The 56940-nt window shown below is 62.8% G+C and carries 49 protein-coding genes (2 of these 49 only partly in view); 22 read left to right on the forward strand and 27 right to left on the reverse strand.

Going from position 1 to position 56940, the window contains the following annotated elements:
• From ftsW to lpxC, 8 genes are all read left to right on the forward strand, one after another.
• A protein-coding gene (ftsW, locus tag AC5WNI_RS03705; RefSeq protein WP_175088319.1) for a putative lipid II flippase FtsW crosses the window boundary here: on the forward strand, nucleotides 1-811 show its 3' portion. Its footprint begins 419 nt before the window's first position; the window shows 811 of its 1230 coding nt (coding positions 420-1230); the start codon falls outside the window, past its left edge; its stop codon occupies nucleotides 809-811.
• 77 nt (nucleotides 812-888) lie between these two features.
• Nucleotides 889-1950, forward strand: coding sequence for an undecaprenyldiphospho-muramoylpentapeptide beta-N-acetylglucosaminyltransferase (murG, locus tag AC5WNI_RS03710; protein WP_175088393.1), 1062 nt, complete (start codon nucleotides 889-891; stop codon nucleotides 1948-1950).
• 22 nt (nucleotides 1951-1972) lie between these two features.
• Complete coding sequence (murC, locus tag AC5WNI_RS03715) at nucleotides 1973-3385, forward strand: UDP-N-acetylmuramate--L-alanine ligase (protein WP_495929161.1); 1413 nt, start codon at nucleotides 1973-1975, stop codon at nucleotides 3383-3385.
• Nucleotides 3382-4383, forward strand: a complete 1002-nt coding sequence (locus AC5WNI_RS03720; RefSeq protein ID WP_439329794.1) for a D-alanine--D-alanine ligase — start codon at nucleotides 3382-3384, stop codon at nucleotides 4381-4383. The genes murC and AC5WNI_RS03720 overlap by 4 nt, the downstream gene beginning before the upstream one ends.
• A 3-nt stretch (nucleotides 4384-4386) precedes the next feature.
• On the forward strand, nucleotides 4387-5115 hold the full coding sequence (locus AC5WNI_RS03725; protein WP_495928712.1) for a cell division protein FtsQ/DivIB: 729 nt from the start codon (nucleotides 4387-4389) through the stop codon (nucleotides 5113-5115).
• Between the two features lie 289 nt (nucleotides 5116-5404).
• Nucleotides 5405-6685: a cell division protein FtsA gene (ftsA, locus tag AC5WNI_RS03730; protein ID WP_077371694.1), complete on the forward strand. Its 1281-nt coding sequence runs from the start codon at nucleotides 5405-5407 to the stop codon at nucleotides 6683-6685.
• Between the two features lie 40 nt (nucleotides 6686-6725).
• Nucleotides 6726-7892: a cell division protein FtsZ gene (gene ftsZ / locus AC5WNI_RS03735; protein ID WP_175088316.1), complete on the forward strand. Its 1167-nt coding sequence runs from the start codon at nucleotides 6726-6728 to the stop codon at nucleotides 7890-7892.
• Between the two features lie 454 nt (nucleotides 7893-8346).
• Nucleotides 8347-9258, forward strand: coding sequence for a UDP-3-O-acyl-N-acetylglucosamine deacetylase (lpxC, locus tag AC5WNI_RS03740; RefSeq protein WP_054555085.1), 912 nt, complete (start codon nucleotides 8347-8349; stop codon nucleotides 9256-9258).
• A gap of 216 nt (nucleotides 9259-9474) precedes the next feature.
• Here the strand turns inward: lpxC and AC5WNI_RS03745 are convergent, their stop codons facing one another.
• On the reverse strand, nucleotides 9475-9954 hold the full coding sequence (locus AC5WNI_RS03745; RefSeq protein ID WP_368448353.1) for a DUF721 domain-containing protein: 480 nt from the start codon (nucleotides 9952-9954) through the stop codon (nucleotides 9475-9477).
• A 62-nt stretch (nucleotides 9955-10016) separates the two neighbouring features.
• On the opposite strand from AC5WNI_RS03745, the gene AC5WNI_RS03750 reads away from it, so the two are divergent.
• From AC5WNI_RS03750 to AC5WNI_RS03765, 4 genes are all read left to right on the forward strand, one after another.
• Nucleotides 10017-10397, forward strand: a complete 381-nt coding sequence (locus tag AC5WNI_RS03750) for a hypothetical protein (protein ID WP_043332488.1) — start codon at nucleotides 10017-10019, stop codon at nucleotides 10395-10397.
• Between the two features lie 174 nt (nucleotides 10398-10571).
• Entirely contained in the window at nucleotides 10572-13334 is a 2763-nt protein-coding gene (gene secA / locus AC5WNI_RS03755; RefSeq protein WP_368448355.1) for a preprotein translocase subunit SecA, read from the forward strand.
• Nucleotides 13335-13423: 89 nt separating this feature from the next.
• On the forward strand, nucleotides 13424-14647 hold the full coding sequence (gene argJ / locus AC5WNI_RS03760) for a bifunctional glutamate N-acetyltransferase/amino-acid acetyltransferase ArgJ (protein WP_495928716.1): 1224 nt from the start codon (nucleotides 13424-13426) through the stop codon (nucleotides 14645-14647).
• Nucleotides 14648-14754: 107 nt separating this feature from the next.
• Entirely contained in the window at nucleotides 14755-15708 is a 954-nt protein-coding gene (locus AC5WNI_RS03765; protein ID WP_285460110.1) for a Nudix family hydrolase, read from the forward strand.
• Between the two features lie 147 nt (nucleotides 15709-15855).
• Here AC5WNI_RS03765 and yacG read toward each other — a convergent pair whose 3' ends face one another.
• The 5 genes from yacG to pilB all read right to left on the reverse strand — a co-directional run bounded on the left by yacG (nucleotide 15856) and on the right by pilB (nucleotide 20843).
• On the reverse strand, nucleotides 15856-16101 hold the full coding sequence (gene yacG, locus AC5WNI_RS03770; protein WP_285460111.1) for a DNA gyrase inhibitor YacG: 246 nt from the start codon (nucleotides 16099-16101) through the stop codon (nucleotides 15856-15858).
• Complete coding sequence (gene coaE, locus AC5WNI_RS03775; protein ID WP_495928717.1) at nucleotides 16094-16744, reverse strand: dephospho-CoA kinase; 651 nt, start codon at nucleotides 16742-16744, stop codon at nucleotides 16094-16096. The genes yacG and coaE overlap by 8 nt, the downstream gene beginning before the upstream one ends.
• A complete protein-coding gene (locus AC5WNI_RS03780) occupies nucleotides 16741-17601 on the reverse strand; it encodes a prepilin peptidase (protein ID WP_175088310.1) in 861 nt (286 codons plus the stop codon). The genes coaE and AC5WNI_RS03780 overlap by 4 nt, the downstream gene beginning before the upstream one ends.
• Before the next feature lie 90 nt (nucleotides 17602-17691).
• Nucleotides 17692-18930 (reverse strand): type II secretion system F family protein, encoded by a 1239-nt coding sequence (locus AC5WNI_RS03785; RefSeq protein WP_368448364.1) that lies wholly within the window; start codon nucleotides 18928-18930, stop codon nucleotides 17692-17694.
• 176 nt (nucleotides 18931-19106) lie between these two features.
• On the reverse strand, nucleotides 19107-20843 hold the full coding sequence (pilB, locus tag AC5WNI_RS03790) for a type IV-A pilus assembly ATPase PilB (protein ID WP_495928719.1): 1737 nt from the start codon (nucleotides 20841-20843) through the stop codon (nucleotides 19107-19109).
• Nucleotides 20844-21402: 559 nt separating this feature from the next.
• Between pilB and AC5WNI_RS03795 the strand changes: the two genes are divergently transcribed.
• On the forward strand, nucleotides 21403-21882 hold the full coding sequence (locus AC5WNI_RS03795; RefSeq protein WP_495928720.1) for a pilin: 480 nt from the start codon (nucleotides 21403-21405) through the stop codon (nucleotides 21880-21882).
• Nucleotides 21883-21927: 45 nt separating this feature from the next.
• Here the strand turns inward: AC5WNI_RS03795 and AC5WNI_RS03800 are convergent, their stop codons facing one another.
• The 6 genes from AC5WNI_RS03800 to AC5WNI_RS03825 form a co-directional block, all read right to left on the reverse strand.
• Nucleotides 21928-22230: a hypothetical protein gene (locus AC5WNI_RS03800; protein WP_043332474.1), complete on the reverse strand. Its 303-nt coding sequence runs from the start codon at nucleotides 22228-22230 to the stop codon at nucleotides 21928-21930.
• Nucleotides 22231-22401: 171 nt separating this feature from the next.
• A complete protein-coding gene (locus AC5WNI_RS03805) occupies nucleotides 22402-23688 on the reverse strand; it encodes a cation diffusion facilitator family transporter (RefSeq protein ID WP_495928722.1) in 1287 nt (428 codons plus the stop codon).
• Between the two features lie 69 nt (nucleotides 23689-23757).
• Nucleotides 23758-25317, reverse strand: a complete 1560-nt coding sequence (locus AC5WNI_RS03810; RefSeq protein WP_495928723.1) for a PhnE/PtxC family ABC transporter permease — start codon at nucleotides 25315-25317, stop codon at nucleotides 23758-23760.
• Complete coding sequence (locus AC5WNI_RS03815) at nucleotides 25307-26047, reverse strand: ATP-binding cassette domain-containing protein (protein ID WP_495928725.1); 741 nt, start codon at nucleotides 26045-26047, stop codon at nucleotides 25307-25309. Before AC5WNI_RS03815 ends, AC5WNI_RS03810 begins: the two co-directional genes overlap by 11 nt.
• A 4-nt stretch (nucleotides 26048-26051) precedes the next feature.
• Entirely contained in the window at nucleotides 26052-26933 is an 882-nt protein-coding gene (locus AC5WNI_RS03820; RefSeq protein ID WP_495928726.1) for a putative selenate ABC transporter substrate-binding protein, read from the reverse strand.
• A 261-nt stretch (nucleotides 26934-27194) separates the two neighbouring features.
• Nucleotides 27195-28052 (reverse strand): MurR/RpiR family transcriptional regulator, encoded by an 858-nt coding sequence (locus AC5WNI_RS03825; protein WP_175088303.1) that lies wholly within the window; start codon nucleotides 28050-28052, stop codon nucleotides 27195-27197.
• Nucleotides 28053-28441: 389 nt separating this feature from the next.
• Between AC5WNI_RS03825 and zwf the strand changes: the two genes are divergently transcribed.
• The 3 genes from zwf to AC5WNI_RS03840 are packed head-to-tail and all read left to right on the forward strand — an operon-like array spanning nucleotide 28442 to nucleotide 31345.
• Entirely contained in the window at nucleotides 28442-29932 is a 1491-nt protein-coding gene (zwf, locus tag AC5WNI_RS03830) for a glucose-6-phosphate dehydrogenase (RefSeq protein WP_175088302.1), read from the forward strand.
• Between the two features lies 1 nt (nucleotide 29933).
• Entirely contained in the window at nucleotides 29934-30626 is a 693-nt protein-coding gene (gene pgl, locus AC5WNI_RS03835) for a 6-phosphogluconolactonase (RefSeq protein ID WP_368448375.1), read from the forward strand.
• 56 nt (nucleotides 30627-30682) lie between these two features.
• On the forward strand, nucleotides 30683-31345 hold the full coding sequence (locus AC5WNI_RS03840) for a bifunctional 4-hydroxy-2-oxoglutarate aldolase/2-dehydro-3-deoxy-phosphogluconate aldolase (protein WP_175088300.1): 663 nt from the start codon (nucleotides 30683-30685) through the stop codon (nucleotides 31343-31345).
• 265 nt (nucleotides 31346-31610) lie between these two features.
• On the opposite strand, the gene AC5WNI_RS03845 is transcribed toward AC5WNI_RS03840, so the two are convergent.
• The 3 genes from AC5WNI_RS03845 to AC5WNI_RS03855 form a co-directional block, all read right to left on the reverse strand.
• Complete coding sequence (locus AC5WNI_RS03845; protein ID WP_495928729.1) at nucleotides 31611-32663, reverse strand: ketopantoate reductase family protein; 1053 nt, start codon at nucleotides 32661-32663, stop codon at nucleotides 31611-31613.
• Between the two features lie 113 nt (nucleotides 32664-32776).
• Nucleotides 32777-34894, reverse strand: coding sequence for a DNA topoisomerase III (locus AC5WNI_RS03850; protein ID WP_285460123.1), 2118 nt, complete (start codon nucleotides 34892-34894; stop codon nucleotides 32777-32779).
• 69 nt (nucleotides 34895-34963) lie between these two features.
• Nucleotides 34964-36871, reverse strand: coding sequence for a coiled-coil domain-containing protein (locus AC5WNI_RS03855; RefSeq protein WP_175088298.1), 1908 nt, complete (start codon nucleotides 36869-36871; stop codon nucleotides 34964-34966).
• Nucleotides 36872-37138: 267 nt separating this feature from the next.
• Between AC5WNI_RS03855 and AC5WNI_RS03860 the strand changes: the two genes are divergently transcribed.
• The gene (locus AC5WNI_RS03860) at nucleotides 37139-38077 is read left to right on the forward strand and encodes a homocysteine S-methyltransferase family protein (RefSeq protein ID WP_495928731.1); all 939 of its coding nucleotides are present in this window, start codon (nucleotides 37139-37141) and stop codon (nucleotides 38075-38077) included.
• A gap of 143 nt (nucleotides 38078-38220) precedes the next feature.
• Entirely contained in the window at nucleotides 38221-40047 is a 1827-nt protein-coding gene (locus AC5WNI_RS03865) for an SEC-C domain-containing protein (RefSeq protein ID WP_175088297.1), read from the forward strand.
• A gap of 159 nt (nucleotides 40048-40206) precedes the next feature.
• Here AC5WNI_RS03865 and AC5WNI_RS03870 read toward each other — a convergent pair whose 3' ends face one another.
• The 9 genes from AC5WNI_RS03870 to AC5WNI_RS03910 form a co-directional block, all read right to left on the reverse strand.
• Entirely contained in the window at nucleotides 40207-41451 is a 1245-nt protein-coding gene (locus AC5WNI_RS03870) for a glycosyltransferase family protein (RefSeq protein ID WP_495928733.1), read from the reverse strand.
• A 67-nt stretch (nucleotides 41452-41518) separates the two neighbouring features.
• Nucleotides 41519-42973, reverse strand: a complete 1455-nt coding sequence (locus AC5WNI_RS03875; protein ID WP_285460126.1) for a WecB/TagA/CpsF family glycosyltransferase — start codon at nucleotides 42971-42973, stop codon at nucleotides 41519-41521.
• Nucleotides 42973-44055 carry a glycosyltransferase family 2 protein gene (locus AC5WNI_RS03880; RefSeq protein ID WP_495928734.1) on the reverse strand — a complete coding sequence of 361 codons (1083 nt, stop codon included), beginning with the start codon at nucleotides 44053-44055 and terminating at the stop codon, nucleotides 42973-42975. The genes AC5WNI_RS03875 and AC5WNI_RS03880 overlap by 1 nt, the downstream gene beginning before the upstream one ends.
• Nucleotides 44052-45428, reverse strand: a complete 1377-nt coding sequence (locus tag AC5WNI_RS03885) for an oligosaccharide flippase family protein (protein ID WP_495928736.1) — start codon at nucleotides 45426-45428, stop codon at nucleotides 44052-44054. The genes AC5WNI_RS03880 and AC5WNI_RS03885 overlap by 4 nt, the downstream gene beginning before the upstream one ends.
• 146 nt (nucleotides 45429-45574) lie before the next feature.
• A complete protein-coding gene (locus AC5WNI_RS03890) occupies nucleotides 45575-46948 on the reverse strand; it encodes an O-antigen ligase family protein (protein WP_368448384.1) in 1374 nt (457 codons plus the stop codon).
• 7 nt (nucleotides 46949-46955) lie between these two features.
• Nucleotides 46956-48410, reverse strand: coding sequence for a GumC domain-containing protein (locus tag AC5WNI_RS03895; RefSeq protein ID WP_285460130.1), 1455 nt, complete (start codon nucleotides 48408-48410; stop codon nucleotides 46956-46958).
• Nucleotides 48411-48468: 58 nt separating this feature from the next.
• A complete protein-coding gene (locus AC5WNI_RS03900) occupies nucleotides 48469-49641 on the reverse strand; it encodes a polysaccharide biosynthesis/export family protein (protein ID WP_175088291.1) in 1173 nt (390 codons plus the stop codon).
• On the reverse strand, nucleotides 49641-50000 hold the full coding sequence (locus AC5WNI_RS03905) for an STAS domain-containing protein (protein WP_175088290.1): 360 nt from the start codon (nucleotides 49998-50000) through the stop codon (nucleotides 49641-49643). The genes AC5WNI_RS03900 and AC5WNI_RS03905 overlap by 1 nt, the downstream gene beginning before the upstream one ends.
• A 225-nt stretch (nucleotides 50001-50225) precedes the next feature.
• Complete coding sequence (locus tag AC5WNI_RS03910; protein ID WP_285460131.1) at nucleotides 50226-51431, reverse strand: AmpG family muropeptide MFS transporter; 1206 nt, start codon at nucleotides 51429-51431, stop codon at nucleotides 50226-50228.
• Nucleotides 51432-51684: 253 nt separating this feature from the next.
• Here AC5WNI_RS03910 and rfaH point away from each other — a divergent pair, with 253 nt between their 5' ends.
• The gene (gene rfaH, locus AC5WNI_RS03915; protein ID WP_175088288.1) at nucleotides 51685-52212 is read left to right on the forward strand and encodes a transcription/translation regulatory transformer protein RfaH; all 528 of its coding nucleotides are present in this window, start codon (nucleotides 51685-51687) and stop codon (nucleotides 52210-52212) included.
• A gap of 68 nt (nucleotides 52213-52280) precedes the next feature.
• Nucleotides 52281-52787: an FKBP-type peptidyl-prolyl cis-trans isomerase gene (locus tag AC5WNI_RS03920; RefSeq protein ID WP_175088287.1), complete on the forward strand. Its 507-nt coding sequence runs from the start codon at nucleotides 52281-52283 to the stop codon at nucleotides 52785-52787.
• A 637-nt stretch (nucleotides 52788-53424) separates the two neighbouring features.
• Here AC5WNI_RS03920 and AC5WNI_RS03925 read toward each other — a convergent pair.
• Nucleotides 53425-53835 (reverse strand): ComEA family DNA-binding protein, encoded by a 411-nt coding sequence (locus AC5WNI_RS03925; RefSeq protein ID WP_175088286.1) that lies wholly within the window; start codon nucleotides 53833-53835, stop codon nucleotides 53425-53427.
• Nucleotides 53836-54130: 295 nt separating this feature from the next.
• Between AC5WNI_RS03925 and pyrF the strand changes: the two genes are divergently transcribed.
• Nucleotides 54131-54832 carry an orotidine-5'-phosphate decarboxylase gene (pyrF, locus tag AC5WNI_RS03930; protein ID WP_175088285.1) on the forward strand — a complete coding sequence of 234 codons (702 nt, stop codon included), beginning with the start codon at nucleotides 54131-54133 and terminating at the stop codon, nucleotides 54830-54832.
• Nucleotides 54833-54954: 122 nt separating this feature from the next.
• Here pyrF and AC5WNI_RS03935 read toward each other — a convergent pair whose 3' ends face one another.
• Nucleotides 54955-55779, reverse strand: coding sequence for an SIMPL domain-containing protein (locus AC5WNI_RS03935; RefSeq protein ID WP_175088284.1), 825 nt, complete (start codon nucleotides 55777-55779; stop codon nucleotides 54955-54957).
• A gap of 178 nt (nucleotides 55780-55957) precedes the next feature.
• Between AC5WNI_RS03935 and AC5WNI_RS03940 the strand changes: the two genes are divergently transcribed.
• The gene (locus tag AC5WNI_RS03940) at nucleotides 55958-56794 is read left to right on the forward strand and encodes a helical backbone metal receptor (protein WP_175088283.1); all 837 of its coding nucleotides are present in this window, start codon (nucleotides 55958-55960) and stop codon (nucleotides 56792-56794) included.
• A gap of 50 nt (nucleotides 56795-56844) precedes the next feature.
• Here AC5WNI_RS03940 and cobO read toward each other — a convergent pair whose 3' ends face one another.
• Nucleotides 56845-56940, reverse strand: the 3' end of a protein-coding gene (gene cobO / locus AC5WNI_RS03945) for a cob(I)yrinic acid a,c-diamide adenosyltransferase (RefSeq protein ID WP_175088282.1). The gene runs 504 nt beyond the window's last position; the window shows 96 of its 600 coding nt (coding positions 505-600); its start codon lies beyond the right edge, outside the window — the gene reads right to left on this strand; its stop codon occupies nucleotides 56845-56847.

Here is a 56940-nt window from a genome sequence, read left to right on the forward strand (position 1 = left end):
TCTGGACCGCCGCCTCGACAAGGTGCGCGCCAGCGTCGTCAATGGCCTCATTCTGCCCTGTGTTCCCTTGTTGCTGATGATCGTGCTGTTGGCACTGGAGCCTGACTTTGGCTCCATCGTGGTCATGGGCGGTGCCGTGATGGGCATGCTGTTGATGGCGGGCGTCGCCTGGTGGGGGTTCATCGTCTTGCTGGGTCTGGCGGGCGGTGGTGGTTGGCTCTTGGCGATCGCCGAGCCCTATCGCTGGGAGCGTCTGACCACCTATACCGACCCGTGGGCCAACATGTATGACAGTGGCTACCAGCTGACCCAGGCGTTGATCGCCTTCGGTCGTGGCCACCTGAGCGGCATGGGGCTGGGCAACAGCGTGCAGAAGCTGTTCTATCTGCCGGAAGCGCATACCGATTTCGTATTTGCCGTGCTGGCCGAGGAGCTGGGCTTGATCGGGGCGACGGCCGTGGTGGCGCTGTTCGGACTGCTGATCTACCGCGCCTTCAAGATCGGTCGCCGCGCTGAACTCGCCGGCTTGCCGTTCAGCGCCTACCTCGGCTACGGTATCGCCCTCGTGCTGGGGGCGCAGGCCTTCATCAACATCGGTGTGGCCAGCGGACTGCTGCCCACCAAGGGGCTGACCTTGCCCCTGATGAGTTATGGCGGCTCCAGCCTGATCGTCAGTTGCGTGCAGATCGCGATACTGCTGCGTATCGATGCCGAGACCCGCAAGCTGACCCGCACATCGACAGGAAATGCCGCCGCGCCCCGCCGCAAGACCAGGAAGCCGACCGAGACACCGCAAGGAGCACAGGCATGACGTCATCTTCTTCTACCATCGCTCCCGAGGGGGCGGTTGACTCGGTAGACGCTGTCTCCAAGGGCGTCGTGCTGATGATGGCCGGCGGGACGGGAGGGCATGTGATTCCGGCGCTGTCGCTGGCGCGTGCCCTTGCGGCGGCCGGTCACGAGATCCATTGGCTGGGCAGCCCGCGCGGCATCGAGAACCGTCTGGTGCCCGACGCCGGCTACCCGCTGCATCGGGTCGAGGTCGCGGGCCTGCGCGGCAAGGGGCTGGCGGGCTATGCGGCGATCCCGTTTCGTCTCGCGCGCGCCGTCCTGCAGGCAAGGCGCGTGATTCGTGAGCTCAAGCCGGTGCTGGTGGTGGGCCTCGGTGGCTTCGCCAGTGGTCCGGGCGGGCTCGCGGCGCGTCTTGAAGGCATTCCGCTGATCATTCATGAGCAGAATGCCATCGCGGGCCTGACCAACAAGGTGCTGGCGCGGATGGCGACGCGTGTCTATGCCGCCTTCCCGGGCGCCTTCCCGCCGGCTCTCGGGGCTCAGGTGGTGGGCAATCCGGTACGTGATGAGATCGCCGACGTCGGCGCCGCCGGGCATACGACCGAGGCGGCAGGCGAGCGTGGGTTGCATCTGCTGGTGATGGGGGGCTCGCTGGGGGCTCAGGCGCTTAACGAGACGCTCGCGCCGGCGCTGGCCCTGCTGCCGGAAGCCTCGCGTCCCGTGGTGCGCCATCAGGCCGGACGTGACAAGCAGGAGGCGACCCTCGCCGCCTATCAGGCAGCCAGTGTCACGGCTGAGGTCAGCGAGTTCATCGGTGATATGGCCGAGGCCTATGCCTGGGCAGACCTCGTGGTCTGTCGCGCCGGCGCCCTGACCGTGGCCGAGCTGGCCGCGGCAGGTCGCCCTGCGGTGCTGGTGCCGTTCCCCCACGCCGTGGATGACCACCAGACCGTCAATGCCGCGGTATTGGTCAAGGCGGATGCCGCGCGCCTGATTCCCCAGAATACGTTGACTGCCGAGCGCCTCGCCGAGACGCTGGCAGAATTGCTCGACCCCAAGATACTCACTGGCATGGCCGCTCGCGCCCGCAATAGTGCGGAACTCGATGCGGTAGCGACCATGCTGGCAGGCTGCATGGAGACTCGCCTTGAACGCTAGCAATTCTGATCGCGGTGCAGGTATGCGCCGCATCCGTCGTATCCATTTCGTCGGCATCGGCGGTGTGGGCATGTGTGGTATCGCCGAAGTACTGGGCAACATGGGCTATGAGGTCAGCGGTAGCGATCTCAAGGAGTCCGCCGTCACGGTTCATCTGCGTGAGTGCGGCGTGCGTGTCGCCATCGGTCATGCGGCCATCAATGCCGAAGGCTCGGATGTGGTCGTGGTCTCGACCGCGGTGGACACCACCAACCCGGAAGTCGCCTGGGCGCGGGAGCATCGCATTCCCGTCGTGCGTCGTGCGGAGATGCTCGCCGAGCTGATGCGTTTCCGCCAGGGCATCGCGATTGCCGGTACCCACGGCAAGACCACTACCACCAGCCTGACCGCGACTCTGCTCGCGGAAGGCGGCATGGACCCGACCTTCGTCATCGGCGGCAAGCTGACCAGCGCGGGCACCAATGCCCGTCTGGGCGAGGGTGAGTATCTGGTCGCCGAGGCGGATGAGTCCGACGCCTCCTTCCTGCATCTGCAGCCGTTGATCTCGGTAGTGACCAATGTCGATGCCGATCATATGGCCACCTACGAGGGCGACTTCAATCGCCTCAAGGACACCTTCATCGAATTCCTGCACAACCTGCCGTTCTACGGTCTGGCGGTGCTGTGTATCGATGATGCCAACGTGCGTGAGCTGCTGCCGCGTGTTCAGCGTCAGTTCGTGACCTACGGCTTCAGCGACGATGCCGATTACCGCATCAGCGATTTCCGCCAGGGAGGCGGTCAGCTCAGTTTTACGGCGCTGCGTCCGGAAGGCCATGCACCGCTCGAGATCACCTTGGCGATGCCGGGTGAGCACAATGCGCTCAACGCCCTGGCGGCGATCGCCATCGCCACCGATGTCGGTGTCAGCGATGAAGCCATCGCTCGCGCGCTGGCAAGCTTTGCCGGTGTCGGTCGTCGCTTCCAGGTGCACGGAGAATTCGCGGCACCCAATGGCGAGCAGAGCGTGATGCTGGTGGACGATTATGGCCACCATCCGCGCGAAGTGGAGATGGTGATTCGCGCCGTGCGCGCCGGCTGGCCGCAGCGCCGTCTGGTGATGGCCTACCAGCCGCACCGTTATTCGCGCACCCATGATCTCTATGAAGATTTCGTGCGTGTGCTGTCCGAAGTCGACACCCTGTTGCTGCTGGATATCTACAGTGCCGGGGAAGCGATGATTCCGGGCGCCGATGGCCGCTCGCTGGCGGGCTCGATCCGTCAGCGCGGCCAGGTGGACCCGCTGTTCGTCGAACACAAGCGTGCCTTGCCGGACCTGCTCAAGAACGTGCTGCGTCCGGGCGATATCCTGATTACCCAGGGGGCGGGTGATGTCGGTGGCATTGCGCTGGCACTGGCGGGGGCCGACCTCAAGCTTGACGAGGTGACGCTATGACCGTCTCTTCCTCCCCGTCTGGAGCGACAGGCGTGAATCCTGAGCTGGCCACGCGCTATGGACGTGTCGTGGTGCTGTTCGGTGGCCTGAGCGCCGAGCGCGAGGTGTCACTCAAGAGCGGTGCGGCGGTACTGGAGGCCCTGCAGGGCGCGGGCGTCGATGTGCAGGGCTATGACATGGCACATGGGTTGGCCGGTCTCGAGGCTTTGCGCCCCGACCGTGTCTTCATCGCCATGCATGGTCGCGGCGGCGAAGATGGCACCTTGCAGGGAGCGCTGGAATTGCTGGGCATTCCCTATACCGGAAGCGGCGTGCTGGCCTCGGCGCTTGGCATGGATAAGCTGCGCACCAAGAAGCTCTGGGATATCGAGGGCTTGCCGACGCCACGCTCCTGTCGCCTGGCGGCGGATACGGACTGGCAGTCGGTGCTCGAGACGCTCGGTACCCCGGTAGTGGTCAAGCCGGTGCATGAGGGGTCGACTCTCGGTATCCATATTGTCGAGGACGCTCAGGCGCTACAGGACGCCTGGACGGATGCCAGCCGCTTCGATGCGGTGGTGATGGCCGAGCGTTTCATCAAGGGGCCGGAATATACGGTCTCGGTGCTGGACGGCGAGGTATTGCCAGCCATTCGCATCGAAGCGGATAGCGGTTTCTACGATTACGATGCCAAGTATCTCACCGATACCACTCGCTACCTGCTGCCCTGTGGTCTGAGCGCTGCGCGCGAGGCCGAACTGGCGACTCTCTCGCTCAAGGCATTCAACGTGCTGGGTTGCGAGGGCTGGGGCCGTGTCGATGTGATGGAAGATGCGGACGGCGCCTTCTGGCTGCTGGAAGTCAACACTTCGCCGGGCATGACCGATCACAGCCTGGTGCCGCAGTCCGCGGCACATGTCGGGCTCGATTTCGCCACTCTGGTGCTGCGTATTCTCGACACGACTCTTGCCGAGCAGGACGCAGACGATGCGTCAGTCGCTCAGCAGAGTGGTCATTGATCGATGGCGGGGCGTAGCACTACCGGTGCAATCTTCGGCCTCGTTCTCGGCCTTGCGCTGCTGGTCGCGGGCGGACAGGCATTGTGGACCTGGCTTGATCGTCCCATTGAGCGAGTCACCATCAAGGGTGACTTCGATCATGTCAGTGCTGCCTACCTTCAGCGTCATATTGCGCCGTTGATTCGTGGCCAGAGCTGGCTCTCCGTCCCATTGGGCGAGGTTCGGCGTCGCGCCTTGGCGATCGATTGGCTGAGTGAGGTCAGCATCTCGCGTCGCTGGCCGGATACACTCGAATTCGAGCTGTTTGAACAGCAGCCGGTCGCCTACTGGAATGATGGCGAATTGCTCAATGTACGCGGCGATGCCTTCCAGGCGGGCCCGGTGACGCAGCTGGGCAACCTGCCCAATCTGGCGGGGCCCAAGGGCAGTGGATCCGAAGTGCTGGCCGAGCTTGACGCGCTGCAGAGCCAGTTGGGCGGGCTGGGGCTCAATGTCTCCCAGTTGCGATTGGAGCCACGTGGCGCCTGGCGCTTTCAGGTCAATGATTCGGTGTGGGTAATGCTGGGTCGCAATGATCGAGAGGCGCGTCTGGCGCGTTTCATGGCGGCCTGGCAACGGCGTCTGGGTGATGAGGCGTCGCAGATCCGCTACATTGATCTGCGCTACCCCAACGGAGTGGCAGTGGCGTGGCATGGGGAGACGACGGCACTCGAAGAAGGCAAGGACAGTTGAGGCAAATGGCGACACTCACTACATGCTTCATTTGCGTGTGAGTATTAGCAAAATGGCGATATCGCCAGTTTCATTTGTCGTCAATCCCGCCTATTCTAGCGGGGATTTGCGCCCCTCGGTATTTTAGGCTGGTATGCCCCAAGTGGCTGCTCCTATACTGGGAAGTCAAATCCCTCTGTACGGGTTAAACGGAACGTAAACCCGTTCTGGGTGGTGCGGCAGACATGGTGTCTGTCAAAGCGCGCAATTATTTTCATGATGAACCAGAATCAAGGAGCTGGCCCGACCTATGGCAGGACATTCCAAATCACAGGATATGGTGGTCGGGCTGGACATCGGAACCTCCAAGGTAGTCGCGATCGTGGGTCAGCCGACCGATGATGGCGGTATCGAAATCGCGGGAATTGGTTCCCACCCTTCACGTGGCATGAAGAAGGGCGTGGTGATCAACATCGAATCGACCGTACAGTCGATTCAGCGCGCAGTGGAGGAGGCTGAATTGATGGCCGGCTGCGATATCCACTCGGTATATGTGGGCATCGCCGGCAGTCATATCAGTTCGATGAATTCCGATGGTGTCGTGGCAATCAAGGATCGCGAAGTGACGCCGTCTGATATCGAACGCGTGATCGACTCGGCGCGCGCTCGAGCGATTTCTGAAGGTCAGCGCATTCTTCACGTGCTGCCGCAGGAATATGCCATTGATCGGCAGGAAGGTATTCGCGAGCCGTTGGGCATGTCCGGGGTGCGTCTTGAGGCGCGCGTTCACCTGGTCACTGCCGCACTGAATGCCGTGCAGAATATCGAGAAGTGCGTGCGTCGCTGCGGGCTCGAAGTCGACGACATCATTCTCGAGCAGCTCGCCTCGAGTCATGCGGTTCTGACCGAGGATGAGCGTGAATTGGGTGTGTGCATGGTGGATATCGGCGGTGGTACCACGGATATCGCCGTCTTCACCGAAGGTGCCATTCGTCATACGGCTGTGATCCCCATCGCGGGTGATCAGGTCACGAATGACATCGCCATGGCGCTGCGCACACCGACGCAATATGCAGAGGAAATCAAGGTCAAGTATGCCTGTGCTCTGACCCAGCTGGCCTCCAGCGACGAGACGATCAAGGTGCCGAGTGTCGGTGACCGACCGGCACGTGACCTGTCCCGTCAAGCGTTGGCAGAAGTGGTCGAGCCCAGGTATGAGGAACTGTTCACCCTGGTCCGCGATGAATTGCGTCGCAGTGGCTATGAAGATCTCGTGGCTGCGGGCGTGGTCCTGACGGGTGGAACGTCACGCATGGAAGGTGTCGTTGAGCTGGCGGAGGAGATCTTCCATATGCCGGTTCGCATCGCTTGCCCGCAAAATGTGCGTGGACTGGCGGATGTGGTCCGCAATCCGATTTATTCCACGGGTGTGGGTTTGCTACATTATGGGATGAAACAGGAGCGGCATACGCCATCCTCGACTGCGGTCGCGGTGCGCAGGGAGGAATCTGCCGCACGACGCGTTCACGGCCATGAGCACGACACCTCCACGCTGGAGCGGATCAAGGGCTGGTTCAAGGGAAATTTCTGACAGGGATTACAGAAAGACTGTGATCCAGGAGACAGGGCATATGTTCGAACTGGTAGATAACGCACCCTCCAGCAGCGCGGTCATCAAGGTGATCGGTGTTGGCGGCGGCGGTGGTAACGCCGTCAATCACATGGTCGAGAGCAACATTGAAGGCGTCGAGTTCATCTGCGCCAACACCGATGCTCAGGCGCTCAAGCGCGTGGCCGCCAAGACTGTCCTTCAGCTGGGCAGTGAAATCACCAAGGGGCTTGGCGCTGGCGCCAACCCGGAAGTGGGCCGCCAGGCGGCGATGGAAGATCGTGAGCGTATCGTCGAGCTGCTGCAAGGCGCCGACATGGTCTTCATCACCGCTGGTATGGGGGGAGGTACCGGTACCGGCGGTGCTCCGGTCGTGGCGCAGGTCGCCAAGGAACTGGGCATCCTGACCGTGGCTGTCGTCACGCGTCCGTTCCCGTTCGAAGGGCCGCGTCGTCAGAAGGCGGCGGAGCAGGGCATGAAGGAGCTCTCCGAGCACGTCGACTCCCTGATCACCATCCCCAACGAGAAGCTGCTGTCAGTGCTGGGCAAGAGCGCCAGCCTGCTGAGCGCCTTCAGCGCCGCCAACGACGTGTTGCTGGGGGCCGTACAGGGGATCGCAGAGCTAATCACCAGCCCGGGCATCATCAACGTCGATTTCGCCGACGTGCGTACTGTCATGTCCGAGATGGGCATGGCGATGATGGGGACCGGTGATGCCATCGGCGAGAACCGTGCTCGTGAAGCCGCCGAGAAGGCCATTCGCAGCCCGCTGCTCGAAGACATCGATCTGCACGGAGCGCGCGGTATCCTGGTCAACATCACGGCAGGCCCGGACCTCTCCATCGGTGAATTCAACGATGTGGGTGCCACCGTGCAGGAGTTCGCTTCTCCGGACGCCACCATCGTGGTCGGGACGTCCATCGACATGGACATGACCGACGAGCTGCGTGTCACTGTCGTGGCGGCCGGGCTTGACGGTCGCGTCGAGAAGCCGGCGGCGCGTGAAGCGGCACCGGCCAAGCGTACCGTCGAGAAGCCGGCGGACTACCGCAGTCTGCAGACGCCGACGGTCACCCGTCAGGCCAAGGAAGAGCAGGAAGCGGCAGCCAAGAAGTCGGAACCGCGCAAGTCGCGTGATATGGATGACTATCTCGATATCCCGGCCTTCCTGCGTCGCCAGGCTGACTGATGCGCACTGACTGACACGTCATTGACGCTCATGTGCCAGTCGGCACGAGGCTGAGATGACACGGCTCATCGTGAGTCTGACTTCACCCATCCGGGGCTCCCCGGGTGGGTGAAGTCGTTTCCGGGGTAGAGACAAAAGGGGCTTTCGCCGCCGGCGGAGGGGCGCTGCCTATGCGTCGCGGGTGCATCCGCCGGTGCCGTGGGCGCGTAAGGAAGGGAGGTCTTCAAGCTGTCTTGCACATTGATTATCGTTTTACGGCAGTACGAGTGAGAACTGTTTGGTGATTGCGTGTTCATACTCAGCACGAGGCCAGCAGGCGCGCGGGCAAGCCTCAATGGTGCTCGAAAGGCAATGTTGAATTTCCCTAGCAGCGGCAGGTGACAATTTGTTGAATTCCTGCATTGCTGTTATCATGAACACTGTTTCCAAATTCAGGCTGACTGGCTATCTCCCTATGATTCGACAAAAAACACTCCAGAATACGATCCGCGCCACAGGCGTTGGTCTGCACTCAGGTGACAAGGTTTACCTGACGCTGCGTCCCGCTCCGGTCAACACCGGCATCGTCTTCATCCGTACCGATCTCGAGCCGCAGGCTCATATCCGTGCCGATGCGATGAGCGTCCGTGACACCACCATGTGCACCGCCGTCTCCAACGGTGAAGCCAAGGTGACGACCGTCGAGCACCTGATGTCCGCCTTCGCAGGCCTGGGCATCGACAACTGCTTCGTCGAGCTGTCTGCGCCGGAAGTGCCGATCATGGACGGCAGCGCCGGCCCGTTCGTCTTCCTGATCCAGTCCGCTGGTATCCAGGAGCAGTCGTCACTCAAGAAGTTCATCCGCATCAAGCGCGAGATCGAAGTGCGTGATGGTGACAAGGTCGCGACCTTCCTGCCGCACAACGGCTTCAAGGTGTCCTTCGCCATCGACTTCGATCACCCGGTGTTCGAGCAGCAGAAGCAGACCACCACGGTCGACTTCTCCACCACCTCCTTCGTCAAGGAAGTGTCTCGCGCGCGTACCTTCGGCTTCATGCGTGATCTCGAATTCCTGCGCTCCCAGAATCTCGCGCTGGGCGGAAGCCTCGACAATGCCATCGTCGTCGATGACTACCGCATCCTCAACGATGAAGGCCTGCGTTACGACGATGAGTTCGTCAAGCACAAGGTATTGGACGCCATCGGTGACCTCTATCAGCTGGGCCACAGCATCATCGGTGAGTTCCGTGGCTACAAGTCCGGCCATGGTCTCAACAACATGCTGTGCCGCGCACTGCTGGAAAATGCCGACAGCTACGAGATCGTCACCTTCGAGAACTCCGATGCGATGCCGATTTCCTATGCCTCTCCGGCGCTTGCCGTCTGAGTCGAGGCCAATGACCTCTGCGAAAGCTGCAAGACGAGGTACTTCAGAAGAAAAGCATTCAGAGAGACAGTACGAGCAGAACACTGTGACCTAGCCCGTCCAGCCTGACAGCACTGCTCCGGCCTTAGCCAGCCGGAGATGGAAACGACAACAGCCGCGCCGCCCATAAGGGCGGCGCGGCTGTTTGCATGCAGGACAAGAAATGCTTGAGTTGGCTCAGGGCGTCTCGGCGTCGTCGCTCGAATCCGATGCGTGGGCCGCCAGTCGCTCCAGGGCGAGACGTAGACGCTTGTCCCGGGTATGGGAAGCGCAATCCAGCAGATGTTCCGCAGCGGCCTCTGGCAGGTGGCGTGGCTGGCGTGCGGGCACGAAGGCCGGACGAATCGGGCGGACCTTGAAGGCCAGGCGGGCGAGGGTGGCGAGTTCTGGCAGCTCGCGCAGCACACTGATCAGGCGACGTTGCTCATAGCGCAGCCAGGTCAGCCAGGAGGCGCGGCTGGTGATCAACGTCAAGGTGTCATCGTGATAGCCGCCGACGAAGACCTGTTCCTGCATGTCCTTGGGCAGTGCAGCACGCAGGTGCAGCTGGGCCTGCTCGAGCATGCGTGCCTGGCGCATGACGCTGCCAAGTTGCCCCTTGCCGTTCAACAGGCGCGCCGCGGGCTGGGCGCGGAAACGCTTAGCCTTTATACTCATGGGCTTGCATGCCGGTTCAGTGATTTCCGGCAATCTATCATGAGCGGGAGTCCGGCAACAGCATGAGCCCTGTCGATGCCACAGCACGCCCTCGTGCGTTACCGGATTCCGGTAGCGGCGCTTCGCGTCGCTGGTCGGTACGCACGGCCCCGCGCTGGCTGCTGGCAGGTCTGCTGCTCAGCTGTCTGTTCCCCGCTGGACTGAGCGCGGCGCAGGTCGAGCGCGTCAATCTGACACTGGCCAGCATCCAGTTGCTGGCACCCGCGGTGATTCGTGCCGAGAGTCGCCGTCAGGGGCTGCGCTGTCTGCGCAAGCGGGTGCGTCGTGCGCCCCAGGCCAGTCCCAACCTCCCGCGACAGCGCTCCTTCGTTTCCTGCACACGCGTCCTGCTGCGTGGCCTCGTCAACGCCATCGCGCCGCGTGCGCCGCCCATTCTGTCCTGACACCCCGTTCATCGTTCGCGCCGCGGATGGTGAGGTTCGTTTTTTCTTTCGAGCGTAATGCCTGATGGGCCCCGGGCCACATCGAGCTGCCTGGCATCGTGTTTGGCGGCAGCGCTTGAGTGTCATGATATGTGAAGCCGTGCCCCGGCCCCGGGGCACGTACAAGGACAGAATATGCTGGGTAAATTCCTGACCAAGGTAGTGGGTTCCAAGAATGATCGCGAAGTGAAGCGCCTGCGCAAGCGGGTCAACGTGATCAATGCGCTCGAGAGCGAGCTTGAACCGCTCTCCGATGAGGCGCTGACAGCCAAGACCGCGGAATTTCGCGAGCGTCTCGCGCAAGGGGAAAACCTCGACAAGCTGCTGCCGGAAGCCTTCGCCACCGTGCGTGAGGCCAGCAAGCGCATCATGGGCATGCGTCATTTCGATACCCAGATGGTCGGCGGCATGGCGCTGCACGAAGGCCGCATCGCCGAGATGAAAACCGGTGAGGGCAAGACGCTGGTGGGAACGCTTGCGGTCTATCTGAACGCACTGACCGGCGAAGGCGTCCATGTGGTGACGGTCAATGACTATCTGGCCACCCGTGATGCCAACTGGATGCGTCCGCTGTATGAATTCCTCGGCCTGAGTGTCGGTGTCATCTACTCCGGCCAGCCCAACGAAGACAAGCGCGCCGCCTATCAGGCCGATATCACCTACGGTACCAACAACGAATACGGTTTCGATTACCTGCGCGACAACATGGCCTTCTCGCTGGAAGACAAGGTCCAGCGCAAGCTGCACTTCGCCATCATCGATGAGGTCGACTCCATCCTGATCGATGAGGCGCGCACGCCGCTGATCATCTCCGGTCCGGTGGAAGAGAATACCGACCTCTACAAGATCATCGATCGCATGGCGCGCGAGCTCGAGCAGTGCAGCGATGAGGAAGATCCGGAAAGCGGCGACTTCACCCTCGATGAGAAGCAGAAGCAGGTCGAGCTGACCGAGTTCGGTCACCAGAAGGTCGAGGCGCTGTTGCGTGCCCAGGAGCTGCTCGGGGAGGAGGATTCCTTGTATGCGGCCCAGAACCTGAGCCTGCTGCACCACGTGCACTCTGCGCTGCGTGCCCAGAACCTGTTCGTGCGTGACGTGGATTACATCGTCAACAACGGCGAAGTGGTCATCGTCGATGAACACACCGGGCGTACCATGGTCGGTCGTCGCTGGTCTGAAGGCCTGCACCAGGCGGTCGAGGCCAAGGAAGGCGTTGCCATCCAGAAGGAAAGCCAGACGCTGGCATCCACGACCTTCCAGAATTACTTCCGTCTCTACGACAAGCTGTCCGGCATGACCGGTACGGCCGATACCGAGGCCTTCGAATTCCGTCAGATCTACAACCTCGACGTGATGGTCATCCCGACCAACAAGCCCATCGCGCGCAAGGACATGAATGATCTGGTCTATCTGACCGCGGAAGAGAAGTTCAACGCCATCATCGAGGATGCCCGCGAGAAGGTCGCGGAAGGTCGTCCGGTGCTGGTGGGTACCGCCTCGGTCGAGACCTCCGAGCTGCTGTCGCAGATGATGCACAAGGCGGGCGTCAAGCATCACGTCCTGAACGCCAAGCAGCACGTCAGCGAGGCCGCCATCATCGCCCAGGCAGGTCGTCCGGGCGCCGTGACCATCGCGACCAACATGGCCGGTCGTGGTACCGACATCATGCTGGGCGGCAACTGGGAAGCCGAGCTTGCCGAGCTGGAAGCGCCGACCGAAGAGCAGATCAACGAGATCAAGCATGGCTGGCAGGAGCGTCACGAAGCCGTGCTGGCCGCGGGCGGTCTGCACGTGATCGGCTCCGAGCGTCACGAATCACGCCGTATCGACAACCAGCTGCGCGGTCGTGCCGGTCGCCAGGGTGACCCGGGCTCCACGCGCTTCTTCCTGTCGCTGGAAGACAGCCTGATGCGCCTGTTCGGCTCTGACCGCGTGCAGCGTCTGATGGGCGCGCTGGGGCTCGAGAAGGGTGAAGCCATCGAGCACAAGATGGTCTCCAATGCCGTCGAGCGCGCGCAGAAGAAGGTCGAGGGTCGCAACTTCGACGTGCGCAAGCAGCTGCTCGAATACGATGATGTCGCCAACGACCAGCGCAGCGTGATCTACGAGCAGCGCAACGACATCCTCGAAGCCGACGAGATCGCCGAGAACATCGCCGGCATCCGTCGCGAAGTGCTCGATGACGCCATTTCCCTGCGTGTGCCGCCGCAGAGCCTGCCGGAACAGTGGGACCTGCCGAGCCTCGAGAACGACCTCAAGACCGACTTCAACCTCGACCTGCCGCTGGTGCAGTGGGCGGAAGAGGATGAGCACTTCCATGAGGAAACGCTGCGCGAACGCCTGCAGGCCGCCCATGAAGCGCTTTATGCCGACAAGGTCGAGGCCGTCGGCCCTGAGCTGATGCGTCGCTTCGAGAAGCAGGTCATGCTTCAGGTGCTGGACACGCGCTGGAAGGAGCACCTGCAGGCGATGGACAACCTGCGTCGCGGTATCCACCTGCGCGGCTATGCCCAGAAGAACCCGAAGCAGGAATACAAGCGCGAAGCGTTCGAGCAGTTCCAGACGCTGCTGGTCAACATCAAGTCCGACGTGGTGCGCATCCTCAGCCACGTGCAGGTGCGTCGTCAGGAAGAGGTCGACACGCTGGAAGAAGAGCGTCGTGCCAACCTCGAGCGTGAACAGGCCAGCGCCGAAACGCGCCGTGTCGATGAGGACGCGGTCAGCGAAGATGGTGTCCAGGCGGCAGAAGAGGTCGTCGAGGCACAGTACGGTGCACAGCCTCAGGCCCAGGGCGATGGCGAGCCGATGCGCCGTGATGTGCCCAAGGTCGGTCGCAACGACCCGTGCCCGTGCGGTTCCGGCAAGAAATACAAGCAGTGCCACGGCAAGCTGAGCTGACACTGAGCCAAACAGCCTCCCTGCGAGTCACGTCGACTCGGCTCGCAGGGGGCAGTAGTCACAGAACACCATGATTGGAGACGTGAGCGATGGCGGTAGGGCCTTCCACTTTTCCCGCTGACATGCCGGCGATTGCCGGTTGTCAGATCGGGGTTGCTGAAGCCGGTATCAAGAAGCCGGGTCGTCGTGATCTGGTGATCATGGCCCTCGAGGCAGGGTCGCGTCTTGCAGGCACTTTCACCTGCAACGCCTTCTGTGCGGCGCCGGTCCATGTCGCACGTGAGCACCTCACGGCAGGCGTCGAAGGGCCGCGTTATCTGGTGATCAATACCGGCAATGCCAACGCGGGAACCGGTGAACAGGGCATGACCGATGCTCGCGCGACCTGCCAGGCCCTGGCGGAGATCGCCGGCTGTGATGCCCCGGCAGTGCTGCCGTTCTCGACTGGCGTGATCGGTGAGCCATTGCCGATGGATCGTCTGACGGCGGCGTTGCCGGCAGCCTTTGCCAACCTGGGCGAGGGCGACTGGTCAGCCGCGGCGCATGGCATCATGACCACCGATACGCGGCCCAAGGGGAGCTGGCGGACGCTGACGTTGAGCAATGGCGAGAGCGTGACGCTGGCGGGTGTCTCCAAGGGCTCCGGCATGATCTGCCCGAACATGGCGACCATGCTGGGCTTCGTGGCCACCGATGCTGATCTCGCCATCGATCAGGCGGCTCTCGATGCCATGCTGCGCCGGGTGGTGGTCAAGAGCTTCAACAGCATCACCGTCGATTCCGATACTTCCACCAATGATGCCTGCATGCTGGCTGTCACGGGGCAGGCCGGGCGTGTCGAGGGTGAAGACCTGATCGCGTTCGAGGCCGCCCTGGCGGAGGTCATGCTCGAGCTGGCTCAGGCCATCATTCGTGATGGTGAGGGGGCGACCAAGTTCGTCACCATCGAGGTCAGCGAGGCGCGTTCACAGGTAGAGGCGCGTGCCGTCGGCTTTACCGTCGCGCACTCGCCGCTGGTCAAGACAGCCCTCTATGCCAGCGACGCCAACTGGGGGCGCATTCTGGCGGCCGTCGGACGTGCGCCGCTGGAAGAGCTGGACGTCACGGGTGTCGCGATCACGCTCAATGGCGTCACCATCGTCGAACAGGGTGGCCGTGCCGACAGCTACACCGAAGCCGCCGGCAGTGCCGCCATGGCCGAGGAGGAGCTGGTGATCGGCATCCGCCTGGGACGTGGGCAGCAGGAAGCGCGCATCTGGACATCGGATCTGTCCCACGATTACGTCTCGATCAACGCTGATTATCGTAGCTGACGCCCGAGGGCGGAGGCTTACGCTGAAACGGTAATGCAATTTCTCCCGCAGGCTTCGCCTCTTGGGGCGGAGTCGGATGTACAACGCGAGTCAAAGGTACAGGCATCATGCCCAAGCGAAGGGTTCACGTGGCGGCTGCCGCCATCTTAAACGAACAGGGCCAGGTCCTGATTGCACGTCGTCCCTCGACGGTGGATCAGGGTGGCTTGTGGGAGTTTCCGGGTGGCAAGCTGGCGCCTTACGAAACCGGTCTGGAAGCGCTCAAGCGTGAGCTGTGCGAAGAGCTGGGCATCGAGATCATTCGTGCTCAGCCGCTGATCCGTATTCATCACGAATACCCGGACAAGCACATCCTGCTGGATGTGTGGGAAACGCGTCAGTTCACTGGCGAGCCCTTTGGTCGTGAAGGGCAGGCAGTGCGCTGGGTCGAGATCGAGGATCTCTACAAGTACGCCTTCCCGGCGGCGAATCTGCCGATTCTGCGGGCGGTCTCGCTGCCGCGCGAGTATCTGATCACGCCGGAAGAGACCGATGAGGACGTCTTCGAGACGCGTCTGACGCGTGCGCTGGATGAGGACGGCGTGCGTCTGGTCCAGCTGCGCGCCAAGGAGCTGGACGAGGCGGCCTATATCGCACGTGCCGAGAAGGCGCTGGCGATCTGTCATGCGCGTGGTGCCCGTCTGCTGCTCAATGCCGAACCATCCATGCTCGACAAGGTCGACGCGGATGGTATTCACCTGACCAGCGTGCGTCTGGCAGGGCTGGCGGAAAAGGGCGAGCGTCCGATTGCTACCAACAAGTGGCTGTCCGCCTCCACCCACGATCAGCAGCAGCTGGATCAGGCCGGTCGTGTGGCGTGTGACTTCGTGTCACTGTCACCGCTGCGTGTGACGCCATCGCATCCGGAGCGCCCGCCGCTGGGCTGGCATGACTTCCAGGGGCTGGTCGAGCAGGCGTGCATGCCGGTCTATGCGCTGGGCGGCATGTCCCGCTATGACAGCGATCACGCACGCGCCGTCGGTGCCCAGGGTATCGCCTCGATCCGTGATTTCTGGAAGTGATGATCGCGCGTTGATGGCAGCTGCCTGAACGACAAAAGACCCTCGAGGCTAGCCTCGAGGGTCTTTTTTGTTGCTTGGCATCTTGGTTGCCGAGCATCTTGAGTGTCGAGCTTGAGTCAGTCTGAACCAGCAGGGCTCTCTCGAGCGCTACTGCTGATTCATGTCGCGTTCCATGCGCGCCACCATCTCGTCGATACTGGTCTCATCCATGGCAGGCTCACCGGCGATACTGTGGGATTCATCCGCCCAGGCGCCAAGATCCAGCAGTTGGCAGCGCTTGCTGCAGAAGGGGCGAAACTCGCTGGCGGCACTCCATACCACGTCGGTACGGCATTGCGGGCAAGCGACGGTCAATGGTGTCTTGCCATTGTGGGAAGCGGTGGCATCAGACATGAGGGGTGTCCTGAAACGGTGTGTGGGGGGCGCTCAGTGATCGATAGTAGGCATCCATGGCCACTACCTGTTCACGAAGATGCGCCTGGCTTGCGTCATTGTCGATGACATCGTCGGCCTTGGCCAGTCGTGTCTCGCGTGGCAGTTGGGCCGCGAGGATGGCACGTACCTGCGCTTCGCTGACACCATCGCGGCTCAGCGTGCGCGCCAGCTGCACATCCTGGCTGACATCCACCACCAGGGTGCGTGAGACGAGGCTGTCCTGGCCGGACTCGAACAACAGCGGAGAGACCAGCAGGCGATAGGGGCTGGTCATGGCCGCCAGGTGCTGCACGATCCGCTCCCGGATACGCGGATGGGTGCAGCGCTCCAGCCATTGGCGCTCCTCAGGGGCAGCGAAGATCCGCTCGCGCAGCGCGGCGCGATCAAGCTCGCCCTGCGCCGTGACGATCGACTCGCCGAAGTGGGCGATGATCTCGCCCAGAGCGGCCTCGCCGGGACGCACGATCTCGCGCGAGACATCGTCGGCATCCACCCACTGGATGCCCAGCTCGCCGAACAGTCTCGCGACGCTCGACTTGCCGCTGCCGATGCCGCCGGTGACACCGATGATGGGGCCCTGGGTTGGAGAGGACGTCATCATGCGCCGATCACGCTCAGGTAGAGGCTCATCAAGGGCGTACCAAACAGCAGAGCGATCCAGCCGGCAACCGCCAGGTAAGGCCCGAAGGGCATCGGTGCGCCACGCAGGCGCGGTACCAGCAGTTGCAGCAGGATGCCCAGAACGGCCCCGAGGCCGGCGGACAGAATCAGCAACAGCGGCAACCACTGCCAGCCGAGCCAGGCGCCGAGAGCGGCGAGCAGCTTGAAGTCACCGTAGCCCATGCCTTCCTTGCCGGTGACCAGCTTGAATAGCCAGTAGAAGCTCCACAGCACCAGATAGCCCGCCATCGCGCCGATGACGGCACTGGGCAGCATCAGAGGCTGGAACAGCAACTGATAGGCGAGGCCTGTCCACAGCAGTGGCAGGGTGATGGCATCTGGCAGCAGCTGGGTGCGGAAGTCGATGACCGACAGCACCAGCAAGGTCAGACAGGCACCGAAGATCCATAGGCTCTGTGCCTCCAGGCCGTAGATCAACGCGATGGACGCACCAAGTGCGCCACCGGCCAGTTCCACCAGCGGATATTGCGCACTGATGCGCGTATTGCAGCTGGCGCAGCGACCACGCCGTTTCAGCCAGCCGAGAATGGGCAGGTTGTCGTGCCACTTGATCGGCGTGTCACAGCCCGGGCAGCGTGATGCGGGCACCAGCAGATTGAAGCGCGGTGTGTCTTCGGCTTCCAGCTCCAATGCCTCGCGGGCTTCAGCGCGCCATTGGCGCATCATCATCACGGGCAGGCGAGTGATGACGACATTCAGAAAGCTGCCGATCAGCAAGCCGAATATACCGGCCAGGCAGGCCTGCAGGGTGGGGGAGAGTTGGGCGAGTGATTCCACGAGTCGTCCTTGTCAGTAAATGACACGGCCGCGTCCCTGAGGTGGCGCGGCCGCTTGGCATGAAAGCATCTTTCGAGTGCAGGCCGCGCTCTAAATCGCGTTGCCCAGCTCGAAGATGGGGAGATACATCGAGACCACAAGCCCGCCCACCAGGGTGCCTAGCACCACGATGATCAAGGGCTCCAGCAATGAGGTCAGTGCATCTACCTTGTTGTCGACATCTTCTTCGTAGAAATCCGCCACCTTGTTGAGCATGGCATCCAGCGAGCCGGACTCCTCGCCAATCGCTACCATCTGTACTGCCAGTGTCGGAAACAACTGTGTATTGCGCATGGCGAAGTTTAGCTGCTGGCCGGTAGAGACATCTTCCTTGATCTGGGCAATGGCACGCTCGTAGACCTTGTTGCCTGAGGCGCCGGCGGCAGTATCTAGCGATTCCACTAACGGAACCCCGGCCTGGAAGGTCGTGGCCAATGTGCGTGAGTAACGAGCGACAGACGATTTATCCAGAATATCGCCGAGTACCGGTACCTTGAGCATGAAGCGGTGACTGGCGTAGGCAAACTTGTCAGAGCGCTTGATCCCCTGCGCAATGAGTACGACGGTCAGGATTATCGCGCCTAACGCAACATACCAGTAATTCTGCGCGTACTCCGACAAGGTGATCGTCAGCTGGGTAAATGCAGGCAGCTCTGCGCCGAAGCCCTGAAAAAGACTTTCAAACTGTGGGACTACCTTGATCAAGAGGATGGCTGTTACCCCGATCCCGACGCCGATCACGGCGATAGGGTAATACAGGGCTTTCTTGACGCGCGCCTTGAGTGAATCAATCTTTTCTTTATAAGTTGCGACGCGGTCGAGCATCTTGTCCAGGGCGCCAGCTTGTTCGCCGGCTTCAACCAGATTGGCAAACAGGTTATCAAAGTGCTGGGGGTGTTTGCGTAAGGCTTCCGAAAAGCTGGCGCCTGCTCCCACCTGATTCATCATGTCTTCGACCAGATGACGCATACCTGGACTCTTCATGCTTTCAGCCACGATGCCAAATGCCTGCAGTACCGGTACGCCAGCACGGATCATAGTCGCCATCTGACGGGCGAACATGGTGACATCCTTGCCACTGACCTTCTTGCTGCCGCCAAACAGGGAGGACTTCTTGCGCAAACGCTTGACCACGATGCCCTGGCTGACCAACGTGTTCTTGACCTGATCGACGTTGGCCGACATCAGCTCGCCCTTGACGTTTTCACCGCGCGAGTTCTTGCCAGACCATTGCCAGGTCTCAATGCCCGCTTTTTTCTTGTCTTTCTTGGCAGTTCTAGGAGTTGCCATGTCAGTTATCGTTCCCTGATAAATGGGGAGCAGGCATTGAAGGTCGAGCCATGATCAATGCCTGGGTCATCTTGTCTTCAATGTGCCTGATGACTGAGCAAAAGTCAGCTATCTGGCGTATTGATCACTGTCAGTCGCCATAGGTAACCGTGACATGCGTGGCCTGCAACAGTGACTCAGTCCTTGGTGATGCGATTGACTTCTTCCAGTGAGGTCATGCCCGACATCACCTTGCGCAAGCCGCTACGTCTCAGGTCTGAAAGCCCTTCCTTGCGTGCCTGGTCTGCCAGCTCGATGGCGGTGCCCTCACGCATGATCAAGCGACTCATCTCATCCGAGATCGGCATGACTTCATAGATGCCGACTCGTCCCTTGTAACCCAGCGTGCACTGACTGCAACCGACCGGGCGGAAGATGGTTGCGGCCTCGAGTTCTGCTGCGCTGAAGCCATTGTCTTCACTGAAGCCCATCGAGGCCATCGCCTCAGGCGGAATCTCTGCGGGCTGACGGCAGTGGGTGCACAGGCGACGCGCAAGGCGCTGCGCGATGATCAACGAGACAGAGCTCGCGATGTTGAAAGGAGCAATCCCCATGTTGCTCAGGCGAGTCAGTGTCTCGGGTGCTGAGTTGGTGTGCAAGGTAGAAAGTACCAGGTGACCGGTCTGGGCTGCCTTGACAGCAATCTCGGCGGTTTCCTTGTCACGAATTTCCCCCACCATCACCACATCGGGATCCTGGCGCAGGAAGGCGCGCAAGGCCGAGGCGAAGTCCAGGCCGATCTTGGGCAGCACATTGACCTGGTTGACCCCTTCCACTTTGAGCTCGACCGGGTCTTCCGCCGTCGAGATATTGCGCTCCGGTGTATTGAGGATATTCAAGCCGGTGTAGAGCGTCACTGTCTTGCCGCTACCGGTAGGCCCAGTGACCAGAATCATGCCCTGTGGCTGATCCAGCGTCTTCTCGAACATGGCGCGCTGTTCGGGTTCGAAGCCCAGCGCTTCGATGCCCATCTTGGCCGAGCTGGGGTCGAGAATACGCAGCACCAGCTTCTCGCCATACACGGTGGGCAGTGTATTGACACGGAAGTCGATGGAGCGGGACTTGGACAGGCGCAATTTGATTGCACCATCCTGCGGTAAACGGCGCTCGGAAATATCCATGCGTGACATGACTTTCAGGCGCGCCGAGATACGATTGCGCATATTGAAGGGCGGCCGAGTATTCTCGATCAACATGCCATCGATACGAAAACGAATGCGATAGGTGGATTCGTAAGGCTCGAAGTGGATATCCGAGGCACCACGCTTGATGGCATCCAGCAGTACCTTGTGAACGAAACGCACTACCGGAGCGTCATCACTGCTGGCCGTGATGGCCATGTCGTTTTTGTTATCTTCTTCGCCTTCGAAATCCAGCCCATCAAGCGCTTCGCCATCCTCGCTCAGCATATCCATGGCGCTTTCTTCGCCGGCTTCCAGGTACTGCTCCAATGCTGGCGTCAGCTGGTCGGCGGCGACCAGGACACTCTCGATCGACAAGCCGGTGGCAAACTGCAGTTCATCTAGATGCGTGAGGGTTGATGGTGAGGGCACACCGACGGTCAGGCGATGCTCACGGCGATAGAGAGGCAATACCCCCAGCTTGCGCAGGACCTTTTCGGGCAGCTCATCGATGGAAGGCAGTGAGTCGATGCGAACAGCATCGAGATCTACATACGGAAGACCGTATTCCCAGGCGGCCGCCAATGTCGCGTCACGTGCCGTCACCAGGCCGTGCGCGATGATATGCAGTAACAGGCTCTCCCCTGCCTCATTGGCTTCCTGCTCAGCTAGCTGTGCTGCCTGTGGCTCGAGCAGGCCAGAGTCGACCAGTCGAGCGGCAAATCCTTTTAGCGTGTGTTCTGGCTGGGGCATGACACTCTTCCTGTTGCAGTTGCCGATGGGCCTACTCTGACTGATTCAAACGTGAAGCATGCGCTGATGCGCTGCGTGCGTACTTTGCCGCAGTAAGCCATCGTATTTATGAAGAGTGTAGCTGGATTGCCCTGCGCTAGGAATGGCGCATTCATGACACTAGAAGGGGGTAGAGTTAGTGGAAGGGAGGTAGCCAAACACTGTTGGGTCGGGAGTAACGTTGAAGCGCGACTGGGACTCGATCACAAAGTTTTTATGTTCGTTGCTTGCAATGTCACCGAGTGTAATCTATTGTAACAACCAAGCAGCCGTCAGCGCCGCCAAGCAAGCGTCTTGCGACATGGCAATGGCACCTGTTCTGTGGCTGTGGTATCACTCGTCCCGTCCGGTCGACACCCCGTGATATCAAGATGTTATGCTGACGAAGATGTTGTTGGGAATATTAGAAACAAGCACCCATACTGACATCTTCATATAACATCCTGATAGTCAGGGAAGGTAACCGGGGTTTCAGGACGTACGACCTGATCTCACTACGCAAATGCAAGGGAGTCACACCATGACACGCAAGCAACAAGCTGGTTTTACGTTGATCGAACTTATGATCGTTGTGGCGATTATCGGTATTCTGGCGGCTATCGCGATCCCGCGTTATCAGGATTACACTGCGCGAGCGAGAGTCACAGAGGGCTTGAACTTGGCGGCTGCAGCGAAAACTGCTGTATCTGAGAATGCATATAATGGATCTGCAGCTCTAGACACCGGCTATACTTCACCAGCCAGCGGTACTCTTAAGAATGTAGATACTCTTAGTGTTAATGAAGATACAGGAGTAATTACCATAGAGTATAATGATAATGTGTCGACAGCAGATAATGGAGATGCTTTGGTATTAGTGCCAACGTCTGGTGGTGATGCGCTTGTGGCAGGTACTGTACCTACAGATGCAATTCGCTGGGATTGCTTCGCTGCTGGTAAAGCAGATGCTCCAGCTGGAGCAGATTTGCCAGCTAACTTAGCCCCTGCAGAATGCCGTTAAAAAAACCGCCCTCCGGGGCGGTTTTTTATTGGAGACAAGAAACTATCAATAAAGCGCTTCTTCTTCCTCCACCACATCCTTCAAGAGCTCCAGGAATAGCTTGTCCGCATCGGAGTGCTCTGCCGGATCTTCCGGAATATGGATACTGGTAGTGTCAGAAATCTCGTTGGCGATGATGGCCAGCACCGCTTGCTCATTCTTTCCTTGTTCTGCCCCTTCCTTGAGGCGCGCTCGCGCCACGACCAGTGACTGCTCGAGAATCTTCGGGTCTTGCAGCAGTTTGCGGATGAAGCCTTTCAGCTCACTGATGATGCGTGTCTTGTGCATTTCGCCGGATGCGTTGCTCATGGCGTGCTCCTTGTCTGGTGGATGTCTGTCTTTGAGTTCAGCGTGAATCCTGGTCTAGATGACGATGCCTGGAATGCCTTTGAGCGCTTTTGAACGTTGATGGGGCATCCCAAGCCTGCCTCTGAAGTGCAGGATGCCATGCCTGCCTTTGCCTGCAGTGTAACCCACACGTCAGCGCTGGTGGATATGTGACATCACACCGATCTCCAGCTTGCCAAACCACTCAAGATCCGCTGCGAGGCGTTCCATCTCGGCGATTGATGCGTTGCGTGAGTCAGCGTCGTGGTTACATTGCTGAGCCGTTTCCGAGATGGCTTGCGTAGCACAACCCGGCAACTCCAGCAGGATATCCACATGCGGGGCTGGCGAGTCGGTATCAGTAGACGCGGTGGCATGGTTGACGTAATGCAGGATGAGGCCGCTGCGCGCCTGCCAGAGGGGTGATTGCTGCCAGCATCCCTCGAGTGCGGCGATGATGTCGCTGCGCAGGGGCAGGGGCTGCTTCAGCGTGGGCTGCGCCAGGCTAACCTGGCCGAGATGCGAGTCGTCTTCGGGGTCGATGTGATAGAGCACGTCACTGAGCTGAGGGAATTCGGCCTTGAGGCGAGCCACGGCATGATGGCCGATGGCATGGCCTTCCGAGACGCTGATGCGTGGCGCGACCAGCAGGTGGACTTCCAGCACGATACGGCCGGCCAGCGTACGGCTGCGCAGGTCATGCGCACCGCGTACTTCCGGCAGTGACAGCAAGCACTCACGCATGGCGTGTTGCTGCTCACGTGGCAGGGCGGTGTCGATCAGTTCGCGTGAGGCCTCCCAGGCCAAGGAGGCGCCGATCTTGCCCACCATCACGCCAACGACGACCGCCGCGATGCCATCCAGCCAGCTGGCCCCCAGCTGGGTACCGATCAGCCCTACCAGCACCGCCACGGTGGAGAGCGCATCGCTGCGCGAGTGCCAGGCATTGGCCTCCAGCAGCTTGGATTTCTGCTTGCGCGCGACTTTCAGCGTGGCGCGGAAGATACCTTCCTTGCCGAGCAGCGAGACAACCGCTATACCGATGCCCAGCGCGCCGGGCAATGGGATGGTCAGTGAGCCGAACATCAGCTCCCAACTGCGCAAAATGCCTTCCCAGCCAATGGCGCCCGCCACGGCCAGCAGCAGACTGCCGAGCACCAGGGTGCCGAGCGTCTCGATGCGCTCATGCCCCCACGGATGTGAGCGATCCGGCGCCTGGCGGCCGTAGTGAGTCGCCACCAACACGAAGGCATCCGTCACCAGGTCTGACAGGGAATGGATGCCATCGGCGATCAGTGCCTGCGAGCCGACCAGCTTGCCGATGACGAGCTTCGCGACCCCCAGCACGCCATCCAGCGCCGCGCCGATCAAGGTGATGCGCTGTGCTTCACGCTTGGCGCTTGCCGTGCTGGCAGCATCTGCAGGTGACGATTGAGGCATGGGAAGGCTCGCTCAAAGGGGAGTCGGGTGCGTCATGGAGTCAGCGCCTACTCCTGCGCAGGGCAGGAGTCAGCGCACGCAGCTGTCTTCAGAGATCTCGCCGCTGGGGCGCAGGCGCCGCGCGAGGCTGTCAACGCCGATATTGAGTATGGCGGTGAGCACCAGCAAGGCAAATGCCTGATCAAACATCAGGTATTCGAAGCTCGAGTCGATATGGAAGCCCAGCGTCACCACCCCCAGCATGCCGAGAATGGCCGTCTCGCGAATGATGGTCTCGGCGCGGTAGAGCAGCAATGCGAACATGCCGGGAGCGACGCGCGGGTTGAGCTCATAGAGCCAGCATTCGAACTTGCCCTGCGGGCGACTGGGCGGCAGCTGAATCTGGTTGGCATGGCGAGCACACAGGAAGGCGATGATCGCGCCGTTGTGCAGCGCTAGCGCCAGCCAGGCGGGCAGCAGCGAGGGCCCCAGCAGCAACAGCAGGATGAAGGCCAGAATCAGCTCCGGCGTGGTGCGCAGGAAGATCAGCAGGCCGTTGGTCGAGTGTTGCGAGAGACGGTTGCCCACATGGCGGCTGGCCAGCGGCCATAGCAGCATGGCGATCAGCAGACTACCGGCGGTGCCCAGCAGGCCGAGCAGCAAGGTATTGCCGATGGCGGGCAGCAGATCGGGCAGGTGGCTGGCCCACTGCAGCAGGCCTGTCGCAAGCTCGCCCGAGATCAATGTCTCGAATGACGCATTGACCAGCGGCGCCGGCCAGATGTCATGGCTGATGAAGCGCCACAGCAGAGTCGGGCTGACATCGGGCCATGGCCCCAGCCACCAGAGGCTGGCGATGGCCAGCACCGGCAATACCCGACGGTGACCCCACCATGGGAGCGTGGCGATCAGCAGATAGAAGATCCATAGCAGGGCGCCCGCCTCTGCATAGCGGCCCTCGCGAAAGGCGCTTTCCAGATAGAAGCCCAGCGTGGGCAAGCCGACGAAACCCAGCAGAACACTGGCGCGCAGTCCGCATTCGAAGCGATAGCGGGTGTAGCTGGCCATGCGCCGCCACGCCATCGGCAGTTCTGCATACACAAAGCGCATCGCGCGCGAGCTGGCCCAGGGCAGTGCCTTGAGCGGCGCCTGTGGCAGTTGTTCGAGAATCTCGGCATAGACCTTGGCGAAGGTCGCTGCATAGGGAATCGTGATCGCCGCCAGCGCCGTGGCGGCCGATAGCCCGAACACCTGCAGCAACAGCAGTGCCCAGAACAGCTCGTGCACCGCACGCAACCCGGCGCAGACACCCCGCAGCAGGCGCGAACGAGAGTAGACCAATGCCAGCGACAGCCCGATCAGTGCGCCTAGCAGGGTGCCCCATAGCGCGAAGGCGATGGTCAGGATCAGAGCGTGCAACGGGGATTCCAGCGCGCCGGGAGCCGGCGATGCCAGACCCGCCAGCATGCGGCCCAGTTCCTGCCAGGGATCGCGCGAGGTAACGGAGAGATCGGCGAAGGGCACCAGTACCAGCATGGCGATGACCAGACCACCACCGAGGCGCAACAGGCGCGCACCGTCACTGCGTGCCTGCCACCAGCGAGGGGGGCGACGTAGCTCTGCCGTCATGGTGGAGGGGTCAGCTGACATCGGATGACTCGCGGGTCGCCGCAGCGGGGTACAGGAAGTCCAGGTCGGCGGGCGTCAGTCCGTCGGTCGCGACATCCAGCAGCACCTGACCTTGACTATGGCCCATGCCATCAGTCTGCTTGCCAAGCCCGATCACGCGCGTGAAGTGAGTGAGTGCCAACTCGCGCTGATGAAGTGCTACCACGCTGGTGGTGTGACGAGCATGAATCAGCTGGATCAGCTGGCTGGCCTGATGCGGGTCCACGCTTGCGACTGGCTCGTCGCCGAGGAACAGATCATGGCCCTGATAGAGCGCGCGTGCGATGGCGACACGCTGGCGCTGACCGCCGGAAAGCGCCTCGACGGAGCGCTCCATCAGATCGGCGATACCCAGCGGTTCGCACAGTTCGGCGACCGCCTGCCAGTGAGCCGGTTTCGGGCGCAGCAGATTGAACAGGTTGGTCAGCCGTGAGTGCTGGTCCAACCGGCCCATGAAGATGTTGTGGTAGACCGACAATTGCGGCACCAGTCCCTGGCGTTGAGGGCACCAGGCGGCTGCTACGTCGCGCTGTTGCAGCGCGGCGCGCAGGGCTTCCAGCAGCGTGGACTTGCCTGCGCCACTGGCGCCGAGCAAGGCGATGCGCTCGCCCGGCAGGAGACGAATATCCAGATCACGCAGGACCACCTCGGCGCCATGGCCGAGGTGGTCCTGCGAAAGGTGCAGCAATGGAGAGGGTGTTTCCTGGGTCATGAGCTCAGCGCAGCAGACCGAGCTGCTCGCCGACGGTCTTGATCGGTGCGTAGTCATCGTTGCTGGCCGGAATGAAACCGGAGCGCGGGAAGCTCTCGAGCAGGTCCGGGTCCTTCATGTCCAGCAGTGCCTTGGTGACATGGGCGGTGAAGTCCGCGCCGAAGTGGCTGTCGGCATCGCCACGAATCGTCCACTGATAATCCGGGTAGGCCGGCGTCTGCCACAGCACCTGCACCTTGCTCGGGTCGACCTTGCCGTCCTTGACGGCGGCTTCCCACACCGCGAAGTTGACCGCGCCGACGTCATAGGTGCCGGCGGCGACCAGTGCGATGGTACGTGAGTGATCGCCGGAGAAGCCGACGCGGCTGAACAGGGCGTCCGGTGCCTGCTGGAACTGCTCGCGCAGATAGTATTCCGGCATCAGGCGGCCTGAAGTGGACGTCTTGGCGCCGAAGGTGAAGGAATGGCCTTCGACGGAGTCGGGAAGGGTGTCCAGCGGCTCGGCGGCATCGCCGGCCAGCTTGAGGTCGCGACGCGCGATGAAGTAGCTGCGGAAGGCGGCATCTTCCACGCCCTGTGCGATGGCGACGGAGCCCGGCACCATCTGACGTGCCTGAACGCCTGTCAGGCCGCCGAACCAGGCCATCTGGATCTGATCATTGCGGAAGGCGCTGACCGCGGCGCTATAGGACTTGACCGGCACATACTCGACATCGACCCCCAGCTTCGCTTCCAGATAGTCAGCGACCTTGTCGAAACGCTCGACCAGGCGTGACTCATCTTCATCCGGAATCGCCGTGAACTTGAAGGTGTCGGCCTGAGCCAGACTCATCGTCACGGGAAGGGCGGATATCAGGGTCAGAGCAGCAGTGGCCAGCCAGCGCATGGGAAGCATCCTCAGCATTCACGACATGAGACATCATGCGGTGAACACCGCATGTCAGGGAGTATGGCGCGTATTGTTGTGTCTTGATCACGCGGGTGCAAGCCCCGCGCCATCCCTGAAGGATCGCTCAAGTGACGCGGAAGGGTCAGCAACGCGCCGAATGGCCTCGCAGGAAGCGCTCATCTGCTCTGGCTGGGACTGATGACGCCGAGCCTGGTGCTGGTGATTTTCAGAAAGTGCTCATGGCGTCCAGACAGGTGCTCAAGATTCCGGTGGGAAGCGGGTGTCCTTCAAGCTGTCCTTGATCTTCTTGAGGTGCTGCTGGAAGTCTTCCCCACGGCGCAGCGTCACGCCGGTGGCCAGCACGTCGATCAAGGCCAGGTGGATCATGCGTGAGGTCATCGGCATATAGATATCGGTGTCTTCCGGTGCCATGACTTCCAGTACTTCGGTGCACTCGCGCGCCAGCGGAGAGTCCGGTGCGGTGATGCCCAGTACCGCGGCGCCATTGCTGCGTGCGAGCTTGGCGATATCGACCAGCTCGCGGGTGCGTCCAGTGTAGGAGATGATCACGATCACGTCGCCGGTATGGCAGGCGGCAGCCACCATGCGCTGCATGAGCACGTCTTCATAGGCCATGACCGGCAGGTTGAAGCGGAAGAACTTGTGCTGGGCATCCGCCGCCACCGGGCCTGAGGCGCCAAGGCCGAAGAAGCAGATCTGCTTGGCCTGGCTCAGGTAGTCGACGGCGCGTTCGATGCGTCTGGGATCCAGTGCGCGTCGGGCATCGTCCAGCGCCGCCACGGTGGCGCCGAGAATCTTGTCGCCATAGGACGCGGCATCATCGTTCTGTTCGACACTGCGCGACACGTAGGGCGTGCCGCCGGCAAGGCTCTGGGCCAGCTTGATCTTGAAGTCGGGGAAGCCCTTGGCATCGAAGTTGCGACAGAAGCGGTTGACGGTGGGCTCGCTGACCAGCGAGGCCTGAGCGAGCGCCGCGATGCTCATGCCGGTGGCCGCAGCCGGGTCCGCCAGAATGACGTCGGCGACCTTGCGCTCGGAGCGGTTGAGCTCGTCGAGACGTTCACGGATGCGATTGATGAGGTCGTGTACTGCCATTCGCCTGTTACCCTGCCATTGTGTAGTGAAATAACTACGTAATCTGGGCATCCTAGCCTCACTCGTCTGGTAGGCCAAGCATCTCTTTGGGTCACTTGCTGATCCAGGGGCGCGAAGGACGAGGTGGAGGCGAAAGCGCCGCTGACTACCACTTTTAGGTAAGTTTACCTATTTGTGGGGCGAATTGTCTTGAGTGACAGCGTCGTTATCGCTACATTTGTTGTTAATATAACCAGCCATGTATCGCCAACGCCTTCCCGGTGCCGTGTGTCATTCGAGCCTCTCCTCGCCGCGCCAGCCTGCGCAGCTTTCAGGAAGCGGGTTCGATGTCGCCCACCTTGTCGGTCATTTCGGCATACAGGGCAGTTTCGACGGGAGAAATCGGCGGCATGAGTTCCGACATCATTCCGGGCGTGGATATTGCCCTGTTCGGCGCCTTGGGCGACCTCGCCAAGCGCAAGCTGTATCCAGCCCTCTATCACCTCGACCGTGACGGCCTGCTCGAGAAGGCAACCCGCCTGATCGGTCTGGCGCGTCAGGATGTCAGCCTCGAATCCTTCAAGGACACCGTGCAGGCGGCGCTCAAGGAGCGCGTCAAGCCGGAGCACCTCGAGAAGGAATGCATCGAGCGCTTCCTCTCTCGCATCAGCTACGCGGCACTGGACTTCAGCACCGTGGAAGGCTATTCCGCGATCGCCGATTGGCGAGTGGATGACAAGGGCAAGCCATCGCCGCGCCCGCTGATGATCTATCTTTCCGTACCGTCGCGTATCTACGGCGATATCAGCAGCAATCTGCAGGCGGCGGGCTGCCTCGACGAGCACTCGCGTGTCGTGGTCGAGAAGCCGATCGGTTCTGATCTGGAGAGCTCGCGCGTCGTCAACGACGCGATCGGCGCCGTCTTCCACGAATCCCAGATCTATCGCATCGATCACTATCTGGGCAAGGAAACCGTCCAGAACCTGATCGCGTTGCGCTTCGCCAATCCGATGTTCGGCAATCAGTGGAATCAGAACCAGATTTCCCACGTCGAGATCACCGTGGCGGAAAAGGTCGGCATCGAAGGTCGCTGGGGTTACTTCGATCAGGCCGGTCAGCTGCGTGACATGGTGCAGAACCACCTGCTGCAGCTGCTGTGCCTGATCGCGATGGATCCGCCGTCCAACCTGGACGCAGACGCCATTCGTGACGAGAAGGTCAAGGTGCTCAAGGCGTTGCGCCCGATCACCGGCGAGCGTCTCAACACGGATCTGGTGCGTGGCCAGTACATCGCGGGTGCCGTCGACGGCCAGCACGTGCCGGGCTATCTCGAGGAAGAGGGTGCCAACACCGAATCCCAGACCGAGACCTTCGTGGCCTTCAAGACCGAAGTCTCCAACTGGCGCTGGGCCGGTGTGCCGTTCTACCTGCGGACCGGCAAGCGCATGCCGGAGAAGCTGTCACAGATCGTGATCCACTTCCGTCAGCAGCCGCACTATATCTTCGATCCGGACCAGCGCTCGCTGGCGGCCAACAAGCTGATCATCCGTCTTCAGCCGTCCGAAGGCATCTCCCTGCAGGTGCTGACCAAGGATTCCGGTCTCGACAAGGGCATGCGTCTGCGCCCGGGCCCGCTGGATCTCGACTTCAACAGCGCCTTCCCCAAGCGCCGTATTCCGGAAGCTTACGAACGTCTGCTGCTGGAGGTCATCAAGGGCCAGCAGTATCTGTTCGTGCGTCGTGACGAGATCGAACACGCCTGGCGCTGGGTCGATACCCTCATCGATGGCTGGGAATCTCGCGCTGCCACGCCACGCCGTTATCCGGCCGGCTCCTGGGGGCCCGTCTCCTCGATCGCGATGATCACGCGCGATGGTCGCAGCTGGTATGAGGAGTATTGAGATGAGGGCCACCGTGACTGAGCAGGACCCGCGCGGTCAGACTGCACACTCTCTCGCCGAGTATCTGGCCGCCGCCTTGCGGGCTGATCTTGACGTTGATCCGTCAGCGCGTGCGCTGCTGGTGGTTTCCGGCGGCTCCACGCCCAAGCCGCTGTTTGCCGCGCTGCGCGACAAGCCGCTGGACTGGTCGCGGGTCGATATCACCCTCGCCGATGAGCGCTGGGTGAGCGAAGACGCCGATGACAGCAATGCACGTTTCGTGCGTGAGCACCTGCTGAGCGGCGCGGCCAGTGCCGCCACTTTCCATCCGCTGACCAACGCCGAGGCAGAGCCGGAAAACGGTTGCGCAGAAGTGAGTGCTCGCATCGCGGCGCTCCCCTGGCCGGCCTCCGCGCTGATTCTCGGCATGGGCGGCGATGGCCATACGGCCTCGCTGTTCCCGGATGGTGACCGTCTGCAGGAAGCGCTGACCAGTGCGGATTGCTGTGTGCCGATGCGAGCACCCAGCGTGCCGCAGGCGCGTATCACGCTGTCCCTCGAGCGTCTGCGCCAGACGCGTCGTACCGTGCTTCACCTCACGGGGACCGACAAGCAGGCCGTGCTGTCGCGCGCGCTGAGCGATGTCGAGGCGGTCAGTGAACTGCCGATTCGTGCCTTCCTGTCCGCGCCGCTGGCGCTTTACTGGGCCCCCTGATCACATCGGCCGCGGCCAGCCACAAGGGAGGCTGGCCGCGGCACAAGGAGAACGCCATGAGCTTTGAAAAACAGCTTCCGTCGACTCGCACCACCGAGATCGACAGCATCTGCCAGAAGGCCTCCGTGCTGCCGGTGATCGCCGTCGAGCGCATCGAGGACGCCGTACCGCTGGGCAAGGCCCTCTACGAGGGTGGCCTGACTGTACTGGAAGTCACGCTGCGTACCGACTGCGCGTTGGAAGCCATCCGTCTGATGCGTGAAGCGCTGCCCAATGCCAGCATTGGTGCCGGCACCGTGTTGACTCCGGAACAGTATCGCCAGGTGGAAGAGCTGGGCGTCGACTTCATCGTCACGCCGGGCACCACCGAAGCGCTGTACCAGTACGGCGTGACCAGCAGCGTGCCGATGCTGCCGGGCGTCGCGACCGTCTCGGAGCTGATGACGGGCTGGCAGTACGGTTACCGTCGCTTCAAGTTCTTCCCGGCGGAAGCTTCGGGCGGCGTCAATGCGATCAAGTCCTTCGGTGGCCCGATCAGTGAAGCACGCTTCTGCCCGACGGGTGGCATTTCTCTGAGCAATGCCGCTGACTATCTCGCGCTCAAGAACGTGATGTGTGTCGGTGGTAGCTGGGTCGCGCCGCAGAAGCTGATCGATGCGGGTGACTGGGATGGTATCCGCGCGCTGGCGCGTGAAGCCTCAGAGCGTTTCCACCGCTGAAGCCTGATATCTGGATGAGTGCTCTTTCGACTCAGCGCTCGCGAGCCGCTGCGCAGGCAACTACGCGAGCACTGAGTCCTGGCCATTGATCCAGCGGTTGCCTGTCAACGTCATGCACGTCGTGCTTGAGGCTGACAGGCTGCCAGTATTGCTCTCTCTCGACAGCTTGGCTGTTGCTTGTGACCCGTCTCTCGCGAGGCGGGTCTTTTTTGTGCGCGTCATCTGGCGGGCTGGCGAGTCAGGTGGGCTGGTCGTGATGCCGGTTTCAGCGCTGCGGCGTGCTCAGCTGGTGGTAGAGGTCATTCAGCAAGGGCAGGGCCAGGCCATGTCGGGAGGCAGTGCTGCGCAACGGGCCAAGGATCGCCTCGACCTCGGTAGGGCGACCGGCCAGCACATCCTGCAGCATCGAGGCGCGATTGTTGGCGGTCGCGCGGATGACCTGTTCGACCAGCGCCTGCCAGCCTTCCCCCGGAGCAGGGATGCCTTCGCTATCCAGTACCGTGCTGATCTCCTCGACAGCCTGGCGCACCATTGGCGCAAAGGGCTGGTCGCGCAGCTGGCCATTGCGAATGCGATAGCGTGCCACCAGGGGATTGATCGCCGCATTGATCGCCAGCTTGTGCCACAGACGAGTCTGGATGTCCGATGTCCGTTCGCATGCAAACCCTGCTGCTCTGAGCCAGTCACATTGCAAGAGAGCGGCCTGATGGGACTGGCGGCCGGGGTCGCCGTCGCCGTCACTTTGCCATGCGCCCAACCAGGTGTGGCCGCGCCCGGCGTGTTGCACGCCAAGGTGCTGGAGGTCATCCGCGGTCGCGTCAGTGCCAGGCGTCGCGCTGGCGCCAGTCTCGGCTGGCAGCCAGGCGCCTTCGGTGGTGCTGGCGCATAGCAGGTTGGCGTGGCGTTCGGCCAGCCACGGCTGAGCGCTCAGGCCATTCTGCCAGCAGGTCACGGGTGTCTCGGGCGTGATATGTGGTGCCAGTTGCTGCCACACGGCGGGTACGCCGTGGGCCTTGGTCGTCAGCCAGATGGCAGAGGGCTTTCTGGATGGCAGGCCTTGTAGTGTGTCAATTGTTGAATAGATTATCTTTTCGATAACAGATAGTGCTTCAGGTGTAGTCATCTCGAGCGCGACCACTTGCCCCGCCATCACCTGGCGTCCCAGCAGCAAGACACGCGGTAGCGCGGATGTTCCCTGCTCACGAAGCTCTCGCTGGCGTGCTGCCATCAGCGAAGTCGCCAACAGGCGCCCGATGGCACCCGGGCCGATGATCCATAGCCAGTTGTCTTCCGGATCAATCATTGTGTGCGTATCCATCCTCATGTCATCTGCCATCTGTCATCGGGGAGATGAGCAGGGCAGGTTGGAAAAGAGAGGAGCAATACCCCTGCCCGCAGGAGGAGGCCGCTTGTACTCCACCTGACCCGCTGTCAGCTATCGGTCTTGCGCCGTGACCCAGTCGCTCGCTTGCGGGAGCTTCTGGATGAGGCACTTTTACGAGAAGCACCGTCCGTAGTGCTGCCAGCAGCAGCCTTTCCTGACGCACTGCCAGACGCGCGCTTCTTGTAGGATGTGGCCTTGCGACGCGAACCGCCCTTGCCACCGCCCTTGCGCGGCGCGGGTGTCGCACCGCCGACGCTGGCCAATGCCGTGCTCAGACGACTGGCGGAGCTATCGGCGAGCAGCGCACGCAGATCCACGATCAGATCGCTCAAGAAGGGCGCCGCCGGGTCGCCTTGCTCGTGGATCATGCTCAGGCGTTGCTCCCATTGTGCGGTGCGCTCCGGGCGCGACACGGCGGGCGGCAGGGCATGAATCAGCGCGCGGCCGATACGCGTCGAGCGCATCGCCTGGCCCTCGCGCACCAGATAGCCGCGATTGATCAGGGTCTCGAGCATGCCGGCGCGTGTCGCCTCGGTGCCCAGGCCATCCACATCGCGCAGCGTGCGCCGCACCGCTTCATCCTCGACGTAGCGTGCGATGTTCATCATCGCCTGGATCAGGCTGGCGTCATTGAAGGGCTCCGGCGGGCGGGTCTCCTTCTCCTCGATACCGCAGTCGAGCACGCAGGCCGGTTCGCCTGCCGTCAGGGCGGGCAGTGGCGGCGGGGTCTTGTCATCGGCGGCTGCGTTCCTGTCAGCTGCCTCCCTGGTCTCCGCCGTGCGCTGGAACAGCACCTTCCAGCCCTCGTCGATGACGCTGCGGCCACTGGCGCGGAAGGGCTCCTTGGCGAAGCGCAGTTCGACCTTGACCTCGCGATAGCGATAGGCCGGATAGAACTGGGCCAGCACGTTGCGCGTGATCATGCGATAGAGGTTGGCTTCATCGCGAGAGAGGCGCGCATAGTCCGGTTCACGCCCGGTCGGCGCCAAGGCGTGGTGTGCGCTGACCTTGCTGTCATTGAAGGCACGCGAGCGCAGACTGAAATCGGCGCCGCCACTGAAGCGCTCAAGCTCGCGGTCGCCCACGCAGGCGCTGATCATCAGATTGGCCATTCCGGCGTGATGTTCGCGCGGCAGATAACGGCAATCGGAGCGCGGGTAGGTGATCAGCTGGTGACGCTCATAGAGCGCCTGGCAGGTGTCGAGTACCTTCTGGGCCGGCAGGCGAAAGCGGCGCGCAGCATCGACCTGCAGCGCCGAGAGCGAGTAGGGCAGCGGTGCGGGTTGAGACTTGTCGCTGGCCTCGACACTTTCGACATGGCCATCGCCGAGGGTGGTCAAGGTCGCGAGATGGCGGGCGAGGCGCTCGGCGGGGCGGCTATCCAGCAGGCGACCCTTGTCATCCAGCGGTAGTGGGGTGCCCTTGTCCGCCAGGCGTTGCAACCAGGGCGAGCTGGGCGCATGCCACCAGGCCTTGAAGCTGCCCGCCGCCACACCAGCCTCGATCCACAGCGGAAAGAAGGCGCGGGGCTCGAAGGCCTCGATTTCCTCGTCACGGCGCACGACCAGCCCCAGCAGCGGCGTCTGCACACGACCCACCGACAGGACACCGTCGTGGCCAGCCTGGCGCCCGGTCAATGTCCAGGCGCGGGTCAGGTTCATGCCATATAGCCAGTCGGCGCGCTGTCGCGCCAGCGCGGCTTCATAGAGCGGCTGCCAGCGCTGATTGTCGTCCAGCTTGTTGAGGGCACGGCTGACGGCGGGGCGGTTCATGTCACTGATCAGCAGACGCTTGACCGGCCCGCGCCAGCGCATGTGCTCCAGTACTTCCTGCACCAGCAGCTGGCCTTCACGGTCAGGGTCACCGGCATGCACGACCTCATCGGCCAGCTTGAGCTGCTCGCGGATGGTCTTGAGCTGACCGCGCGCCTGGCTGCGCGGCTTGAGTTTCCATTGCTCGGGGATGATCGGCAGATGATCCAGCGACCAGCGCTTGAAGCGCTCGTCGTAGTCATCCGGCGGGGCCTGCTCCAGCAGGTGGCCGATGCACCAGGTGACACGGGTGTCACCGGCATCGATATAGCCGTCGCGCTTGCTTGAGCGTCCGGGCAGCGCCTCGGCAATGGCGCGGGCGAGGCTGGGCTTTTCGGCGATGATCAGACGCATCGGGCATCCTGCGGTCAAAGGCTGTCGATATGATGATCCATACAGTATGCCGTTGGCCCGAGGCAGGGATCAATCGTCGTCGAGCGCACGACGTGCCTGGACGAGGGCGCGATACCAGTCGCGATTGGCGGTCTGGATCAGCGGTGGGCGATTGGAGAGATAGCTGACCGGGTGGTGGTCGGTGGGCTGATAGTTGCTGAGCATGTTGAGTGTCGCTTCACGGGCGCCGAAGGTGTCGCGCAGGAACTCGATGGCCAGCGGCTCCAGCTCGACGCGGTAGTGGCGCACCAGCGCGATGGCCAGTGATTCGGCGGTGCGTGACAGGTCATCGTCGATCTCGCGCACCATGGCGCTGCCCAGGGCCGCCTTGGCTGCCGCGGACTGATTGGGCTCCAGCTGGCCGAAATAGGCAGCGTTGGAGCCATTGATGGCGCGCTGCACGGCCGGGCGTGACAGGTGTATGTGGGGCTCCAGTGCGAGGGCGATCTCGACCGCCATCGCCTTGGCCTTGTCGACACCGACCCGCAGCACCGTCTCGCGGGCCTGGTAGGCGATCTCGCTGTCGACGCGCTTGATGCGGCTCTCGTTCAAGTGATCGGCCAGATGCTTGCAGACCTCCGCCTTGGCTTCATCGTCCAGCGCGATGGTCTTTTCCTGGATGCGTAGACCGCGGCGGCCAGGGCCGACCCGCAGGCGGGTGGCGTCATCGGACATCTGTGAGGCGATGTTTTCCCAGCGCTTGGACATCTTGAGGAAGACGGCGTGGCTGCGCCCGACCTGCTCGTAGGCATTGGTCACCGTCTTGTAGAGGCGGATGGCGTTGGTGAGGATGTCGGCGCGCGAGCGCAGCGCGGCGCGGTGTTCACGATCGCCCTCATTGACCGCGATCGCCAGATGCGTCACCTGCTCGGCAAGGGCGTCCATCGCCTGGGTGGAGCGCTCCAGCAGTACCTCGGCGCGCAGGCCGGAGGCGGCATCCTCCACCAGGGTGCCGGACTGCTCGGCCAGATAGACCGTCAGCGCCTTGAGGCGTGACAGGCCGGTGGCCTGACGAATGCGATAACGCGAGCGGGCATGCTCGAGGTTGTCCAGTGCGCGCGCCAGCTTCCAGCGGCCACGGTATTCGAAAGTCAGCAGCGGAATCTTGCGCCCGCTGATCAACTCGAAGGCCAGAATCAGCATCTCCTCCACGTCCTGCAGGGTCATCAGCAGGTCGTTGTCCTGCTCGATGGCGGCCAGCACACGCTCGATGAAGTTCTCGTCACGCGGCACGCCACTGTGCAGGTCGGGCGCGCGCCCTTCGAAGCGCTCACGCAGCAGGCCGATGGCCTCGGGGGCCAGCTCGGCCAGCTCATTGAACTGGGGTTCGAGCCATTCACGGTTGAGGCTGTTCATGTCGCGGATACGCGCATGCAGGCCCACGCGACGGTAGACGTCGATCTGGCTGATGATGCGCGCGGCATCACGGTCATCGAGCAGCTCCAGCGCTGCCAGCTCGACTCCCTCCGGCGCCAGGTCCTGCTTGCGCAGCAGCATGGCCGCCGCTTCACGCCGGCGGGCATCGCCTTCGAGGCTCTCGACGATCAGATTGCGCGTGGCGAGGATCAGCTCCGGCACGGTGTCGATCACGCGTTCGATCTTGGCTTCGGTGCGGTCATAGCGCCGTGAGCTGGTCAGATTGTGGGCGATATTGGCCACGATGCCCGCGACACCGGTGATGACGGTGTAGGAGATGAAGAAGATGTAGTTCTCGAAGGTCGGTTCCTTGCCGTAACCGAGCAGATAGCCGCCCCAGGCGCCGATCAGCGTCACCGGGCCTGCGGTCCACAGGATCTGCATCAGGCTCACCGACCAGGGCACACGCTCCACGGCCTGGGTAATGCGGCGAATCTCGTCGCGGCCCTCACGCTCCAGACGTACCTGGGGCGCGTCATTGGCAGTGTTGGCTCGGGGACGAAAGGGGCTCGGCAACAGCAAGGCAGGCTTCCTTGATTGAACGGGGTGGGGCATCTGGCGCGACATGGGCTGCCGAGAGGTTCGTGAGCACGAGCCTCGAGCGCAGCGCGGGGCAAAGAATGCCGTCAACAGTAGCATTGGGCAGCCTTTTGGCTCCAGTGAGCAAGGGCCGCAAGCGGGTCGAGCGTGGTAGAATTTCGCCCGCCACTGACTGGCCAGCGGGTCTCGCCAGGTCGTCAGGCTCACGCTAGGACATCAAAAAGCTCTGGAGGTTGTGTGGAACGAGTCTTGGAAGCAGGAAAGGGGGCAGGCGACGGGGCTGAAGTCGTGCTGCTGGACGGCGGCATGGGACAGGAACTGGTGCGCCGTAGCGGTCGTGAGCCGACGCCGCTGTGGTCGTCTCAGGTGATGCTGGACCAGCCTGAGCTGGTGCGTGACCTGCACCTGGATTTCATTCGTGCCGGCGCGCGTGTCATCACGCTCAATACCTACACGGCCACGCCGCAGCGTCTGGGCCTGGCGGGTGTCGGCGAGTCGATCGCGGCGATTCATGCCGCGGCTGGCAAGGCCGCGCGGGATGCCATCGCCCTGAGTGGCGAGGCGGACGTGCGCGTGGCGGGTTGCCTGCCGCCGTTGGTCGCCACCTATCGCCCCGATGTCGCGCCGAGTGCTGACGAATCCCTTGCCAGCTATCGCCGCCTGGTGGAATTGCAGGCGCCGCTGGTCGATGTCCTGCTGTGTGAGGCGCTGTCTTCCTGCGTCGAGGCTCGCGCCGCTGCCACCGCCGCACTCGAGAGCGGCTTGCCGGTGTGGGTCTCGCTGACGGTGAAGGATGATCTGACCGCGACCCTGCGCAGCGGTGAGCCGCTGGCAGACGCGATCAGCATGCTCCAGGAGATGGGCGTGGACGCTGTCCTGATCAATTGCAGCGCGCCGGAAGCCATTCAGGGTAGTCTGGAAAATCTGCTGGCCAGCCCGCTGCCGACCGGCGCCTATGCCAATGGCTTCACCTCCATTGCGGAACTCACCCCCGGCGGCACCGTCAAGGACCTCAAGGCGCGCGAAGACCTGGGGCCGGAGCAGTACGCAGCGCATGCGCTGGGGTGGGTCAATGCCGGCATTCGTATCGTCGGCGGTTGCTGCGAGGTGGGCCCGGCGCATATCGCCTGTCTGGCCGAACAGCTCAGGTCAGCAGGTTATCGCTGCGTCAGCCGCTTGAGTGAGTGAACGATGAGGGGCGAGGCTTCCTCGTGATAGACTTCGCCCCTTGATTCGCAGGTTCTGACGGGCACCGCGCCTGAGGAAACGCCGAGGTGGCGACCAGAATGCGGTGCCTGCAGGGCTGTGAAACGCTTTTCTAGGGAGATGCCATGCTTGCCGAGTGGGTCGAACGGCTCTTGAGTTACGCCAGTGGGGCACTTGATGCCATCCGCGCCGATGAATCCTTTCCTGCCTTCATGCAGTGGGCGCATTCGGAGGGCGTGAACTACAGCGGTGGCGACGAAGCGCTGGCGGTAGCGCTGGCGCCGGTGCTGTGGAGCCAGACTCCGCTGGTGCGACTCGACTTCGCGCGCGAGTCGTTGGCACCGCCCGGGCGCAACGAGCCTTGCTGGTGTGACTCGGGTCGCAAGTACAAGCAGTGCTGCGACAAGGTGCAGCTGCCGGCGATTCCGGACCATCTGATGTGGATGCTGTCGCTGCGCGAGTTCAAGGGCGAACAGCTCAAGGCGGCGCTGGCCTCCGGTCTCGCGCCGGCGCAGGCGCTGCTCGAGGCGGGGTTGATCAGCGCCGAGAGCGGCAATCGCGGTCGGGCTCAGCAGATCATGGAGGCGCTGTTCGATACCAGCGACTGGTCGCGCCTGCCCGAGCAGGCCGAGCCTGGCTTCGAGCTGCTGCTGGATCTCTATCAGGAGCGCGGCTTCACCCGCAAGAAGGCGCTGCTGCTCGATGAGGTGCTGGAGCGTGGCCCTGCCTTCCTGCGCGGCGTCGCCTTGGAGCACCAATGTCTGCTGCATCTGGACAGCGATGATCTCGGCTCGGCGCGCGCCGCCTTCATTCGTGCCCAGCAGACGCTGCCCGATTCGCCGACGCTTGCCTATATCGAAGCCATGCTGCTGCTGCACGAGGGCCAGCCGGAAGAGGCGCAGGATCGCGCGCGCTTCTGGTGGCGTCGTCTGTCCAAGCAGAAGGACATCGAGCCCGGTCAGCTGGAATTCCTGGCGGATCTGGCCGAAAACCCGCGTGCCACGCTCGCCGAGCAGATGGTCAATTCCGATGAGTCCCTGTCGGATTCACTGGCCGCCCTGCAGGCGCTGTTCGAGGTGATCGAGCATCCGCCGCGTCTGGCGCTGGAAACGCAGGAAGATGGCAGTCTGCTGTTCCGTCAGAATGCGGAGCAGGCCGTGACACTCGGGCTCTGGGAGGCGGTCTTCCCGGCGCGTATCGAGGAAGAGGCGGCACTGGCGCTGGATATCGATCCCTGGGATGTCCAGGACCCCAACGAATGGCTGCAGCAGCTGTGCGCCAGCCCCGAGTGGCTGGACGTTCCGTCGGTGTGTCAGGGGCTGATCCTGGCGCTGGCCAGTCGCTTCGGTAGCCTGCCGTGGATGTCGGACACCTTCTTCGTGCCGCTGGCGCAGCGCTTCGATCGCTGGCTCGATCAGATCGAACAGGCCGGCGGCCTGTTGCGCTGGGAAGATGGCGACAACGCCCAGTTGCTGCGCTGTGGACTGGGGCTGGTGATCGGCATGGAGCGCGGTGAGCGCGAGCGTTCGCGCCAGCTGGCGGAGCGCCTGCTCAAGCTCGACGAGGAAGACAGCCTCGGCCTGCGTGAGCTGGTATTGGATCAGTTGCTGCGCGAAGGCCGCAACGACGAGGCCGTGACCCTCGCCGAGCATGATATCGAGCGACGTGCCGTCGATGAGGAAATGCCGTTGTTGGGCATCCTGATGGGCCAGGTGCTGGCGCTCTACCGACTGGGGCGCGACAAGGATGCCGAGCAGGCACTCGAGATCGTGCGGGAAGCCAATTCGCATCTGATCAGCCTGCTGCTGGCGGAGCATCCGCGGCCAGTGAGTCTGGCGGTGGAAGCGCCGGAACCCGGCACGCGTGGCGAGGCCTGGCAGTACCGCACCCTGATGCGGGACCAGTGGAAGCGCAGCGAGGGCGCGCTTGCCTGGCTGGCCAAGCATCGCTGAGTCGGTGTCAAAGACCGCTCATGCTACCTGGCGAGTGATCGCAAGCGCTCGTATGACGAAGTCCGTATGAAAAAAACCGCAGTGCCACGGCACTGCGGTTTTTTTGTGTCTCGTCCTGTAGCGCGAGGCGAGTTCAGGGGGAAGCATGAACGGGCGCGATCACTGCTGCTTGCCTTGCTGGCGCAGACGCCAGGCTTCGCGAAGGGCGCTGCGAAGCCCCGGCGTCTGGCCGACCTGGATGGCCTCCAGCGTCGCAGCGAAGGCATCCGGTGTGGCGCGCCAATCCGGGGGCTGGATGGCGCCTGCACTGCTGATGCCGACCCTGTCCAGAGGCGGTGGCGAGCGCTCGGGCAGTGCCCCGAAGAGCCGCATGCGGCTGTCCTGCACCTGGCGAAGGCGATGGCGAAGCTCCTTGTAGCGTGAGCCGAAGGGGCGTGTGGCCAGGGAAATCAGGGCCGCCAGAACCCGTTCTTGCCATTCAGGGCGTGCCGGGTTGCGGTAGGCGACGCCGCGTTGCGAGGCGGCGCCTGCCTGACGGCGGTCCTTGAGCCAGTGCGGGGCCGTACTGTCGAGTGCCTCGCCCTCGAACAGGATGCCGGCGTTGACCTGCTGGCCACCGTGTACGCGGGTGAAGGGCAGGATGACGCAGTCCTCGAGCATGGCGCCTTCTTCCACGTAGCTGCCCTGTTCGAGGCAGCAGTATCCCTTGAGCAGCACGCCGGGCTCCACATGGGTGGTGATGCCGGCGAAGCCACCAGTGAGGCGCGATTCATCCAGGCGGGTTGCGCCGGCGGCGTAGTAGACGTGGTGCAGGTCCTGCTCGCCGGGCAATACCCCACGCTCACCGTGCGGTGTCAGGCCTGAGTCATCGGCATCGAGTGCCTGCATCACCAGGGTGTGATAGTGCGACAGCGAAGCCAGCAGGGCCGGCCCCAGCCGGGGGTTGTCGCGCAACTCCGGCCAGTGCAGGCGAGCGAGAGACGGGTCTGCCACGCTGGCTGGCTGGCAGACCGGCGCGCCTGACGCCATGGCCTGCTCGCTGATCGCGAGGCTGTCATCCTGGAACCACTCCGGCATCAGCAGCACATCGGCGCGCAGCACCGGAGCAGGCAGGGCGGCCATGGCGCCGAGCCGCTTGATCTGCTCGCGCGGGTCTCGCTCGCCGGGCATCGGCAGTATGTCGAGATCAATGCCCCAGCGTGAGCCATCGGCAATACGCGCGCGGAACCACTCGGGGTCACGGGCGATGATCAGGCTGATGTGCGTCACGCCTCGTCCGACCAGCAGGTCGAGGTTGCGCTCCAGCACGCTGCGTCCGGCGATCGGCAGCAGCGCCGGCGAGTAACGGCGGTCAATCGGCGCGACTTCCTGGCCGAGGCGGTCCGCCAACAGGAGCACATGCATTGCACACCTCCTTGGCATGAATCATGACACTGGTGCAGCGCAGCACGAATGAGAGAAGTCTCGCGCATCAGTAGGCTCCACGGCTGGTCAGAACGGCAGGAATCGTGCGCAACAGCAGCTTGATGTCTTCCTTGATGCCCTGACGATGCAGGTAGAAGAGATCCAGGTGGATCTGCTGCTCGAAGGACAGGTCCGAGCGGCCCGACACCTGCCACAGCCCGGTCAGCCCCGGGGTGGCATCCAGACGCATGCGCGCGCGCGCCTCGTAGAGCGCCACTTCGCGGGCCAGCGCCGGGCGAGGCCCGACCAGTGCCATCTCGCCGCGCAGCACATTCCACAGCTGCGGCAATTCATCGATGGACAGCTTGCGGATGATACGGCCCACCCGCGTGATGCGCGGGTCCTGCTTCATCTTGAACAGCACCCCACCCTCGCTCTCATTGGCGGCCTGCAGTTCGCGCAGACGCTCTTCGGCGTCGATGTACATCGAACGGAACTTCCACAGCTTGAACGGCCTGCCATGGCGCCCGATACGCTCCTGGCCGAACAGCACCGGGCCTGGCGATTCCAGGCGGATGGCCAGCACGGTGCCCAGCAGCAGTGGCGATAGCACCAGCAGCACACCGCTGGCACCGACGATATCCATGGCGCGGCGCGCGCGCGGGGTCAGCCAGTTGCTCACTCGCCATCGAAAGTGGCGCCAGTTGGAGCGTGATTTCATCCACAGGCCGCGTCCGGGGATCGCCTCTTCCCCATATTTACGTACGCTCATCAGAAAGCTCGGGTTGCCAAGTACGTAGCGCTTGAACATGCGGCGTGGCTCCATCAGCAATCGCCAGGCCCATTCCATGCCCAGTCTGCGCACGACGCCCGGCGCACGTGGAATGCGCTGGGAATAGAAGTCGAAAAGACCGCCGACGCCCATGACCACTGGCACCTCGAGTCGCTCACGATAGGTCGAGATCCACTTCTCCTGCGTCGGTACGCCCATCGCCACCAGCAACAGGTCGGTGCCCTGATTGATCTGCGCCAGCACGTCGTCGATGATTTCCGGGCCGATGAAACCGTGATGTACACCACTGATCTCGAGCGTCGGCCATTGCTCGCGGAGCTTGTCAGCCATCCTGTCGGCCACGCCCGGGGCGGCGCCGAGCAGGAACAGGCGCTTGTTTTCCGCCACCAGCATGTCGCACAGGTGGGGCAGCAGATCGGTGCCATTGAGGTTGGCTTCGAGCTCCTGGCCGAGCATGCGGCAGGCCATCTTGACGCCGCTGCCATCGGGCAGCAGCAGGTCGCTGTCATGCAGCACCTGCATGTAGTAGCGATCGACCTGGGCCACGTTCAGGCAGTGCGCATTGACGAAGTTGACGGTGCGCGGCTGCGGGTCGCTGATCCAGCTCTTGAGCAGGCTCAGGCAGGTGTCGAGACTGGTGTTGACGAAGGGCACCCCCAGCACCTTGACGTGAGGCAGCGTCTTGACGCGCTCTGTGGTGAAGAGGGCTTGATCCAATGGCTGGCTCATCATGGCGACTCCACTTCATGAGCGTCCTGCTGTTGATTCGGTCTGGCCGACTGCGGGCGCGGCGCATTGTCGATCTTCTTCTTCTGCGCCTTGCCGATGACCCCCTGGGCGAGCCCTTCACAGCGTAGATAGAGACTCCTGGGCATCACGCGCAACATCAGGGCGGCCCCTGCCGTGGCAGCGGTGCGCCCGAATTCCGCCTTCCAGACGCCCGGCCATGCCTTGATGGCGCGGCGGCAATACGCCCAGGCAGCCTCCCCGTCACGCAGGCGAATCGCCTGACGAGACAGGTAGCGCAGTTGATAGGCCTGGGCGCGGGGGTACCATTGTTCGATGAAGTCAGGCGCGTAGGCGCGCGTCAGCTCGACGATCGCAAGCCAGCTCTGGTACTGGCGCTCCAGTTGTGCCGAAAGCCCGCCTTCATTGAGACGGTAGCGGGTCAGCGGCTCGGGAATGCCTTCCACCGTGGTGCCGGTCTTGAGGGCGATGCGTGTCCAGCATTCGATGTCTTCGCTCTGGCGCAGGCTCTCATCGAAGTAACAGGGCAGCACGCCGCCCCCCTTGACCTCACAGTCGAAGGCGATGGCCTCGAGAATCTCGCGGCGGATGACCGGCGCCGAGCCATTGCCCACCGGGTTGCGACAGAACAGCAGCCCCGGCGTGATGTCGGTCAGGCTCGGCATCTGATAGTAGTCCAGCGGCTCGCCAGCGGCATCGATGAAGGCCGAGCGCGAGAAGGACAGGCCTACCTCGGGGCGTGCCTCGAGGTACTCGCGGTGGCGCGCAAGTTTCGCGGGCTCCCAGATGTCGTCGGAGTCCAGGAAGGCCAGGTAGCGCCCCTGTGCGGCACGCACGCCGGTGTTGCGCGCCCCGGCCAGACCGCGATTGACCGGATGCGTGATCAGCGTTATGCGCGGGTCGTCATAGGCCTCGCAGATCGCTCGGCTGCCATCGGGGGAGCAGTCATCGATTATGAGCAGTTCGAAGTCGCCGTCTTCCTGCGCCAGCACGCTGTCGATGGCGGCCGCGACGAAACGTTCGACGTTGTAGATCGGCATGATGACCGAAAAGGTCGGGGTCATGGTCTGGCCTCCTGGACGTCCCTGTCTGGGGAAAGCGATGCGGTGGTTGCTGCGTGAGGTGTGTCTGGTGAATCTGGTGGCGGCGCATCTGTCACGGGGCCGTCCTGAGCGAGGATCAGCCGGCGTGTCCACAGATAGCCGGGCAGGGCGGCCAGGCTGATGCCGACCAGAATGCCGGCCGCGACGCCATTGATGCCGAAGGGCACGCCGGCGAACATGCCGGCGCCGAGCATCAGCGTCATGAAGATCTGCAGCTTGAGGTCTGCCCCGGGCATGCCCTGGGCACGCAGCAACTGGCCGCAGCTGTCGAGCAGGATGCGCGGCAGGGCCGAGAGGCAGATCAGGATCAGGATCGGCAGGGCGCCACGCTCGACCCAGGCTTCCCCGAACAGGATCGGGACATACCAGGGCGCCAGCAGGCTCTGGGCGATGATGGCGGGCACGGCGACCAGCGCGAACAGGCGCATGCCGTGGTGCATGCGTGCCAGTCGTTCGCGAGACATCATGTCGCCGCACAGCTGCGGGAAGATGGCGGTGGAGTAGGCGCGCAAGAGGCCAAGGCTGATGCCGAGTCCGGCATTGAAGGCAAAGAAGTAGACGCCGAGCACGTCCATGGCGAACAGGGCGCCGACCAGCAGGTAATCCATCTGCTGACGCAGTACCGAGACCACCTCGACGCCCATCATCGGGCGCGCGAAGCTCATCAGCGGACGCGACCAAAGCGTGGAGGGGCGCTCATCTATGCGCCATGACTCGCACCAGCGGTAGGTCAGGGTCCAGATGGGCGTCACGATCAGCTTGGGCAGGATCAAGGCCCAGAACCCGGCGCCCATGGCGGCCAGCAGCATCACACCGATGGCCTCGCCGATGCTCTGGCCCATCTCGATGCGCGCCGTGATGTGCAGGCGGTTGCTGCGCAGAATTCGCGCCGCGTTGATGGCGGCGGGGGGCAACATCGGGAAGATCAGCGCCAGCGCCATCAGTGGCAGGGTCAGATCGGGAGCGTCATAGAGGTAGGCCAGCAGCGGGGCCAGTGCCATCTGTAGCACCATCAGGCCAAGACACACCACCCAATTGAACCAGTAGGCATCGCGGCACAGGCGTTCATATCCCTCGCGACCGGCCTGCACCAGAGCGGGTACCACGGCGGCATTGGAGATGGCGTGCATGATCTCGTGCGCGGTGAGCACGATGGCGGCGATACCGAAGGACTCCGGCGCGATCATGCGCGCCGCCACCAGGGTCGCGCCCAGACGCGCGATGCGGTGCACCCCTTGCGACATGCCCATCCAGGCCAGATTGCGGATCAGGCGGCCATTGCCACCGTCTCCACCACCTGTCAGACGTGTCTTGAGTCGCGTGATCACCCCCATCGCCTGGCTCCCTGGCTTGTCGTGCCTTTCCAGGCACCTGGTCTTGTCAGTCATGCTTTTGAACGGCTGGTGTAGCCACTCTAGCGCAATGTACTGATGAATTGGCGTGATCTGGCGCAGCATTGTTCCACTATCCCGTGATCGGACTAGGTTGCCGTGTCGCTGCTGCCGGCATCGGCGGAGGCGGGCGCTGCCCTTGAAAGCGGCTTTTCCACATCCACCGGTCCCATGTTGTGGATATGCCCTTCGCTGGCGGGCAGGCCCGCCAATTGGTGCGCCTTGCCGATCAGGATCAGTCCCGGCCAGATCAGATAGGCCAGAATCTCCAGGTTCTCGCCGAAGGAGTAGACGAACAGCAGGCCGACCATGATCAGGCCCAGCTGCACGACAGGGCGGCCGACCACGAAGCGCAGCAGATGCAGCAGGCTGGCCAGCATCGGGATCAGCAGCGCGAAAAGCCCGAAGATGCCCTTGACGAACAGGAGTCCATACCAGCTGTGGTGAGAGCCGATCGGCATGTACTCCACCAGGTGCGGTCCGCGCTCGACGATGCCGTGGCCGAACCATGGTGCCTCATTGCGCCAGCGATCCACCGCGATACGCCCCAGCGCGGCACGCACACGGGTCGAGTCCGCTCGCGAGCCCTTGAAGGCGGCGATGAAGTTGTCGATGGCTTCCAGAATCGGCGCGCCGAGAAAGCCGGCGATCAGGCTGAGGCCGGAGAAGCTGAACCACAGCCACGGCTTGTGCAGGCGCTTGAGCAGGAACATCCCGGCGCTGATCAATACCAGCGACACCAGTGCCATTCGTGAACCGGACATCAGGATCATCAGCACGCTGCCGCCGATGCCGATCGCCTTCCATATCGGATGCTTCTCCAGCAGGGCACAGGCGAAATAGATGCTGGCGACAAAGCCCACCGCCGGGGCCCAGGGCGTGAACAGTCGCCAGCGCGGCATGCCGCTGCCGGGATCGATCTCGTAGAGCGAGACGGCGAAGAATTCCGGCCCCGGCCCACCGATAGCCTGTAGTGGCGAGACAAAGGGTACCTGGGGCAGCCCCGCCAGCCAGGCGCCGACGAATACCGGCAGCAACAGCATGGTATGCAGGCAGACATGCATGGCCGCGCGAATGATCACCGCCGGACGGATCGCCAGGCAGCCGATGACCGGGAAGACTGCCAGCAGCGCCCAGCCCTTGGCCCAGCCGATGGAGGACTTGATCAGCTTGCCGGTGCCGAGGTTCTCGATCAGATGGCCGGCCAGCAGCGAGAACTCCATCACGATCATGCCGATGATCCACACCCATAGCGGCCAGGGCAGGCGCGGAAAACGCTGGCGGCCCTTGAGGTGCAACCAGGCGGCACGCATCACCAATGACCATGCCAGCACCGGTGCCAGCACATAGAGGCCGCCGACCAGATAGAACAGATAGGTGGCGGTGATCGAGAACCAGATGATGCGCTCTTCCGGGGTCTCGGGGCGGACATCCGCCTCCGGTCCGGCCTTCAGGGAAAACATCGGCGGCTCACACGCTTTGCTGCAGGCGCAGCAGGTAGGGTTTCCTGATCCACAGCAGGATCAGGCCGATGATGCTGAAGACGCTGGCGGCCAGCGCGCCGACGATGGCCAGCTTGATGCCCAGCGAATCCGCCTTCTCGGGCAGTGGCGGTGGGTCCAGAATCTGCAGCATCGGGTAGCTGGCGAAGGGGTCGATCTGGCCGATGTCGATCTTGGCCAGCGCCGTGGTGTAGACCGCCGTGGCGACCTGCTGCTCGCGCAGCAGGTCCTGCAGTTGGGCGGCCTTGGCGACACTGTTGTCCAGCCGTTGCTGGCGGGCCGCCAGATTGGCCCGCCCGGTGGCAAGCTCGCTGATCACGCCGCGCCGCTGGGTATCCAGGGTGATCAGTTCGCCGACCAGAGTGTCCTGATTGGCATGGCCGGACGCGGCACGCAGGGCACTCTGGTTGCGCGAGGACTGGCGGGGAAGCAGCTGGCGCATGCGTGAGGCCAGCGAACGCTCGAGAGAATCAAGTCCCGCGGCCAGGTTGATGACTTCCGGATTGCGCTCGCCCCATTTGCCGCGTGCTTCATCGAGACTGGCCGCCTGCTCCGCTGCCTGCGTCAGCAGCGCCTGATAGCGGGCATCGCGCTGCAGGGCGATCACGCCACCGGCCTGGCCGGCATCCAGCCCCAGGCGACTGGACAGGGTGGCGAGCCGGGCATCCAGAGCCGACAGCTCGCCATCACGCGTCTCGAGTGTGTCCTTGAGCGCCTCGACACTCAGCGTCAATTCCTTGAACTGCTCCATGGAGACCAGCCCGGAGGTGGACTGGAACTCGAGCAGCTTGCGCTGGGTTTCCTTGAGCGTGCGGTCGTAGGTCTCCAGCGAGCGGCGGATGACGGCTTCGCGGCGCGCCTGTTCATCATCGCGCAGCTGTTCGATCACTTCATTGAAGGCATCGATGTGCGCATTGGCACGTGCGAGCGCGGCCCTGGCGCTCGGCGCGCTGGTCTGGAAGGCGATCAGGGCGGTCTGGTCGGTCAGCTTGATCTTGGGCTTGCCGTAATCGTCGGGATGCATGTCGACCATGCTGGCAGCACGCTCGAGCACGGCGGGACTCTCGGCGATGGCGCGGTAGTTGACCTTGGGGTCCAGCGAGGAGCTGGAATAGGAAGAGTTGGCGCTGGTGCTGGCCTGGCCGATGCTCTCGAAGTTCACCGACAGGCCGGAGCCGGTACCCGGCAGGATCATCGTCCAGCTGGTGGTGTAGGTGACAGGTGCCACGGCGATGAAAGTGATGGTCACCCCCCAGATGACACTCATGATGGCGGTCGCCAGCAGCAGGTAGGCCGCGCGGCGGGTGCGCGGGCGCATGCTGGAGCCACGCGCCGCCCAGCCCAGCAGGACGCCCAGAAGTCGGCGTCTCAGTGAGGGCTTGGCTGCGTCTTGTGGTGTGTCGGGTGAGCGGGACTCTGTCATGCACATCCTTGTCGCGTGGTAGTGATCAGTCGCATTCCATCAACGGACAGGCGATGGGTTACAGCAGAGTGGCCGGCGTGAGCAGGTCAGTCAGCGTGCGGGCGATATCACGGATGTTGGTGACACCGGAGTCATAGCAGCCGACCACATCTTCGGGCATCAGGTAGGGATTGACGCCCACATCCGCCGGATTGGCCAGCAGGGCATCGATACCGCGATCGACCACGACCGGCTGATGCGTCATCGGGTTGGTGCTGATCAGCACCGCGCGACGTGAACCAGAGGTCGCCTGGATGCCGCCGACGCAGTTGGCATTGATCACGCCCTGCAGCATGCGCACGCCGTAGGGCACCTGCGAGCGCAACACCGTGTAATTGCTGACGTTGTTGTTGTTGGCAGGGGTGGTCAGGTTGGAGGCATAGATGACGATGCCCGGCGCGGTGAGAGGCGAGGGGCGCATCAGCGCGGCCTGGAAGGCGCCGCTGGAAGGCACGTGGATGCGGTCACCCACACGCAGCCAGGGATTGGCGGCATACTCGCCGTCGATCAGGCCTCGCATGTCGAGAATCTGTGTCTGGCCGTCGCGAATCAGCTCGATATGGCTCAGGTCCGCATCGGGGCGGATGCCACCGGCCGTGGTCAAGGCCGCCGATAGACGGCGTTGTTGACTGGCATCGCCGCCAGCGAAATCGCGGCGCACCATGCGCTCTTCCGGCAGGCGGGTATTGATGACCGCCTCCCCCGGGAAGAACACCGCGCCGGACACCGCGACGGCCAGCGGCGCCCATTCCTCGAGCCGGATGCTGACATGTGCCAGGCCCGGGCGAATCAGCTCTTCCTGCACCAGACGCCGGGTGACCTCATCCGCCAGGTCGTCGATGGTCTTGTTGGAGGCCTCGACCGGCGAGAGCCACGGCAGGCGCAGACGTCCGTCATGATCCACCTCGTAGCTGCCATCGAAGAGTTCGCTGCCGGCGACCCTGACGCTCAGACGATCACCCGCCGCCAGCCGCTGGTCATCGCCCGCGGGCAGTTGCATGAAGCGATCATCGGCATGAGGGGCAGGCAGCTCCAGTGGCCAGTGGGTCGCCTGTTGCCAGTGGTCCTCGGCGGGAGTGTCGTCCAGCATGATCGGCGTACAGCCGCCCATCAGGCCGGCCGTGACCGCGACGCCCAGCAGGCGTCGAAGAGAGCAGGCAAGGGAGGTGGGCCGAGTCAGGTCGCGTTTCATCAGGCTACCTCACGAGAAGGCCCTGTCCGCGTGTCACCGCTCGACTCCAGCAGCGGGTCGCGCTGATAGTAGATATCGAAGAGCTCGAACAGGCGCACGCGCTCCAGCTCTGCCTGCATGACCGGCGAGGGTTCGACCACCACCAGCGCCGCCGGGGACAGCGCATCATGCAAGCTGACCAGCACCGAAAGACCATCGGCATCGATGGCTTCGACATGGCTGAGATCCACCGCCAGCGTGCCGGTGTGCTCAGGAATCATCGCCAGCATCTCCTGGCGGAAATAGCGCGCGAGCTCGCCTGTCAGCTGGGCAGGCGGCGTGATCATGATGCCTTCTTGCATCCGGGTGGTGATGGGCATGACGGGCTCCCTGTGCTTGATGTCACCGCCTGGCCCCAGCTGGGCCTGCAGTGCAGCTTGTTATCTTCATGCACTATGCCGCATAAGCATCGTTTACCTGCTGTTACAGTGTCAACGACGCCGACTGACTTGCCTCATTCTTTCCTGCTGGGTTTTGTGGTTCTGCCCGCTGTTCTCGGGCTCTCTTGCTGTTTTCAGGTTTTCGAGGATGCCTTCGCGGCGTTGTCACTCGCCCGACATGGCGGGTGACTTGTGCGGCGTGGCCAGCATCGCGCCCCAGTGGCGAAAGCGCAGCAACAGCAACAGGCCCGGTATGGCGGCCAGCGTGCAGATCCAGAAGAAGCTGTCCCAGCCGGCCGCATCGGCCAGATAGCCGGAGGGCGCGGCAATCACCACGCGCGGCAGGCCCATGATCGAGGAGAGCATCGCGTACTGGCCGGCGGTGAAGCGCTTGTCGGTCAGCGCGCCCATGAAGGCGATGAAGGCGGCGCTGCCCATGCCGGCCGCCAGGTTTTCGAAGGCGACCACAGCCGCGAGCCACGGCAACGAATCACCGACGTGATGCAGCCACACGAAGCCGGCAGTCGACACCATCTGCAGGATGCCGAACCACCAGAGCGCCCGATAGATACCGATGCGCATGATCATCAGGCCGCCGAAGAAGGTGCCGGCCAGCAACGGCCAAAGACCGAACAGCTTCACGGTCGCGCCGATCTGGGAGTTGCTGAAGCCGATGTCCTTGTAGAAGGGCGTGGTCAGATTGCCCGCCACGGAATCGCCCAGCTTGTAGAGCAGGATGAACAGCAGCAGCCAGATGGCACCGTCGCGCTTCATGAAGTGGCGGATGGGGTCCCACAGGATCTCATGCAGATGATGGGCGCGCGGCGCGGCCTGTGCCTCGGGCTCCGGTGCCAGCAGGGTCACCAGCATGCAGGCGCCAAGAGTCGCGGCCATGATCAGGTAGGTCACGCGGAAGCCGATCATGTCGGCCAGCACCAGGCCGCCGGCCGAGGCCATCAGCATGCCGATGCGGTAGCCATAGACATAGAAGCTGGAGCCCAGCCCCAACTCGTTGTCCGGCAGATGCTCGCGCCGATAGGCATCGATCACGATGTCCTGGGTGGCGCTGAAGAAGCTGACCGCCAGCGCGATGGCGCCCATGGTCAGCGGCGACATGTGCGGGTCCTGCAAGGCAAGCAGCGCGATGAGGGCGGTCAGGGCCAGCTGGGCGATCATCAGCCAGCCACGGCGCCGGCCGAGCACCGGCGGCATGATGCGGTCCAGCAATGGCGCCCACAGAAACTTGAGGGTATAGGGCAGGCCGACGAGCGCGAGCAGGCCCACGGCGTCCAGTGATACTCCGGCATCCGTCATCCAGGCCTGCAGCACGCTACCGGTCAGCAGCAGTGGCAGCCCGGAGGCGAAGCCCATCAGGAACGTGATACCATGACGGCCAGCGAGTAAGCGTAAATCCTTTGAAGTCAAAGCCTTGCCTGTCCATGCAGAGGGTGTGGCCGCGCGTGTCACACGCACGGTGAGCGGCTATCTGCCGCTTGCGTCATTCATGGCCGGATTGTCGCACTGCCTGAGGGCAAGAGCCATGCATTGTCCTGCCGGTCAGCTGACAGGCATGATGCAGGTCGAGACACGCATGAGTGGGGCAGGCAGGCAATGAGAGGTCATCATGAGTGAAGCCCGAGAAGCTGCCAAGGCGCATTGGTATCTTATCCAGTGCAAGGGCGGGGAGTCCTTCCGTGCGGCGGAGAACCTCACCAATCAGGGATTTCACGTCTTCCACCCCCTGTTGGAGGTGGAAAGGAAGCGCGGCGGCAAGCTGCGTTGGGTCGAAGAGCCGCTCTTCCCCTATTACCTGTTCATACGCCTTGATCAGATGGATGACAACTGGCGTCCGATTCGCTCGACCCGTGGCGTGCTCAAGCTGGTCAGCTTCGGCAATACGCCAACGGCGGTGCCGACATCTCTGGTGGAAGCCCTGATCGCCAGCGGTGAGCAACGCCAGGAACAACCGCCGGAGAATGTCTATTTCCGGGCCGGCGAGCAGGTCGAGATCATCGATGGCCCCTTGAGTTCGCTCAGTGGCGTCTTTGAGAGCGCGAAGGGCGATGAGCGCGTCATCGTGCTGCTCAATCTGATCAATCAGCAACAGCGTGTCGAGCTGTCCAGTCGTCAGCTGCGACGCAGCGAAAGCTGAGTTGCCGACCTGTCTCATCCGACTTGATCCGCGAGACCGCATTGCACCTTTCTTCTGGAGTGGTTCCCATGGCGATTACTTCCCAGCAGGTCGTCAGCCTGCATTACACCCTGCGCACCGCTGATGGCACTGTGCTGGATAGCTCCCTTGAGCGTGAGCCGATGGACTACCTGCATGGCCACGACAATATTCTGGCAGCGCTGGAGAGCGCACTTGAAGGCTGCGGTGTCGGCGACCGCAAGATCGTCAATCTGACGCCTGCCGAAGGTTTCGGTGAGCGGGATGAAGGCCTGGTGCAGTACTTCGGGCGTGATGCCTTCGGTCCGGGCGAGATCAACGCCGGGATGCGCTTTCAGGCCCGCACCCCGGAAGGCCAGCGGTCGGTCACGGTGCTGGAAGTCGGTGAGCAGCAGGTCAAGGTCGATGCCAATCATCCGCTGGCAGGTCAGGCGCTTAGCTGGGAAGTCGAGGTGCTGGAAGTGCGCGATGCCACGCGTGCCGAGCTCTCGGCCGGTCATCCGCTCGGTCTCGATGTCAGTCATACCGAGATCGAAGACAAGAAGGTGCGTCGCTGAAGTAGGCATTGCAAAAGGGGGTATCGCTCAAGCTCCTCGTTGCAGCCCCTCTTCAACAACAGACAGCCCCGCTGCCGGAATCCTCGGCAGCGGGGCTGTCTGTTGTTGGGGCCTATGGCGATGGAGAAAATTGATATGGATCAGTCGTCTGCGCGCCAGTCGCCAAGATCGATCCATGAAGCCTTCAGGACTTGATGCAGATCAGATTCGTGCGGGGCGGGGCGGGGTAGAGTGTCCCTGTCGAGGCCGCAGCAGGCCGACACAGGCGGAAGAGCTAGCGATATCAGAGCTACTGATATCAAAGCTACCGATGTCAGAAGCAGAGGTGTCAGCTGCCGACAGAGGCTGGCATTGAGGGAGCCCCTTGGGGAAGGGGCAGGCCAGGATGGCCGCTGTCAGAATCGGGCTTTTTTGCAGGTGCCGATTCGCCGTCAGGGGAGGGGGAAACCCCGCTAGCCGACCTTCGGGTCGGCTTTTTTGGTTGTGGGGTGCATAGGGGGAATGGCTAGCACCGCGTTTGCATGACGCTGGCTTGCCGGTGCGCTACTTGAAATTTTTTGCAGTTCTCTGGGAGGAAGAGAGTCGATGGGCAGGCAACCCCGCGACTGACACGAGGTTGCCTGATTGGTGAGGCGGCTCAACTATTGTTGCTGGCAGTCTTGAGACTCTCGACTTCCTTGTGGGAGTCGACGCTCTGGCCTTTCTTGACAGCCTGGTTCTTCTGGATAGCCTCGTCTTGCTTGACCGACGGGCTCTTCGTGTTGATGCCCGAGGTCGTCTTGCCCGGCTCGCCCAGCGTCAATGTCGTGTTCATGCGCTTGAGCGTATTGGGGCCGATTCCCTTGATTTCCGTCAACTGTGACACGTCGGTGAAGGGGCCGTTCGCCTTGCGCCACTCGACGATGGCCTGGGCCTTCTTGCCACCGATGCCCTTGAGCTCGGTCAGTTGTGCGGCAGTGGCGGTGTTGATGTTCATGTCTGCGGCCTGGCTGGCCGGTGACAGTACCAACAGGCTGGTCACGAGCAGTGTTCCTAATAGAGTTTTCATGGTCGCTTCCTATGCTCACATCAGGGTGGTCGATTGGGTGTGCGCGGAGCCACCACCCGAGGCCCTGCGCGAGAAATACTCTGGCTCAGGTATTAGGTTTGTAGTCATTTAGATTTAAACGGTTTCTCATCCTTACGCCGCTTTCTGCGCTCAACGCAAGAAAGCGCTAAGAGGCGTTAGCCTGCTGATTCGATTCGTCTTTCCCTGGGCATACAACCACAGAGCCGAGCGCTATAATGTTGCCCCGAGCCCATGACCTCCTGTCATTGCGCCTGCCACATCGCCTGGAGCCCGGATGCCTGCCACGACTTCCCCCCTGATCATCGCCCTCGATTACCCGGACATGAGTGCTGCGCTTGCCATGGCAGACCAGCTGGATCCTGCGCGCTGTCGCGTCAAGGTGGGCAAGGAGCTGTTCACGCGTGTGGGTCCCGAGATTCTCAAGGCATTGCATCAACGCGGCTTCGAGGTCTTTCTCGATCTCAAATTCCATGACATACCCAACACCACCGCTCAGGCCGTGCTGGCGGCAGCGGAGCACGGCGTGTGGATGACCAATGTCCACGCCTCTGGTGGTGCGCGCATGATGCAGGCCGCCGCTGAAGCCCTTTCGACTCGCGGCCTCGACACCCAGTTGATCGCCGTCACGGTGCTGACCAGCATGGAACAGGCCGATCTGGCCGGTATCGGGCTGGATGTCACGCCGCTTGCGCAGGTCGAGCGGCTGGCGGCCCTCGCCCAGCAGAGTGGCATGCACGGTGTGGTGTGCTCCGCACGTGAGACCCCGAGCCTCAAGGCGCTGTGTGGCCCAGAGTTTCTCAAGGTGACGCCGGGTATTCGCCCGAGCTTCGCGCAGGCCGGTGATCAGCGGCGCACCATGACGCCCGGTGAAGCCATGGCGGCCGGTAGCACCCATCTGGTGATCGGGCGTCCTGTCACCCAGGCGCAGGATCCGCTGGCGGCGCTGGCGCTGATCGAGCAGGAGCTGGGCGCCTGATCGGCTGATTGTCTGCCTCATGGGCATAAAAAAAGACGCCAGTCGCAGACTCTGCGGCTGGCGTCTTTTTCATGGCAGTGATCACTGCTGCTGATCACTCGCTCACGTTTTGCGCGACGACCTCAATCGGCAGGCTTGATATGCCAGCTGACCTGAACGCTGCTCTCGAGGCTCAGCTCGCCCGGGCGGTATTCGCTGCCGCTGCTCTTGGCCTCCGCCATGTCGGCACGCATCGCCATCATCTGCGGGCGCGGGCTGTGAGAGGACTCATTGATCGACTGCACGTTGCCCAGGGTCGCGCCGAGGGTCTCGGCCATCAGCTGTGCCTTGTGGCGTGCCTTGGTCAAGGCCTCCTTCAACACCTTGTCTTCCAGGGCGTCCCGTTCACTGATCTGATACTGCACACCGGCCAGTTGATTGACACCAGCGCCCAACAGCAGGTCGATGACTTCCGGCACCTTGTCCAGGTCATCGAGAGCGAGGCTGATCGGGCGTTCGAGGTGCGTACGACGCCATTGCTGGGGCTGCTGCTGACCATTGTTGCGCTCGTAGTACTGCTCAGGACGCAGGTTGAGGCTGCCGGCGCTGATCTGACGGCTGTCGATGCCCGCTTTCTCCAGTGCCTGAATCAGTGTCGTCATGCGTGATTCCAGTGACTCGCGCGCCTTGCGGGCCGCCTGGCCCTCGGCCTCGCTGTCGGGAGCCTTGTCGTCCACCTTGCGAGCGGGCGTCTTCTCCCACAGGCGAGCCTGGATGGTTGCCTTGTCGGGCGCCGCCTCCAGGCTGGCACTGGCGCTGACATGCACCAGTGCCGGTGCGGGCGTCTGGTCGGCGCGGGCCAGGTGTGTGGCGCTGGCGGTGCAGAGCGCCAGGCCGCACAGCATGGCGGTACGACGCAGGCGCTGGGCGAGGGGGGCGGGGCCTCTGGTGGCGTGGTTCATCAGCATGGGAAATCCCTTGAGTAAAGTGGCAACATTGTCGCCTGGCGCTTGGTGAGGGGCATGAATGCGGGCGCGATAGGCTTGAAAGTATCAGCAATGAGGGCGATGCGTGAAGGTATACGAGAGACTGCGCTGGATACGAGGCGCTGCACAGGCAGTGCTGGCGCTCGTCATGACATTGCTGATGGCGTCGCCTGCCCTGGCCGCAGGGCGTGAGGTGATCGACGATGCAGGCGATGTCGTGACGCTGTCACAGCCAGCGCAGCAGGTGGTCACGCTGGCCCCGCACGCGGCCGAGCTGGTATCAGCGGCAGGAGGCTTGCCGGCCTTGATCGGCGTGAGCCAGGGCAGTGATTTCCCCCTTGCGGTCAGTGAGCTGCCGCGCCTGGCCAGTTATCACGGCCCCAACCTGGAGGCACTGCTCAGTGCACGGCCTGATCTGGTCGTGGCATGGGGCAGCGGGCTTTCCGATGAGATGCATGAGCGTCTGACAGCGTTGGGGATGCCCGTCTTCGTCAGCGAGCCCGCCTCACTCGACGATGTGCTGTCCAATATCACCCGGCTTGGCACCTTGCTGGGTACCCGCGACATTGCGGATAAGCATGTGGCGACGCTCGCAGCGCGAATCGAGCAGCTGGGGCGCGCCCGCGACAGTGCCCCCTTGCCGGTCTTCTTCCAGCTGGGGGAAAGCCCGATGACGACGCTGGGCGGCAACCATCTGGTCAATGAGCTGATTCGGCGCTGCGGCGGTGAGCCGCTACTGACGGACTCACCCGCCGTGGTGCCGCAGATCAACCGGGAAGCCTTGTGGCTGGCCAGGCCGCGCCTGATTCTGCATCCGATCGCGAAGGGGCCCGCGCGCGAGGAGTGGGTTGCCGCCTGGCGCGCGAGTGAAGGGCCGCTTTCCGAGGTGGCACTGGCGGGTCTGACTCCTGACCTGATCAGTCGTCCCGGCCCGCGCAGTGTCGAGGCGATGGCAGAGGTCTGCGCTGCCATCGAGAAGGTGCAGGCGTCGGACTGAAGGCGTCAGAGCAAGCGCGTCGGAGCAAGAGCGGCTGGAATGCTGGATGCTCAGAAATCGATGCCGCGCCGTGCCTTGAGACCATGATTGAAGCCGTGGCGAATCTCGGTCATCTCGGTGACGGTATCGGCACAGGCAACGATTTC

Source organism: Cobetia sp. PDI-12MA (assembly GCF_059507695.1).

Bases quoted from the DNA above. Each gene is read 5' to 3' on its own strand.
- AC5WNI_RS03840 (WP_175088300.1), top strand. From the start codon at position 30,683: ATGAGCTTTGAAAAACAGCTTCCGTCGACTCGCACCACCGAGATCGAC.
- AC5WNI_RS03935 (WP_175088284.1), bottom strand. From the start codon at position 55,779: ATGCTGATGAACCACGCCACCAGAGGCCCCGCCCCCCTCGCCCAGCGC.
- AC5WNI_RS03810 (WP_495928723.1), bottom strand. From the start codon at position 25,317: ATGTCAGCTGACCCCTCCACCATGACGGCAGAGCTACGTCGCCCCCCT.
- AC5WNI_RS03875 (WP_285460126.1), bottom strand. From the start codon at position 42,973: ATGAGCCAGCCATTGGATCAAGCCCTCTTCACCACAGAGCGCGTCAAG.
- AC5WNI_RS03880 (WP_495928734.1), bottom strand. From the start codon at position 44,055: ATGACCCCGACCTTTTCGGTCATCATGCCGATCTACAACGTCGAACGT.
- AC5WNI_RS03825 (WP_175088303.1), bottom strand. From the start codon at position 28,052: ATGGCAGTACACGACCTCATCAATCGCATCCGTGAACGTCTCGACGAG.
- AC5WNI_RS03720 (WP_439329794.1), top strand. From the start codon at position 3,382: ATGACCGTCTCTTCCTCCCCGTCTGGAGCGACAGGCGTGAATCCTGAG.
- secA (WP_368448355.1), top strand. From the start codon at position 10,572: ATGCTGGGTAAATTCCTGACCAAGGTAGTGGGTTCCAAGAATGATCGC.
- rfaH (WP_175088288.1), top strand. From the start codon at position 51,685: ATGAGTGAAGCCCGAGAAGCTGCCAAGGCGCATTGGTATCTTATCCAG.
- AC5WNI_RS03890 (WP_368448384.1), bottom strand. From the start codon at position 46,948: ATGTTTTCCCTGAAGGCCGGACCGGAGGCGGATGTCCGCCCCGAGACC.
- AC5WNI_RS03815 (WP_495928725.1), bottom strand. From the start codon at position 26,047: ATGACCCAGGAAACACCCTCTCCATTGCTGCACCTTTCGCAGGACCAC.
- pyrF (WP_175088285.1), top strand. From the start codon at position 54,131: ATGCCTGCCACGACTTCCCCCCTGATCATCGCCCTCGATTACCCGGAC.
- AC5WNI_RS03785 (WP_368448364.1), bottom strand. From the start codon at position 18,930: ATGGCAACTCCTAGAACTGCCAAGAAAGACAAGAAAAAAGCGGGCATT.
- AC5WNI_RS03845 (WP_495928729.1), bottom strand. From the start codon at position 32,663: ATGGATACGCACACAATGATTGATCCGGAAGACAACTGGCTATGGATC.
- AC5WNI_RS03910 (WP_285460131.1), bottom strand. From the start codon at position 51,431: ATGGGCTTCGCCTCCGGGCTGCCACTGCTGCTGACCGGTAGCGTGCTG.
- AC5WNI_RS03940 (WP_175088283.1), top strand. From the start codon at position 55,958: ATGGCGTCGCCTGCCCTGGCCGCAGGGCGTGAGGTGATCGACGATGCA.
- AC5WNI_RS03725 (WP_495928712.1), top strand. From the start codon at position 4,387: ATGGCGGGGCGTAGCACTACCGGTGCAATCTTCGGCCTCGTTCTCGGC.
- pgl (WP_368448375.1), top strand. From the start codon at position 29,934: ATGAGGGCCACCGTGACTGAGCAGGACCCGCGCGGTCAGACTGCACAC.
- AC5WNI_RS03850 (WP_285460123.1), bottom strand. From the start codon at position 34,894: ATGCGTCTGATCATCGCCGAAAAGCCCAGCCTCGCCCGCGCCATTGCC.
- ftsA (WP_077371694.1), top strand. From the start codon at position 5,405: ATGGCAGGACATTCCAAATCACAGGATATGGTGGTCGGGCTGGACATC.
- AC5WNI_RS03795 (WP_495928720.1), top strand. From the start codon at position 21,403: ATGACACGCAAGCAACAAGCTGGTTTTACGTTGATCGAACTTATGATC.
- murG (WP_175088393.1), top strand. From the start codon at position 889: ATGGCCGGCGGGACGGGAGGGCATGTGATTCCGGCGCTGTCGCTGGCG.
- lpxC (WP_054555085.1), top strand. From the start codon at position 8,347: ATGATTCGACAAAAAACACTCCAGAATACGATCCGCGCCACAGGCGTT.
- AC5WNI_RS03905 (WP_175088290.1), bottom strand. From the start codon at position 50,000: ATGCCCATCACCACCCGGATGCAAGAAGGCATCATGATCACGCCGCCT.
- AC5WNI_RS03895 (WP_285460130.1), bottom strand. From the start codon at position 48,410: ATGACAGAGTCCCGCTCACCCGACACACCACAAGACGCAGCCAAGCCC.
- argJ (WP_495928716.1), top strand. From the start codon at position 13,424: ATGGCGGTAGGGCCTTCCACTTTTCCCGCTGACATGCCGGCGATTGCC.
- AC5WNI_RS03900 (WP_175088291.1), bottom strand. From the start codon at position 49,641: ATGAAACGCGACCTGACTCGGCCCACCTCCCTTGCCTGCTCTCTTCGA.
- pilB (WP_495928719.1), bottom strand. From the start codon at position 20,843: ATGCCCCAGCCAGAACACACGCTAAAAGGATTTGCCGCTCGACTGGTC.
- AC5WNI_RS03920 (WP_175088287.1), top strand. From the start codon at position 52,281: ATGGCGATTACTTCCCAGCAGGTCGTCAGCCTGCATTACACCCTGCGC.
- AC5WNI_RS03765 (WP_285460110.1), top strand. From the start codon at position 14,755: ATGCCCAAGCGAAGGGTTCACGTGGCGGCTGCCGCCATCTTAAACGAA.
- AC5WNI_RS03925 (WP_175088286.1), bottom strand. From the start codon at position 53,835: ATGAAAACTCTATTAGGAACACTGCTCGTGACCAGCCTGTTGGTACTG.
- AC5WNI_RS03805 (WP_495928722.1), bottom strand. From the start codon at position 23,688: ATGCCTCAATCGTCACCTGCAGATGCTGCCAGCACGGCAAGCGCCAAG.
- AC5WNI_RS03745 (WP_368448353.1), bottom strand. From the start codon at position 9,954: ATGAGTATAAAGGCTAAGCGTTTCCGCGCCCAGCCCGCGGCGCGCCTG.
- ftsZ (WP_175088316.1), top strand. From the start codon at position 6,726: ATGTTCGAACTGGTAGATAACGCACCCTCCAGCAGCGCGGTCATCAAG.
- yacG (WP_285460111.1), bottom strand. From the start codon at position 16,101: ATGTCTGATGCCACCGCTTCCCACAATGGCAAGACACCATTGACCGTC.
- AC5WNI_RS03750 (WP_043332488.1), top strand. From the start codon at position 10,017: ATGAGCCCTGTCGATGCCACAGCACGCCCTCGTGCGTTACCGGATTCC.
- AC5WNI_RS03885 (WP_495928736.1), bottom strand. From the start codon at position 45,428: ATGGGGGTGATCACGCGACTCAAGACACGTCTGACAGGTGGTGGAGAC.
- zwf (WP_175088302.1), top strand. From the start codon at position 28,442: ATGAGTTCCGACATCATTCCGGGCGTGGATATTGCCCTGTTCGGCGCC.
- murC (WP_495929161.1), top strand. From the start codon at position 1,973: ATGCGCCGCATCCGTCGTATCCATTTCGTCGGCATCGGCGGTGTGGGC.
- AC5WNI_RS03865 (WP_175088297.1), top strand. From the start codon at position 38,221: ATGCTTGCCGAGTGGGTCGAACGGCTCTTGAGTTACGCCAGTGGGGCA.
- AC5WNI_RS03870 (WP_495928733.1), bottom strand. From the start codon at position 41,451: ATGCATGTGCTCCTGTTGGCGGACCGCCTCGGCCAGGAAGTCGCGCCG.
- coaE (WP_495928717.1), bottom strand. From the start codon at position 16,744: ATGATGACGTCCTCTCCAACCCAGGGCCCCATCATCGGTGTCACCGGC.
- AC5WNI_RS03800 (WP_043332474.1), bottom strand. From the start codon at position 22,230: ATGAGCAACGCATCCGGCGAAATGCACAAGACACGCATCATCAGTGAG.
- AC5WNI_RS03820 (WP_495928726.1), bottom strand. From the start codon at position 26,933: ATGCGCTGGCTGGCCACTGCTGCTCTGACCCTGATATCCGCCCTTCCC.